We start from the raw sequence: 57,671 nt of genomic DNA on the forward strand, positions 1-57,671 counted from the left end.
AGCAAATATTGGATTTACAATTGAGAACCCCAAAGCAGATGATCCTTCATTATCAGAAGAGGACAAAGCATTATACGAGACATACCGTATTCAAACAGCTACTGCTCTTGTAAATGTGATTGACCGCAATACTGTTGAAGTTGAGAGCGTAGTATTCGTTAACGATGCCGATCCACTTGTAGCAGAGGTTATCACTGAGCAAGAGACAACAGCAAGATCAGTTCCTCTATATACTTACATTGCACCTGAGGAGTCAGTAGGTCCATGGCCTTCAGTATTCTCAATCGAGTGTCAAGACGGAGCAGAGGCAACTGTTAAACAATCAGGAATTGATGAAACAACAGGTAGAGAAATTACTCCTGAGATATCAATTACTCACGCAGGAACAATCCTTGTAACAGCAACATCTCGTGATAAAACAGCTGTCTTAACAGTAACTGCTAAACTCAGAATTAACCAAACAGAACAAGGAGATAAACTTCAATTGTCAACAACTAAAAACGAGTATCTACCTGGCGAAACAGATAAAGTTAAGGCATTGCTTCTTTCTGCTTACAAAGTTTATGACAATGAATACACTTGGACTTCAAGCAATCCTGAGGTTGTAGAGGTAGATGCTGAAGGTAATATCACTGCTAAAGCAGATGGAACTGCAACAATCACAGCAACAATAACTGATGATTTCGGTTATACAGTTACAGCAATGAAAGATATTTCTGTACGTTCTGTCTCAGCAGATGTCAACTTCAACGACCCTCAATGGGATGGATATTATATAATTGACCTTGGCGAGGGTGGTACATACTACATGGATACAGAGGAAGGTTCAGAAGACCTATTCACTATAGTATTAAATACAGAGTTGAGCGGTGAAGGAGTTTACACAGCAGGTACAGACTTCAGAGGAACTATTACGTTCCCATCAAATGATGTATTTACTATCAATGGAGGAACAATTACAATCTCTGGAGATGAGTGGACATTTGATCTACAGGTATCAAGGTCTACTGCATCAGGAAAAGTTGTTGGAACAAAAACATATATATTGCTTGAATGGTAATAAGTATTCATCTTATTTGAAATAAAGAAATTATAACTATGAATAAAATAAATAAATATAGCATACTGCTTATAATGCTTTTTATGACCATAGGAGTATATGCAGATTATGGTCAAGTTCGTACTTTAAAGATATATAATAGTGATGGAACAACTGAAACTTTGTACATATCAAAAATAGATAGTGTCACTTTTAAAAATTCAGATTCAATGCTAGTAGATGTTCCTCTCATCAAATGGGAGTTGCAAAGTGCATTGACTGATTCAAAAAGCAGTGTTGTTGCAACAAGTCCTTTCGGTTATCAGACTTCAAATGCCAATTCAGTTGATGTGTTTGCAGGATATACAACAGTAAGCCGTAGTGACTTCCAATATGGACCAGCGCTATCCAATACATACCAATGGCCTAATGGATATTATGGTTCAGCATGTAGTATGGGACCCACAAGTGCATTGTATAATGCTTATACATACGCTGAGGTATTTGGAGTACCCGAGTACAAAGCAATTGCTCAAATTATTTATGCTCAAACAGCACTACACGCAGTAAACAACGCAGGTTGTGTACCTTACGAAGATGCTCGTAATTTAAAAGTAACACGTCCTCTTAAATATTCTTCTCAAGAGGAGACATACAATTTGATACTTGACGATTTAGATGAGGCAATTAAAACTCTTAAAGAGCGTAAACCAGATAAAGAATCATTGATTGGAGTAGAGGGAGATGCATACGACAAAGGTGATGCTAAATATGCTTTCTCTGAGTATCGTTGGGAAAAATGGGTACAACTTGCAAATACCATTAAATTGCGTATAGCAATGTATTTAGCAAAACCAAATCCAACACTTGCACGACAAGTTGCTTCAGAGGCATTGTTCGATGAGATTGGAGTACTTACTGAGGATTTTGGTCCTGCATACAAAGAGGGTATAACAGTTCACCCATATTATCAGATTTCATCTCAAAAAGGAGGATGGGGCGATAGCCACATGAGTGCTTCTTTTGAGAACATTATGAAACGTACCGGAAATCCATTGATTGCGAAATTCTTTGAAAAAAACTATGGAGCTGTAGCATGTATAGTAACTGGTATAAAAACAAAAGCAGAAGCAGACTACTACGGAATCCGTCAAGGAACAAAAGTAGGAGTCAGAACTACGGGTGCAGGATACTATAACTTCTCAGGAATCTCAGTATCATTCAAATATGAGCGTCAATTATGGGTAACAAAAGAGGAGGTCATCTTCTTGAAAGCAGAGGCTGCTCTACGTTGGGGATTAGGAGGAGATCCTAAAGCATTATACGAAGAGGGAATCCGTTCAGCATTTGCTAAATATGGATATAGTGCAGATGTAGATTCATATCTTGCGCAAACTAAAGTTGTTCAACAAAAGAAAGCAGGAAATTTCTACGATATTCACTATGTTGACATCTTTAATGCAAATAACAATATTGACGGACGTTTAGATATTTGTGTAGCATGGGACGATACAGATTCTAAAGAGACTAAATTAGAGAAAATCATCACACAAAAATGGATGGCAATCTTCCCCAATGGACATGAGGCATGGGTAGATTATCGCCGAACAGGTTATCCTCGCTTGTTCCCATCAGTACAAAAATGGCAAGGAGTTCCAACATTCCCTGTTGAATTGCAACTACGTCGTATTCCACACGATGAGAGTGATGAAAACATCCTTCTATATGACCTTCCAAATATTGAGGCTGCATTGTCAATCTTTGGACAACCAGGTGAGAACTCAGGAGGTCAACGTCTATACTTTGAGGGAGATCCCGCAGAGTATCCATATGAATTTGAAACAGGAGAGGATAATCCAAGACTTGGATGGCCTATACCAAAAAACTTTTAGAATAAAATATAAAATTGTAACTAAAGCAGAGAGGGCAATTGCTCTCTCTGCTTGTATATAGCCATTACTATTTACCAACTCAAAACTTGAATAACCTCCATATAGTCAGGCTCTGAGTTAATATCCTCAACAAGTTGAGTGTAATAGATTTTTTTATCTTTAACAACTACGATAGCACGAGTAAGTAGCCCTGAAAGAATCCCCTTAGAGATTACAACTCCATAGTTATCGCCAAAGTCCCCAGGATAAAAGTCTGATGCAGTAATAACATTCTTAATGCCCTCAGCACCGCAAAAACGCGACAGAGCAAAAGGTAAATCCTTTGAAACACAAACCACCACACAATCCTTCAACTCTGCCGCCATTTTATTGAAACGCCTAACCGATGTAGCACAAACACCGGTATCAATGCTTGGGAAGATATTAAAAACAATACATTTGTCATTAAAATCCGATAAATGTAATCTCTTCATTTCACTTGTTGTAATAGTAAAATCAGGAGCCTTAGCCCCATTTGCAATAAACTTATGTTTTAGTTCTTGCACCTCACCATTCAGATAAATCATAAATCTTTTTTTATTATACATTTCATTATACCAACATATCGCATCCCAATAATGTTTGCTAAAAAGTTTTAAATCCCTATCTTTGCAAAGGATAAACCATTGCGAAAATAGGCTGCACCTCGGCATAACTTAAACAAGTTTAGTTCTGCTCTCGGTTTGCACTATCTTTGCAGAAGAGCAAACAACTAACAACTAAAATATATGGCAAAGCATAACAGTTTGGGAAAACGTGGCGAGGAGTTGGCAAGAGAGTATCTTGCCTCAAAAGGTTATGCAATTTGCGAAGAGAATTGGCACTCCGGAAAATATGAATTAGATATAGTTGCACAAGATGGTATGGAATTGGTAATTGTTGAGGTGAAAACACGCTCAAAAACAGACTATGGAAATCCAGAAGATTTTGTGACACCACAAAAAATAAAACGTACTGTTGATGCTGCCAATCACTATCTTGAACTGCAACCGCATCACCTTGATATTCGCTTTGATATAATCTCGGTAGTGCTTGGAGATGCAGGTAGTGATAACTACGAATTAGAACATATTATTGACGCATTTATGCCCGATCTTCGTACCCGATGAAAAAACATATACACTACACCCAAGCAACCTCAACTAATACCCTTATGCGAGAAATGTTGCAAGAGAATCCCAACTTGCCCGCTTTTTTTGTGGTAAGTGCAGGTTTTCAAACATCTGGGCGAGGACAACGTCAAAATGTATGGGAGTCGGAACAAGACAAAAACCTTCTCTTTTCACTACTTATAAGACCTCAAACAATACCGGCAACCAAAGCATTTGTAGTGTCGCAAATTGTCTCTGTTGCCATAGCAAACATACTAAGTAAATATGTTAAAAATATTGCCATTAAGTGGCCTAATGACATCTATTGCGGAGATAAAAAAATATGTGGCATTCTGATTGAAAACTCTCTAATGGGAAACAATCTAAATACCTCAATAGTAGGTGTTGGAATAAACATAAATCAAACAGAGTTCTCTCCTTTCTTGCCTAACCCCACATCACTTGCAATATTAACGCAACAAACATATTGCTTGCAAGACATATTAGAGGAGGTAGTGTGTGAGATAGAGCAACAATACCAAAACTTTGTCAGAGAGGGAGTAGAGGAGATAAGTGTATTGTATCATAGTTTGTTATATAGATTAAATTTTCTATCAAAATATAAAATAGACTCCGAAGACAACATTCAAGAGGCAACAATAATAGGAGTTGAACCTAATGGGTGTTTAATGTTAAAACATTGCGATAACCTTATCCGAAGTTATGCTTTTAAAGAAGTTGAATATATAATATAGTTAATAAAACTATGAAAATAGCCAAGCAGATAAAAGCAATTATATTATTACTGTTTGTAGCATTAACATCAGTAGCGCAAGAGCAAGAGGTGGAATTTACAGCAGACCGTCCGGGAGCATCAACAGGAACGGGGGTGGTAGCAAAAAATGTTATACAGTGGGAACAAGGAGTTCAATATGACGGAGATGGAGGTAGCGGACAATTTACCTTCAGTAACACTCTGTTTCGTTACGGATTGTTCAATGGGGTGGAATTGCGATTAGGTGGCGATGCTTTAATATATAAAGATGGCGATAAGTGGCGTCCAGCATTTTCGGGATTGAGCATAGGGACAAAAATTTTATGTTATGAGGGCAAGGGTGGAATACCGGCAATAGCAATACTCGCTGACTTGGCACTCCCTGCAACAGGAAACGAAGGCTTTGTTGTTGAGCGATTGGCACCATCGTTTTACCTGCTATTCGATAATTCTGTAAATGATTGGTTTAGTATAGGGTATAACGTAGGAGCAGAGTGGGATGGAGCAACCGCAACTCCATCGGCATTTGTGGCTTTATGTTTGGGATTCTCAATCAACTCACGTTTGGGATGCTTTGCTGAGAGTTACAATAACTTTGCACGATATGGAAACTTCTATGGTGTAGATTTTGGATTAAACTATATGGTATCTGACAGAGTGCAACTTGATGTTGCAGCAAATATTGACGCCTCTAATCCTCGTGAGTGCTGGGCTGTAAGTTGTGGATTTGCTTGGCAGATAAATAATCCAAAGAGGTAGCAGTCTGCTATTAGTTGTCAGTTGTTGGTAATTGGAGCTTCAAATGCCGAAATCATAGCATCAATCTCTTTTATAATGTTTTTAACGTAGGGACGTTTATTGGTAAGGAAATCAACATCTAAATAACTCTTTGCACGTTTAAGAGCAGAGTATATATCAGTGTTTATATACTTAATAGATTCTCCTTTTTTACTATTTTTTTCGGGTAGCCTTACTATAAAGTTACCATCTTTAATGCTCTGTTTTGCAGATATAAAGTAATAGTTTCCAAGGAATAATCGAGCCTCTGCTATTTTAGGATTTATATTAAAAACCTCTTCCATTACACTAATGGCAGAGTTGATGTCGCCTATATCGTTCATTGCTTTTGCCTTAACAATCATAATGTTACAAACATTCTTAGGTTTGCTCTCAATAATTGCATCAGCAACCTCAATGCACTTTATGTTATTTTTTCTGTTAAAGTAAAAATCTAAAAGGCGGTTATTGATAAAATTCTTTAACCAAGGTTGTTTTTCTTTAATAAGTAAAAGAGTATTTTCATAAATCTCTGTACTGCGAGTTTTAAGAGAAAGAGTTAATGTTCTTGTTAATACAGAGTCTAACGGAATACCTCTGTTCTCTGAAATTGTGATATATGAGATAACTCTATTGTAGTTGTTGCATTTTCCTGCGGCAATAATCGAAGGGGCATATAGCGAGATGTTATCTTTCTCACTATTCAATACAATGTTGTATATCTCCGAAGCCTCTTTCCACTCTTTTTTAAGGAAATGTTCTTCGGCTTTGAGAACTATTTTATTCTCTCCTGATACCAAAGTCCCGAGAGAAGAGATAAATAATAATGTTCCTATAATAATAGATTTAATCATAAATAAAGACTCTAAAATAGGCATCTAAATTAATAAAGAAAATTCTAATAATATCCTTATGTAAAAAATAAATTAGCAAAACGTATGAAAGTTCACACAAAATTTATAATTTTGAACAGATAAATAAAATAACTACTATGGAAGTAAAGTATAAAAGAGTATTGTTAAAACTCAGCGGTGAGTCGTTAATGGGCGAAAAAGGCTATGGAATAGATGAAAATCATCTTGCAGCATACGCAAAACAGATAAAAGAGGTTGCGGATATGGGCATTGAGATTGGAATTGTAATTGGCGGTGGAAACATATTCCGCGGATTGAGCGGAGCATCAAAAGGATTTGACCGAGTTCGTGGCGACCAAATGGGTATGTTGGCAACCGTAATAAATAGTCTTGCACTACAATCGGCATTAGAGACAGCAGGGCAACCCGCAGCGGTATTTACAGCAGTAGGAATGTTCCCAATAGGCGAACCTTACGGAAAGAGCAGAGTAATTGATGCCTTAAAATCAGGTAAGATAGCAATTATGGCAGGAGGAACAGGAAATCCATACTTTACAACCGATACAGCGTCAGCATTGAGAGGAGTGGAGATAGAGGCTGATGTTATGCTAAAAGGAACACGTGTTGATGGAATCTATACAGCCGATCCTGAGAAAGATCCCAATGCAGTAAAATTTGATAGCATCACATACGATGAGATATATAATCGCAATCTCAGAGTAATGGACTTAACAGCAACAACACTATGTAAAGAGAATAAACTACCCATTATAGTATTTGATATGGATACAGCTGGTAACCTTAAAAAAGTACTTTCGGGCGAGAATATAGGAACATTAGTATATCAAGAATAAAAACAGAAAAAAACGAAATATTATGGCAGACTTAAATGTAATATTAGACGCAGCAGGCGAGAAAATGGAGATGAGTATCGCATTTTTAGATGAGGCATTGGCAACAATACGTGCAGGAAAAGCATCGGCACGTTTGTTAGATCCAGTAAGAGTTGACTACTATGGCTCTTCAGTACCCGTTTCGCAAGTAGCAACAATAGTAGTTCCCGATGCAAAAACTATAATGATACAACCATGGGAAAAGAGTATGTTGCGTGAGATTGAGAAAGCAATTCAAAACTCAGCTGTTGGTATCACACCTGAGAATAATGGTGAGCATATCCGCTTGGGAATACCTCCAATCACTGAGGATCGTCGTCGCGATCTTGTAAAACGCTCAAAGGGTGAAGCTGAGAATGCAAAAGTTGCAATACGTAATGCACGCCGTGAGGCAATAGAGGCATTCAAAAAAGCTCAAAAGAATGAGGGAATGCCAGAGGATATGGCAAAAGACGGAGAGGAGAGAGTGCAAAAACTTCACGACAAATATATTAAAAAAGTAGATGACCTATTTGCCGAGAAGGAGAAAGAGATTTTGACTGTATAATCGCAAACAAAAGAGTTGAGAGGCTTAGTAACTAAAAATACAGGAAGTGGTTATTGGGTGAGACTCGATAACGGAAAAACCCTTTTATGTAAAGTAAAAGGGAACTTTCGTTTAAAAGGAATACGCACCACTAATCCCGTAGCGGTTGGCGATTATGTTAAGGTTGAGGAGGTTGGCGGTGGCGTAGCCTATATAAAAGAGATAGAGGAACGTAAAAACTATATAATACGCAAAGCTTCAAATCTCTCAAAAGAGTCGCATATATTGGCGAGCAACTTGTCGCAAACCCTTTTGATAGTAACAATAGTACATCCTCAAACAAATCTTGTCTTTATTGATCGCTTTTTGGCAACAGCCGAGGCTTATAGAGTACCAGCAATACTTGTATTTAACAAGATTGATCTCTACAACGAAGAGGAGCAAGAGCTTTTGGATGCAGTTATAAACCTATATGAAACAATAGGGTATAAATGTCTGAAAGTATCGGCAGCAACAGGTGAGGGAATAGAGTCTTTACAGGGAGAGTTAGAGGGTAAAACTACATTGCTTTCGGGTAATTCTGGAGTAGGAAAATCGAGCATAATAAATGCGATAATACCCAATGCAAATCTTAGAACGGGCAATATCTCTTCATCTCACGGAAAGGGAATGCATACAACAACATTCTCTGAAATGTTCGATTTACCAACCTCAGGAGCAGTTATAGATACTCCAGGAATAAAAGGGTTTGGAACAATCGACTTTAAAGAGACGGAGGTATCGCACTACTTTCCTGAAATTTTTAGAGAGTCAGCCAATTGCCGATTTGGAAACTGTACACATCGCAACGAGCCGGGTTGTGCAGTATTAAAAGCATTGGAGGAGCAGAGAATAAGTCAATCGCGATATGCCTCATATTTGAGTATATTAGAAGATATAACAGACGGTAAATACCGAACAGGGTTATAATCAGTTGTTAGTTGTTAGTTTTTAGTTGTTAGAGAAATCTAAAAATAGCAAGTAGATACTAACTGCAAATATTAATAAAGATGAAACAATATTTAGATCTATTACAAAGAGTTCTTGATGAAGGCGTAGTAAAAAGCGACCGTACAGGAACAGGAACAACATCGGTGTTTGGACATCAGATGCGTTTTAAGATGGAAGATGGTTTTCCTCTATTAACAACAAAGAAACTCCACCTTAAATCAATCATATATGAGTTGCTATGGTTCTTAAAGGGAGATACAAATGCCAAATACCTGCAAGATAACGGAGTTCGTATCTGGAATGAGTGGGCAGATCCGGACGGAAATCTCGGACATATTTATGGCTATCAATGGCGTTCATGGCCCGACTATAAAGGTGGACATATTGACCAAATATCAGAGGTGGTGGAGACAATAAAAAACAATCCCGACTCTCGAAGAATAATAGTGTGTTCATGGAATGTAGCAGATCTGCCAAATATGAACTTACCCCCATGTCACTGCTTCTTCCAATTCTATGTGGCAGATGGTAAATTATCGTTACAACTATATCAACGTAGTGCTGATATATTCTTAGGCGTGCCATTTAATATAGCATCGTATGCACTACTTTTGAAGATGATGGCACAAGTAACAGGATTAAAAGAGGGAGACTTTGTTCATACACTTGGAGATGCTCACATCTATAATAATCATATGGAGCAAGTGCAATTGCAATTGTCTCGAGAGCCAAGAGCTTTGCCTCAAATGAAGATAAATCCCGATGTAAAGAGTATTTTCGATTTTAAATTTGAAGACTTTGAGTTGGTTGATTACGATCCTCACCCACACATAAAAGGAGTAGTGTCAGTATAAGAGATAAAAGTGTATGGCAACAATATCTGTAATAGTAGCAGTAGCGGAGGACGGAGCAATAGGTAAGGATAATGGATTGCTATGTCGCTTACCAAATGACCTGAAATATTTCAAGTCGCTTACGCTTGGGCATACCATAATAATGGGACGCAAAACATTTCTTTCGCTACCCAATGGAGCATTGCCAGGTAGAGACAATGTAGTGCTATCGCGTTCGCAGGTTGAGTATCCCTCAACCAAAACCTATCATAGTGTAGAGGAGGCGATAGAGGCAGTTAAAGAGCAAGAAGAGGTATTCTTTATAGGAGGTGCTCAGGTATATGCTCAAGTATTAAAATATGCCGACAAACTATATATAACTGAGATACACACTACATTTCCTGATGCAGATGCTCATTTCCCCGAGTTGGATAAAACAGAGTGGAAAGAGGTATCCCGACAAGATAACCCTGCTGATGAAAAGCACTGCCACCCATATAGTTTTGTAGTGTACGAGAGAGTGGGGTAGTTATCATCTATCAGCATAATTAGTCCAATTAGACTATAACTAATAATACAAAGAGTTGCACATTTAAAAAAAATGTATTAATTTTGCACCGCAAATTTTTATTAACCATAAACAATTTTTTAAGATGTATTTAACTTCTGAGAAAAAGAGAGAAATCTTTGAGAAATACGGAAAGTCTAATACTGATACTGGCTCACCTGAAGCACAGATAGCATTATTTTCATACCGTATCGCTCATTTGACTGAACACTTAAAGTCAAATCACAAAGATTATAGCACTGAAAGAGCATTGAAAATGTTAGTAGGTAAACGTCGTCGCATGCTTGACTATTTGGTTAAAATTGACATTGAGCGTTACCGTGCTATCATCAAAGAGCTTGGTATCAGAAAGTAATCGAGTTAAAGGCTCAATTACAAAAAGAGAAAAAAGAGGCTGTCGGAAAATATTCGATAGCCTTTTTTTAGTTCTCGGATTGTATATTTAGTATAAATTTGACACTTAAAGTCGCAGAAAAATTGTAACTTTGCACCTAAAATAAAACAAAGTTTTATTCAATTATAGAGGATGCCAGAAAGTAGAGGGGTATTCCAAGAGTAAAAACGACTAAACAAATTCTTATATATGTCGCAACAAATCAGAAACATTGCAATTATTGCCCATGTCGATCACGGAAAAACAACAATCGTGGATAAAATGCTTCTTGCGGGAAAACTCTTTCGTGAGAATCAAACATCTGGCGAGTTAATACTTGATAATAACGACCTTGAGCGAGAGAGGGGAATTACAATCTTATCAAAGAATGTATCAATAACCTACAAAGATTGCAAGATAAATATTATAGACACTCCAGGACACGCCGACTTTGGAGGCGAGGTGGAGCGAGTATTAAACATGGCAGACGGATGTTTGCTACTTGTTGATGCTTTTGAAGGACCAATGCCACAAACTCGTTTTGTGTTGCAAAAAGCAATAGAGATGGGATTAAAGCCCATAGTTGTGGTAAATAAAGTTGATAAACCAAATTGTCGCCCTGATGAGGTGCAGGAGATGGTTTTTGATCTTATGTTCAATTTGAATGCAACAGAAGATCAATTAGACTTCCCGACAATATTCGGTTCTGCTAAACAGAACTGGATGTCGCTTGATTGGCGTAAACCAACTGAAGATATAACCGTTCTTTTGGATACAATAATAGAGACAATACCAGCACCTAAAGTTCTTGAAGGAGAACCTCAGATGTTGATTACATCGTTAGACTTTTCATCGTATGTAGGACGTATTGCGGTAGGTCGTATTCATCGCGGAACTCTTCGTGAAGGTATGGATGTATCGTTGTGTAAAAAAGATGGTAGCGTAGTAAAGCAACGTATAAAAGAGATGCATCTTTTTGAGGGGTTAGGGCGTACAAAAGTAACTGAAGCGTCATCGGGAGATATATGTGCTCTTGTAGGAATTGAAGGTTTTGAGATTGGAGATACAATCTCTGATGTGCAAAATCCAGAGCCACTAAAACGTATAGCCATTGATGAGCCAACAATGTCAATGACCTTTACTAATAACGATTCGCCCTTCTTTGGAAAAGACGGAAAATATGTAACCTCACGTCATATTGCCGACCGCTTAGCAAAAGAACTTGATCGTAACCTTGCATTACGAGTAGAGAAATCGGAGAACTCAGATGTATGGACAGTATTTGGACGTGGAGTATTGCATCTGTCAATATTGATAGAAACAATGCGTCGTGAGGGCTATGAATTGCAAGTAGGACAACCTCAGGTAATTATAAAAGAGATAGATGGAGTAAAAAGTGAGCCTGTTGAACAACTAACCATAAACGTAACCGAAGAGTATTCTAATAGAATAATTGATATGGTAACGCGTCGCAAGGGAGATTTAATGGTTATGGAGAGTCAAGGCGATAGAGTGCATATGGAGTTTGTAATTCCATCACGCGGAATAATAGGTTTGCGTAACAATGTCTTAACAGCATCGGCAGGAGAGGCAATAATGGCACACCGTTTCTTGGAGTATCAGCCATGGAGAGGAGAGATTGATCGCCGTTCAAATGGCTCGTTAATTGCAATGGAGAGTGGAACAGCATACGCCTATGCAATAGATAAATTACAAGACAGAGGTCGTTTCTTTATACATCCTCAGGATGAAGTATATGCAGGACAAGTAGTGGGCGAAAATGCCAAAGAGGGAGATATTGTGGTAAATGTAACAAAATCAAAGAAACTTACCAATATGCGTGCATCAGGAGCAGATGACAAAGCGCGTATTATTCCTCCTGTGATATTCTCGCTTGAAGAGGCATTGGAGTATATCAAAGAGGATGAATACCTTGAAGTAACACCACACCACTTACGTATTCGTAAAATAATATTGGATGAGATAGAGCGTAAGCGTCAAGCAAAACAACAATAAAAGAGTATATTGGACATTAGTTAGAGAGTGTATCGAGAAAATATAATTTCGGTCACTCTCTTTTTTTTGTAAAAGAAATGAGTTTGTAAACCCATTTTTGGCTCTTATTTTACTGTAACACCTTTGTCTATCTTAAATAGTTTATTAAATTTGCACTAATAAAAACTAAAGAACCATTTGTATAGTTGGTATAGTAATAAAGATGTAAGTATAACTACCCCTTTCTGATGAAATTTAAAATCACACTCTTTATACTCTCTGTTTTGTTGTTGGCAACATCGTGCCGACCAACCAAACACGTACCCCAAGGAGAGTATCTGTTGAATAGAGTGAAGATTGAGGTAGATAATAAGGATGTAAAATCATCATCTTTGAAACCATATCTACGCCAACAACCAAATCATAAAACTTTCGGAATAATAGGGTTGCCATTGGCTTTTTACAATATGTCGGGAACAAAAGATAACCGATGGAATCGTTTTATGCGAAAAATAGGAACTCCTCCTGTAATATATGACTCAACTCTAACAGAAAAGAGTAGAGTAGAGATACAAAAGGCAATGAAAAATAAAGGGTATGCCGAAGCCGAAGTAACTGCCGATACTGTAATAAAGAAACGAAAAATAAAGGTAACTTATAACGTAAAGAGCAATACCCCGTACAAATTAAATAGGGTAACATACAATATCCCCGATGACTCAATATCAAAGTATGTAACCCTTAAAGATACAACTCAGTATCTTTTAAAAAAAGGAACACTATTTGACTATTACATATTAGATAGTGAACGTGAGAGAATAGCTAAAGAGTTGAACGATAGAGGATATTATGCCTTTAATAAAGAGTATATAACATATACTGCCGATACAACAGTTGGTGATCACTTGGTAGATTTGGAGGTTAATCTATTGCCGTATCCAATAGCAAAACCCGACGGAACGGGGGTAGTCTTTGTAAAGCATCGCCCCTATACAATACGCGATGTATATTTCTATACCGATTACAACCCTATGAATGTTGATCAGCGATATACGGTCGTTGATACAGCACACTATGAAGGAAACACAATCTACTATGGCAAAGATCACTATCTACGTGAATCGGTATTGGTAAACAACTGCTTTATAAAGAAAGGTGAGAAATATAGTCAGCGAATAGTTGACAACACAATGAGTGCATACGGACGGTTGAGGGCATTCAAATATGTAAACATACAGTTTGCACCCGTAGAGGTTGATGGCAAGATGATGCTTGATTGTTATATACTTCTTACAAAAGGAAAAACACAAACCATATCAACAGAGGTAGAGGGTACGAACTCGGCAGGAAATTTTGGATTTGCACTTGGTTTTACCTATCAACACAGGAATATATTCAAAGGCTCACAGACCTTCTCAACAAAGATACGTGCAGCATACGAGAATATAACAGGCGACTTAGGAGGTTTAATAAGTAACAACTACCTTGAACTTGGAGCCGAGATGGGAATTTCGTTTCCTAAATTTATATTCCCCTTTGCAAAGAATAAGCAACGACAGAAATTGCGTCCCACAACAGAATTGAAGTTAAGTGGCAACTATCAGCGCCGACCAGAGTTTGTGCGTGTTATAGCAGGAGCAGGATGGGGGTATAATTGGTTTAGTAATAGGAATAGATTTCGTCATAAATTTGATTTGGTTGATATAAGTTATATATATCTGCCAAAAGTAACCGAAGAGTTTAAAAATAATATAAATGATTTGTCGGTAGATAATCCGTTGCTCAGATACAGTTATGAGGATCACTTTATAATGCGAATGGCATACTCTGTCTATCTCTCTAACCTAAATCCTGAATCAATAAAACCAACGGGGAATATATACACTTTCCGTATGGTTAACGAGATAGCAGGAAACCTGCTGTACGGAATATCAAGTGCAATATCAAAACCACGTCCCCAGGATGGTTACTCTATATTTGGCATCCGATATGCACAATACTATAAATGTGATATGGACTACACCTATACCTTCCTGTTTAACGAAAAGAACTCGCTGTCGTTACACGTAGGAGCAGGAGTGGCGGTCCCATACGGAAACTCAGAGATACTTCCCTTTGAAAAGAGATACTTCTCAGGCGGAGCAAATAGTGTGAGAGGATGGTCAGTACGAAGTTTAGGACCAGGATCATATCAGAGAAAAGATCCAACCTCAGATTTTATGAATCAGTGCGGAGATGTAAGATTAGACTTCAATATAGAGTATCGAAGCAAACTGATATGGAAGTTAGAGTTAGCTGCATTCATTGATGCAGGAAACATCTGGACAATAAAAGATTATGCCGCCCAACCGGGAGGAGCATTCAAAATAAACAAGTTCTATAAAGAGCTAGCATTGGCATACGGTTTAGGACTTCGTCTCGATTTTGACTTCTTTGTATTACGTCTTGATCTTGGAATGAAAGCATATAACCCAGCAGTAACAGGTAAGAGCAAGTGGGTAATATCATACCAAAACTTCTCTCGCGATGCGGCACTACACTTCGCTGTTGGTTATCCGTTCTAAAAAGCGAGTTTAAGAACTTCTAATAACAACATCATAGAATATCCTGCTTTTAATGAAATATTAAAGTTTTGCAGTATAATTATCTGTAAAACTTAAAGAGTATAACCAATTGTTGTCGGAAACTTATTGTCTTTAACTATGGTTATTGCTAAAAAATGATAAAAAGGTATAACTTTTATTGGTTTTTATTTGCATTAATAATTAAAAGAGGGTAATTTCGCACCTTATTATATGTGAAAGAGAAGAGAGGCAAAAATAAGATAAAGAGACTCTCTTAAAAAAAAGAAAAATTATGGCAAACAAATTACGTAGTGCGCAAAGTACCGAAGGTCGTAGAATGGCAGGAGCAAGAGCATTGTGGAGAGCCAACGGAATGAAAGAGGAGCAGATAGGGAAACCCATTATAGCCGTAGTAAATTCATTCACACAATTTGTACCGGGTCATGTGCATCTTCACGAGATAGGACAAAAAGTTAAAGAAGAGATAGAGAAATTAGGATGCTTCGCAGCCGAGTTCAATACAATAGCCATTGATGATGGAATTGCAATGGGGCATGACGGAATGTTATACTCACTACCATCACGTGACCTAATTGCCGATAGTGTAGAGTATATGGTAAATGCTCACAAAGCCGATGCTATGGTGTGTATAAGTAATTGTGACAAGATAACACCCGGAATGTTGATGGCTGCAATGCGATTAAACATCCCTGCAATATTTGTATCAGGAGGACCTATGGAGGCGGGAAACCTTCGTGGTAGAGCATTAGACCTAATTGATGTTATGATTGAGGGAGCAGACGCAAGTGTAACCGATGAACAGGTAGCAGAGGTAGAACGAGTAGCTTGCCCATCATGTGGATCATGCTCAGGAATGTTTACTGCAAACTCAATGAATAGCCTGAACGAAGCAATAGGAATGGCTTTGCCGGGAAACGGCTCAATAGTGGCAACACACAAAAACAGAGAGAACCTGTTTGTAAAGGCAGCAGCGAAGATTGTTGAAAACTGCAAAAAATATTATGAGGATGGCGATGACTCAGTGCTTCCACGTTCAATAGCAACACGAGCAGCATTCTTAAATGCTATGACACTTGATATTGCAATGGGAGGTTCCACCAACACAGTATTGCACCTATTGGCAATAGCACAAGAGGCGGGAGTTGATTTTACAATGGATGATATAGATGCTCTATCACGTAAAGCACCTGTGTTGTGTAAAGTAGCACCAAGTTCTCACTTCCATATGCAAGACGTAAACCGTGCAGGTGGAATTATCTCAATAATGAGTCTATTGGCAAAAGAGGGATTGGTTGACACCTCAGTAAAACGTGTTGACGGATTAACACTGGGAGAGGCAATAGACAACTATGCTATTGACGGAAAAAACTTTACTGAAGAGGCAGCTAATCTATGGAAGAGTGCACCATGTAATAAGTTTAATCTTAAATTAGGATCGCAATCAAGTCAATATAAAGAACTCGATACCAATCGTGAAACCGGATGTATCAGAGATTTCAGCCATGCTTACGTAAAAGACGGAGGATTGGCAGTGTTGAAAGGAAACATTGCTCAAGACGGATGTATAGTGAAAACAGCAGGAGTAGATGAGAGCATATTCCGTTTTACAGGAACTGTTAAGGTATTTGAGTCGCAAGAGGATGCGTGTGAAGGAATATTAGGAGAAAAAGTACAAGCGGGCGATGTAGTAGTAATCACACACGAAGGACCAAAAGGAGGACCAGGAATGCAAGAGATGCTATATCCCACTTCATATATAAAATCTCGTCACTTAGGAAAAGAGTGCGCCTTAATCACTGACGGACGTTTCTCAGGTGGAACATCGGGATTATCAATAGGACACGTATCACCCGAAGCAGCGTCGGGAGGAAACATCGGACTATTAAAAGATGGCGATATAATAGAGATAAATATCCCGGAACGTACAATAAATGTACGTTTGTCAGATGAAGAACTTGCTCAAAGAAGAGCAGAAGAGATGAAACGAGGCAAAGATGCCTTTACTCCTAAGACTCGTAACAGAGTAATATCTAAGGCGTTAAAGGTGTACGCTTCTATGGTAAGTTCTGCCGATAAAGGAGCATTTCGTATTATAGAATAATTAATTATCTTTGTTGTTTGAAAATAATAACAAATTTTACCATTCAATTATGGCAAAAGAGAAATTGACAGGCTCTGAAATATTGATAAAAAGTCTTCTTGCCGAAGGCGTAGATACAGTGTTTGGATACCCCGGAGGAGCAATAACTCCGGTATTCGATTGTATGTATGATTATCAAGAAGAGTTGAAACATATATTGGTTCGCCACGAACAAGGAGCAACACATGCGGCACAAGGTTATGCACGTGTGTCGGGTAAGACTGGAGTTGTAATAGTAACTTCAGGCCCCGGAGCAACAAATACAATCACAGGAATTGCCGATGCAATGATGGATAGCACACCTATGGTGGTGATAGCAGGACAGATGCCATCATCAATGTTGGGAACAGATGCTTTTCAAGAGACCGACGTTGTGGGTATAACTCTGCCTATCACAAAGTGGAGTTACCAAATACGCCGAGCAGAAGATGTGGCGTGGGCGGTAGCAAGAGCATTCTATATAGCATCAACAGGACGTCCCGGTCCTGTAATGCTAGACTTTGCAAAGAATGCCCAAACCGAAGTGGCTGAATTTGAATACAAAAAGTGCAACTATATACGTAGTTACAACCCCTATCCTAAACTAAATGAGCAATCAATAAAAGAGGCTGCTCGAATGATAAATGAGGCAAAAAAACCTCTTATGTTAGTAGGACAAGGAGTAACATTAGGAGGAGCCGAAAAAGAGGTCCTAGCGTTGATGGAGAAGGCTCAAATACCAGTGGCCACAACTCTTTTAGGATTATCATCAATACCTACCTCTCACCCATTGAATATGGGAATGATAGGAATGCACGGAAACGTAGCGCCTAACGTAATGACAAACGAGTGTGATTTGTTGATAGCAGTAGGAATGCGTTTCGATGACCGGGTAACAGCAGTACTTGACACATATGCACGTCAAGCAAAAAAGATACACTTTGATATAGATCCATCTGAGTTTAATAAAAACGTACCAGTTGATTTGTCAGTTTTAGGAAATTCAAAAGAGTCAATTGCTGCGGTAACAGAGTATGTTGATAAAGCAGAACATACAGAGTGGCTTAAGATGTTTGAGAGACCAAAAGCTGAAGAGCAGACAAAAGTAATAGAGGTTGAGGTATCTCCAAAAGAGGGAGCGTTGAAGATGGGCGAGGTGGTAAACCGAGTGTCAAAATATACCAATAATAGTGCAGTTGTAGTAACAGACGTAGGGCAAAATCAAATGATGGGAGTCCGCTATTCGGGATATTCGCAACCACGCAGTGTAATCACCTCAGGTGGATTAGGAACAATGGGATTTGGATTGCCAGCAGCCGTTGGAGCAAAATTTGGAGCCCCTGAGAGAACAGTCTGTTTATTTGTAGGAGATGGAGGATTACAGATGACCTTGCAAGAGTTGGGGACCATAAAAGCATACGGTGTAAATGTAAAAATAGTATTATTGACCAATACCGTATTAGGAATGGTGCGTCAATGGCAAGAGTTGTTCTTTAACCAAAGATTTTCAGAAACAGACCTGTCAAACCCGGACTTTGTTGCATTAGCAGCGGCATACGGAATAAAAGGACGCCGTATTGAGAAACGCGAGGAGTTAGATGGTGCAATAGAGGAGATGTTGCAACACGATGGTTCTTATCTGCTTGAGGCAGTAGTTGAGAAAGAAGAGATGGTATTCCCAATGACGCCAACAGGAAAGAGTGTAAACTATGTAATGTTAAACCGCGACGAAATATATAAATTGTAATGGAAAAACTATATACAATAACAGCACTCTCTGAGAATGAGGTAGGTCTGTTAAACCAAATATCAATTATCTTTACCCGTCGCAAACTCAACATTGAGTCGTTATCTGTATCGGCATCAGCAATAAGTGGTGTGCATAAATTTGTGATAACCACAAATTGTGATGAAGCGATGGCGATAAAGGTCGTAAATCAGATAGAGAAGAGAATAGATGTAATCCGAGCATTCTATTATGCCGAAGAGGATATAGTATATCAAGAGGTAGCGTTATACAAAGTCTCAACTCCAGAGCTATTAGAAAAGGGAGGATTAGAGAGGTTGGTAAGAAAATACAATGCTCGAATATTGGAGATTCATCCTGTATATACCATAATAGAGAAAACAGGTCATACAGAAGAAACACAAGCTCTATTTCATGACCTTGAACAATACGGAGTATTACAATTTGTAAAATCGGGAAGAGTATCTATTACAAAATCAACCATTGAGCATGTTGATAAATTCTTGGAGTGTCAAGAGTTACGTAGAAAGGAATTAGAGGAGGAGTAGGATGGAGACCAAGCCAAAAGAGTATTCAAAAACCTATAATATTGTAGCATCAGATTGTAATGCACAACGTGAAGTGACATTACCATTCCTTGCTAACAAAATATTGGATGTAGCAACTGAGCATGCCGATATATTAGGGATAGGATACGCTGATATTACCCCTAAGAATCAAGCATGGGTGTTGGCACGATTGGCATTGGAGATGGATAGATATCCAAAACCATACGAAACATTAATCATAGAGACTTGGGTAGAGGATTGCAATAAACACTTTTCGGAGCGTAATTTCTGTATGAAAGATGCCAAAGGTAATATATATGGATATGCTCGCTCGGTGTGGTTTGTAATTGACTTAACAACTCGCAAATCGTTAGATATAAGTTCATTCGCAGGAATGAAAGATATGATGTCAGAGCGAGTTTGTCCTATGACAAAAATAGGAAAGGTAAAACCTATCACTTTTGGAGAAGGATTTATACACCAAGTAAAGACAGGAGATATAGATTACAATCGCCACTTTAATAGCGGAAAGCAGGTTGAGCATATAGTAAACCTTATCCCAATGACCGATTTAGATACAAAGTATATAAATCGTTTTGAGATAAGTTATATGAATGAAGCACACTTCAATCAAGAGTTATCTCTAATGCGAGTAGAGGAGACTCCTGACAACTATGCGGCAGAGATGAAACCCACCGATGGTGGAGCAACAATATGTAGATGTAGAATAATTTTAAAAACGAGATAATAAATTAATTAACTTAATAAACAAAAAAAAATTATGGCAATAATGAATTTTGGCGGAGTTGAAGAGAATGTAGTAACCCGCGAGGAATTTCCATTGGAAAAAGCAAGAGAAGTATTAAAAAACGAGACAATAGCAGTAATCGGATACGGAGTACAAGGTCCAGGACAAAGTCTTAACCTTCGAGATAACGGATTTAACGTAATCGTTGGACAACGTAAAGACTCAAAAACTTGGGATAAAGCAGTTGCTGATGGTTGGGTACCAGGTGAGACACTATTCGATATAAAAGAGGCTTGCGAGCGTGCAACTATTATACAATATCTATTGTCAGATGCAGCACAAATTGAGGTATGGCCAACAGTAAAAGAGGCTCTTACTCCAGGTAAAGCACTTTATTTTTCACACGGATTTGCAATCACATACAAAGAGCGTACAGGAATTGTTCCTCCAGCAGATGTTGACGTAATATTAGTAGCACCTAAAGGTTCAGGAACAAGTTTGCGCCGTATGTTCTTGCAAGGACGCGGATTGAACTCAAGTTTTGCAATCTTCCAAGATGCAACAGGACGTGCAAAGGATCGCGTAATAGCATTAGGAATTGGAGTAGGATCAGGATATTTGTTTGAGACAGACTTCAAGCGTGAGGTATATTCTGACTTAACAGGAGAGCGTGGAACATTGATGGGTGCAATACAAGGAATCTTTGCAGCACAATACGAAGTATTACGTGCAAACGGACACACTCCATCAGAGGCATTCAACGAAACAATTGAGGAGTTAACACAATCACTTATGCCACTTGTAGCAGAAAACGGAATGGATTGGATGTATGCAAACTGTTCAACAACTGCACAACGTGGAGCATTAGACTGGTGGAAAAAATTCCGCGATGCATCAAAACCCGTATTTGAGGAGTTGTATAGCGAGGTAGCAAAAGGAAACGAGGCTCAACGCTCAATCGACACCAATAGTCAACCAGGTTATCGCGATGGACTAAACAAAGAGTTAGAGGAATTGCGCAATAGCGAGATGTGGCAAGCAGGAGTTGTAGTGCGTAAATTACGTCCTGAGAACAACTAAAATTAACATATAAAGCACGACAGAAGGATGACATTATTAATGTTATCCTTCTGTCGTGAAAAAAAAATAGTTGTACCCTACAACATATAACTATAAAAACTTTCTAATCGAAGTGTAAAAAAAGTGAGGAGAAATCTCTCGATTTATCCTCACCAAACCAATTTATAAACTAAACGAAAATATATAACACTATTATGGTTATCAACTCTTTTGGTAGTTACAAAGTTATAACCTAAAAAATAGTAATACAATACTCAAAAAAGAGTATTTTGTATTACTAGTACCAAACTAATAGTAACAAAAATTTGGTATTGGAGATAAATATTTGATAAAGATAAAAAATAATTGAGAATAAATCATTCTCAATACAATATAAGAGTATATTCCCACGTTATAATGTTACATATTGTAACATTTAGTAAAAAACAAATGAAATAAAATATCAAATTATGAGAAAGAAAATATTACTATTGTCGTTGTTGCTCATGTTTTTGTCTCTCCCTGCAATAGCTCAAACAATGTCGGATGAGGAGGTTTTGGAATATGTAAAAAGCGCAACAGAACGAGGAGAGTCTCAAAAGCAGATAGTAGCGGATTTAGCGGCAAAAGGAGTAACGCGAGCACAAGCCGAAAGAATCAAAGCAAAATATGATGAAACATCAATAAATACAAAAAGTGCAGTTGCGAAAAATCGAATGAGAAATAGCGATGAACTCTCTTCTCAAATGTTTGACGGAACTCAGAACAGTTTATTTCAAACAGGGTCAAATATAGAAGAAGAACAACCTGTAAAAGTAGAAGATTTATTTTTTGATACACAATCTATTGTTGGCGAGATATTTGGTCGCAGTATATTTAAAAACAGAAACTTAACATTTGCTCCACGTCAAAACATAGCAACACCTGATAACTACAAGTTAGGTCCTGGAGATGAGGTGATAATTGATATTTGGGGAGCAAGTCAGAATAGTATAAGAGAGAAAATATCCCCTGATGGATATATAGTTATTCAAAATTTAGGATTGGTATATCTTAACGGAAAAACCATAGAGGATGCAACATCGTATCTTAAAGAACAATTTGCTAAGATATATTCGGGAATTTCAGATGATGCCAACTCAAAGATAAGTGTATCGTTAGGACAAATCAGAACAATACAAGTGAATGTAATGGGTGAGGTAGAGACGCCCGGAACATACTCACTATCATCTTTATCTTCTGTATTTCACGCATTATATAGTGCGGGAGGAATAAATCATCGAGGAAGTTTGCGAAACATACAGATAGTACGTAATGGAAAGAAGATTGATTCGGTTGATATATACGAATATATCCTAAAAGGCAATGTAATAGGTGATTTGCGCCTACAAGATGGAGATGCCATAATAGTCCCAACATACGAGAATCTTGTCTCTATTGAAGGAAATGTAAAACGCCCTATGAATTATGAGATGAAGAGTGGCGAAACAGTTGCAGATTTGATTTCGTTCTCAGGCGATTTTATGGGAGATGCATACAAAGACCATATCACTTTAACTCGCAAGAGTAGTAAAGAGTATGAAGTATGTACCATAGATTCTGATGAATATGCAACTTTTGCTTTACAAGATGGAGATAAAGCTGAAGTAGGAGCAATAATTGATCGTTTAAAAAATAAATTGGAGATAAAGGGTGCTGTCTATCGTCCGGGAGTATATCAATATAGCGATAAGATAAAAACAGTAAAACAATTAATTGAAAAGGCAGATGGAATAATGGGAGATGCCTTTTTAGGAAGAGCAGTGATGCATCGTGAACACGAAGATTTAACATTAGAAGTAATACAAGTAGATGTAAAAGGAATATTAAATGGTTCGGTAGCAGATATTCAATTACAAAAAGGCGATGTGTTATACATACCCAGTATTTACGATCTTAAAGATTTAGGATCAATATCAGTATTTGGAGAGGTTGCACGTCCAGGAGAGTTTCCCTTTGCTGAAAATACAACAATAGAAGATATTATAATCCAAGCAGGAGGACTAAAAGAGTCTGCATCAACAGTGCGAGTAGATGTCTCTCGAAGAATAAAAAACAGTAGAGGAACAGAAGCAACAAAAGAGACAGCTGAGATGTTCTCATTTTCACTTAAGGAGGGATTTGTAATAGATGGAACTCCAGGATTTATATTAGAACCATACGACCAAGTATTTGTTAGAAAAAGTCCGGCATATAAAAGACAGATAAATGTGCAAATAAAAGGAGAGGTGTTGTACGAAGGAACATACTCCCTAACTCAACGTAATGAGCGATTAAGTGACCTTGTTAAGAAAGCAGGAGGAGTAATTGATGGAGCATATATTAAAGGAGCAAGATTACTTCGTAGAATAAACGATGATGAGAGAGTAAAGATGCAAAAGACTCTTGATCTCGTATCGCAAAATAGCGATTCTCTTGACGTGAAGAAATTGGAGTTAGGTAATGAATATTATGTAGGAATTGATTTAGAGAAAGCTCTAAATAACCCTGGAAGTAGTATTGATCTAGTATTAAGAGAGGGAGACGTTTTAGTCATACCAGAATTCAATAATACAGTAAGAATAAGTGGAGCAGTGTTATATCCCAATACAGTTGTATTCTCTGATAATAAAAAAGTTTCGCACTATGTTGAACAAGCAGGAGGATATGCTCCTAAGTCTAAAAAGAACAAGGCCTTTGTATTGTATATGAATGGTCAAATAGCAAGAGCAAAGAAGAGTAGTAAAAATGTAATCCAACCGGGATGTGAGGTTATTGTGCCAAACCGAGGAGGAGCAAGGTTTAACATAGCAAACATTATGGCATTTGCAACAAGTGCTGCATCGTTGGCAACAATGGTAGCAACAATTGCCAATATTACAAAGTAGGGTAATTCTTAGCGTAGGGTATTGTGTATTTGTGAAAAATATATTAATTTTGCATCGCTAAAAAATATAATAACCCTTTAAAAATTTAATTCAAATGGCAACAAAAATTAGATTGCAACGTCACGGACGCAAAGACGCTCCTTTTTATCACATTGTAATCGCCGATAGCAGGGCACCACGAGATGGTAAGTTTATTGAAAGGATAGGTTCATATAATCCGAACACTAATCCTGCTACAATAAATTTGAACTTCGACAGGGCTTTATATTGGTTACAAACAGGTGCGCAACCAACAGACACAACTCGTAACATTCTTTCAGCACAAGGAGTGCTTATGAAAAAACACCTTCTTGGTGGTGTTGCTAAGGGTGCGTTCACAGCAGAAGAGGCTGAGAAACGTTTTGAAGCTTGGGTGGCTAACAAACAAAAAGGAGTTGAGACATTCAAAGCACAATTAACAGCTGCAAAAGCAGAGGATGTAAAAAAACGTCTTGAGGCAGAAAAAGCAGTAAATGCTGCTAAAGCAGAAGAGGTATCTAAAAAACGTGCAGAGAAAGCAGCAGAATTAGCTGCAGCAGCAGCTGAGGCAGCAGCCGAGGCTACTGAAGAGGCTCCAGCAACAGAGGAGACTCCAGCAGAATAATAAATATCTCAACGAACAATAAAGCAATCATCTTTGATGGTTGCTTTTTTTTGTTTCTCAACTTTTTGCTTTTAATCGCCATAATAACTCTAATGGACTTAAATACTCTATCCTTCTCTACTATAAAATAAATTGTAATAAAATATGTAGTTTGCTATATAAACTCAAAAAAAAATGGTAACTTCGCAAAAAGAATAAAATTAAACAATATAATATTATGGCTATTTTAAAAGAAGGATTACCTGTTGGTTTAGCATGCGACCATGCAGGATTTGAGGCAAAAGAGGTAATTAAATCTCTATTATCGGAGATGGGAATAGAGTTTAAGGATTTTGGATGCTACTCAACAGAAAGTGTTGATTATCCAGATTTTGCACACCCATTAGCCTCAGCTGTTGAGTCTGGAGAGTGTTATCCTGGTTTTGCAGTATGTGGTAGTGGAAACGGAATTAATATGACGCTAAACAAACACCAAGGTATTCGTTCGGCATTGTGCTGGAGTGAGGAGATAGCATCATTGGCTCGTCAACATAACGATGCAAATGTATGTGTAATGCCTGGAAGATTTATACCTGAGGAGACAGTAAAAGCGATAGCAAAAATATTTTTAGATACAGAGTATGAGGGTGGACGTCACCAACGTCGCATTGATAAGATTCCTTTGTAATATCAATGGTTGTATATGAAAGTATAGAATTGCGTTCAATAGATTCTAAAAAAAACGACTACCATTCGGTAGTCGTTTTCTCTGTATAAAGGAGTCTATTGTTAATCCTTATTATCTAAGTTGTAGTTCCATTGTTTAAGAGCATATCCCCAATGCTTATCAACCAATTTAACAGTTTCAGGTTTGTATTTATAAGCGTTCTTTTTATGACCTTTTTTCTTACCAATGTATGCCTCAATAGCATCCTTAGCATCTTCCCAACCGCCAAGAGAAAGTTTCTCATATATCTCTTTAGTTTTACCAAAAGGATCTGCTTCAAAGTCTTCAAACCTAAGTTCTATAAGGTTTCCTTCGGGGATAAGACCTTTGTCTGCTTCGTAACGATTATACAATCTTGTGTAAGTCTCTAAAATATCTTTATCCAATTCCTCCATTGAGTAATCTTGTAATTTAAGAGGTTGAATAGTCTTGGAGAAGAAGTTACGAGTAGATTCTAAAACAGTGTATGGGTTACGAACCAAATATATGAATTTTGCATTTGGGAACATCTCCAATAAGAATTTAATTCTTCCAGTGTGAGGAGGATTCTTAGAAAGGTATCTTTTGCCCTTAGTATCCCAAACTGAAGTCTTAACCAAACGTTCGTAGCACTCTTTAAAAGATGCTTTCTCCTCATCAGTGATAGTTTCAAATAAAAGATATTTGCTTCTATACTCCTCGGTAGATTGAGGAAAAATCCAAAAGTTATAGAATGAGTATGGCGACATATTTGATAATGCAAACTCCTCTTCTTGAGGTTGGTCTGTACTCAATTCCATATTGTCTGCTTCGCGTTTTGCTGGCATAGCCAATGCCGCCATCTTTTTGAAGAACCATTTTATGGTAAACATCATAAAGGGGAAAACTGTTTGGTAAGTTGTAGTGAAACCAAACTGTTTATCACATGCAAAAACGTTGTGGACAAATGTTGTTCCGCTTCTCCAGTGCCCAATAATAAATAGGGGAGAGTCGTTAAGTTTTGTATTGCCTAATCTCTTTTTATACCTCCTGTTTTCAATAAAGTTTATTGAACTTAATATGCGACAAATAAGTTTAGTGAAACGATATTTAGCCTTGTATTTCTTGTCAACTCTTCTACCTTCGCATACTCCCTTAAAGGTCTTCCACGAAGCACCAACTAAAGTGTTTGCAGGAAGTTTTTGAAAATTAAATCCCATTCTCTTATTTTTCTTAAATTAAAGATTCAACATCAAGTGTAACATTGCCTTCTTTAGCATTGCAAACAATAACATCGTTATCAACCAATCCATTTATAACAATTACTGAGTAGCCTTGTTGTGCAACTTTCTTGGCAATAGCCATAGCGTCTTGTTTATTATCCACATCATTAGCGTTAATGACAATAGGCATAGCACCTATATCAAATAATCTGCGTTCAAGGGTATAAGTGAACTCGTTTAAGCACTCGCTGTTATCAGAGTTAACAACAAAAACTTTACCATCAACACCCGTAAGTTTCTTGCGGTCAGCAACTGAAACAAGAGAGTTTCCTGCTCTCATTGTCACTTTGTCCTCTTCGGTTATCTTAGAAGTAAGGTCTTTTTCGTCAACCTCGCCAATAATCATACCAACAGCCGAAGTGTTGTTTGTAATAGGATCTATGATAATAAATGAACCACAGTTTTTGTTTTTGGTATACGGATCAAAGAATATAGGTTCATTAGTAACAAAAACTGCTTTACCAATTTCATTTAACGATAGAGCATTGCAATCTGATTTCTCCATAGTGTTCACATCAACTTTGTAACGAATTTGGTCAATTCTTACGCGAGTTGTGTGTGTAGTTTGTTTGATGAAGTATTGTTGATCGGGATTCATACCCTTCTCATCCATCCATACCAACATAGCCTCAAAGTTTCGGCTAACAATAGGCTTGTTATTTGTATGAACAATCATCTCTCCACGAGAAATGTCAATCTCATCCTCAAGAGTGATAGTTACTGATTGAGGAGGAAATGCGTAATCAACCTCTCCTTCGTATGTGTGAATACCTTTAACTCTTGAAGTTTTACCCGAAGGAATAGCCATAACCTCATCTCCTTTGCGAACAACGCCTGATGCAACCTTTCCGCAGAAACCTCTAAAGTCGAGGTTAGGACGAAGAACATATTGAACTGGGTATCTGAAATCTTCAAAGTTATTATCGTTTGCAATCTCAACAGTCTCAAGGTAGTCAAGTAGAGGAATACCATCAAACCAAGGAGTATTCTCCGATTTGTTTACAACGTTATCTCCTTTAAGAGCCGATAGTGGGAAACATTTGACATCGGGAATATTCAAAGGAGCAATAAAGTCGGTATAATCTTTAACAATCTTGTCGAATACCTCTTTGCTGTAATCTACAAGGTCCATTTTGTTTACAGCCAATATAACGTGCTTAATACCCAAAAGCGACACTAAATATGAGTGGCGACGAGTTTGAGTAATAACACCGGTACGAGCATCAACCAATATAATTGCAAGGTTAGCAGTAGAACCTCCGGTAATCATATTGCGAGTATATTGCTCGTGTCCCGGAGTGTCTGCAATAATAAATTTACGTTTGTTGGTAGAGAAGTAACGATATGCAACGTCAATGGTAATACCTTGCTCACGTTCTGCCTTTAAACCATCCAACAAAAGTGCGTAGTCAATATTGTTTTCTCCGGCATTACCAACACGCTCACTATCTCTCTCAAGTGCATCTAATTGGTCTTCGTATAGTTTTTTACTATCAAAAAGAAGTTTACCAATAAGAGTTGATTTTCCATCATCAACTGAACCTGCGGTAAGAAGACGTAAAAGGTCTTTCTTTTCGTCTTGATCTAAAAACTCTTTAATATTTAATGTTTGATTCATCTTCTAAAAAAATTAAACAGGTTCTTAAAAATATCCTTCTCTCTTCTTTTGTTCCATACTTGCCTCTTGGTCAAAGTCGATAACGCGAGTAGTACGTTCTGATTTAGTTGTAATCATCATCTCCTCAACTATCTTTTCAATAGTGTCAGCCTCTGATTCAACTGCACCTGTTAATGGATAACAACCCAAAGTGCGGAAGCGAACCATCTTCATTTCTGCCTTTGCTCTCATCTCTTCTGGCATACGATCATCATCAGCCAAAATCAAGTTGCCGTCAACATTAACCACCGGACGCTCTTTTGCGTAATATAGAGGAACAATAGGAATGTTTTCTAATCTAATATATTGCCATATATCCAACTCTGTCCAGTTTGAGAGGGGGAATACCCTGATTGATTCTCCCTTTTGAACTTTAGCGTTGTATATATCCCAAAGTTCAGGACGTTGGTTTTTAGGATCCCATTTGTGGAAACGGTCACGGAACGAGAATATTCTCTCTTTTGCACGAGATTTCTCCTCATCCCTTCTTGCTCCACCAAAAGCAGCATCAAATTTATGTTTGTCAAGAGCCTGTAAAAGAGCCTGAGTTTTCATAACATCGGTGTGAACTTTACTTCCGTGAGTAAAAGGACCGATACCTGCTTCGTAAGCCTCTTTATTATACTCAACAATTAAATTCCAACCAAACTCTTTTGCATATTTATCGCGGAACTCAATCATCTCTTTAAATTTCCATTTAGAGTCGATGTGCATTAAAGGAAATGGAACACGACCGGGTGCAAAGGCTTTCTCTGCAAGGCGAACCATAACAGAAGAGTCTTTACCAATAGAGTATAGCATGACAGGGTTCTCAAACTCTGCGGCAACCTCTCTAATGATATGAATTGCTTCTGCCTCAAGTTCTTTTAAGTGACTTAAATTGTATTCTTTCATACTTAATAATAAATGTTTCAGAAATATTTTGAACCGCAAAGATACAAATAACTCCTCATATATTAAGCACTTTATATATATTTTATATATAAAAGGGGAATTATAGAGATAAAATGATACTCATAAGATGTAAAAATCTTATGTCCTTAATAAAAAATGGCGAAGTGCAGACTAAATGCACTTCGCCATTATGTTATCGTTTCCTCAAATTATTTTCTGCTCTTAACCGCAGCAACAGCAAGAATTACACCAAGGGCAACTCCCAATAGAGCGGCAAAGAGAACTCTCATCTCTTGCGGAAGTAGGAATGTAATTGTGTGTGCTGGATACCAAAAGAGAGGTATTGTCTTTTTAAAAACAAATCCCCATTGGACTTTCCAGTTTAGTTCACTTATGTACTTGCCAAAAGGAATGGGTGTAATAAGAGACTTTAAAGAACCTCCATTATTTAAAATATGAGTATCAGTAATCTTGTGAAAAGTCATAAATACAGGTGCAAAAATAGTATTCATTGCAACCGAAATTGCTAATGCAACCAATACTTTATTCAAGCATAACTCGCCAGCGAGCATCTTAGTGGCATTCTCCATACCAGCCAGCTCCATAAATACAGGTACACCAGTTGAGAATATAGTCATTGCCATGCCAATGCAAACACCTAAAACTCCCCAAATAACCATACGAGGTATAAGACCAAAAGTCTTAGTTATATATTTGCCGTTTGAAATTCTCATACCAATCATCTCTCCCATGGTAGAGAGTATGGCAAACTTCAAGAAGCTCATTATTATTGCGTGTTCCGAGTTGAATGTTTTGTACCATTCATAAACAGTATCACAAACAAAGAAGGGTAAAAACAGGGTAACAACAACAATAATAAATATTAAATCACTCTTTTTCATTGTCAATTATTATAATGTTATTCTCTCTTTGATGATATCTTTAAGTTTTGCTATGCACTCTTCAATAGTAAATTTTGAGGTATCAATCTCTGCAAAAGGATTTTCGGGAGCCTCAAAGGGAGCAGATATGCCTGTAAAATCTTTAATAATACCGGCCCTTGCTTTCTTGTACAGACCTTTTACATCGCGTTGTTCACAAACTTCAAGAGGGGTGCTTATAAACACTTCAAGAAAATCATTCTCGCCAATAATTTCACCAGCCATTTTTCTAACCTCATTTGTTGGGCTTATAAATGATGCTATTGTGATTATACCACTATCTGCAAAAAGTTTAGCAACTTCAGCAATACGGCGAATATTCTCTTTGCGATCCTCCTCAGAGAATCCAAGATTATTGTTGATGCCTGTTCTGATGTTGTCACCATCTAAAAGCCTGCACACATAACCTGCGTTGTGTAACTCTCTCTCAAGTGCTATGGCTAAAGTACTTTTACCTGAACCTGAGAGTCCGGTAAACCAAAGAACAACACCACGTTGTTTAAGAAGTTTTTCTCTATCTTCACGTTGAAGCATTCTGTCGAATATAGGATATATATTTTCAGTTGGCATAGTCAGTATTAATTAAAGTTGTTATTAAGGTAAATTAACGGGAATATTAGTTAAACTTCCCCAATAAATAAGGGGAACAAATATAGTTGTTATTATTAAGCATATAATACTCAAAGGAACACCAATTTTCATAAAGTCCATAAATTTGTATCCACCAATACTTTGAACAATAAGGTTGGTTTGATATCCAATAGGAGTAGAGAAGCTTGCCGATGCTGCCATACAAATGGTTATAAAGAATGGCATTGGGTCTATTCCTAAATTGTTAGCCATAGAGAGTGCTACGGGATATGCCAATGCGGCAGCAGCGTTATTTGTGATAAACTCTGTAATGATTGTTGTTACAAAATATAGAGTGGCAATCATACCAATAGGACCTAAACTACCTGAAATATTTATAAGAGTGCTTGCAATAGAGTCTGCTATACCAGAATTTTGCATAGCAGATGAGATGGCAAATGCCGATGCTATGGCTATCAGAACATCCCAGCTTACAAACTTTGTATATTTTTTTGCAGGGTAGAGTTTAAATAGAGTCATAGCAAAGAGAGCCAACGATGCAAAGAAGAACATATCCAACTTCATACCATTAAGGCGAGGTAGATACTCTCCGCATGTTGCGCCAACAACCATAAGAATCAAGATTATTAGAGCTGCCCATTTTCTGTTCTTCTTCATAGGAGCCTCATAATCACTTACGTCAGACATTAGGTGAAAAACGCTACTCTCTCCCCATGCACCAATAAATGAGTTGTCGGTTAAAAGCAGTAGGTCATCACCCTCCTCAAATTTAACATCTTCAAATCCTGAGGTTATAGTTTTTCCATCTTTTTTAATTGCTATAATAGCAGCGCCATAACGTCTTTGAAAGTTGAACTCTTTTAAAGTTTTTCTCAATCCCGGGAAACGAGGAGCAAGTACAACCTCAACAACTTTTTCCGCTTTTTTTATAAAGTCGGGGTCTGCATCTTTAATAGAGGTTAAGGTGATACCCTCTGTCTTTGTAAGGTTTTCAATATGTATGCTTCTTCCCGAGATCAAAAGAGTATCCCCTTCATTAAGAGTTATCTCTTTCTCTGATATGTCAATAAATTCGTTGTTTCTTTTAATGGCGGCAATATCGTTTTGGGCTAAAAGATTACTATGTCCATTTATTACAGTGCTACCAATGAATGGACTGTTTGTGTTAACGGCGAATTCAAAATAGAACTCTTTTGTCTCATTATCTTTGCTTTTGTTCGATATCTCTTTTTTATTGGGTAGCCATTTTTTAGATGTTGCAAAAATATATAATAAGCCAACGATAAGAGTTATAATTCCTATGTGAGATATCTCAAACATTTTCATTGCATATCCATCTTGATCCATCATACCGGCTACCACAAGGTTGGTTGATGTACCAATTAGAGTACAAGTACCTCCTAATATAGTTGCGTATGATAGGGGGATAAGAAATTTCTTAACAGGCATTTTATAGAACTCTGCCCATTTCTTTACGATAGGAGCAAAAATAACCACAATAGCCGTATTATTTAGCAGTGATGATAGAACAGCAACAATAGGCAACATTCTAACTTGTGTAGAAAAAACAGAACTCTTCTTTTGAGGAAGGATAAGTTTTATTAAGTAATCCAATGCCCCTGAACGTCTAACACCTTCGCTGACTAAGAATAGTATTGCAACGGTAATCATACCTTTGTTGCTGAATCCTTGAATCATCTCTTTGGGAGAGATAATACCAGAAGTCATAAATATAATAGCAACTAATAGAAGTGTAAGCCCTGGCCTCATTCTGTCTGTTGCTAATACTCCAAGCATTACAACAATAACACACAATACAAATATCGCTTCAAAACTCATAATCAAGAATCTTATTTTTTAATAATAAACCAAGGGTTTAACAGATTTTCTTTGTTGTATTTCAAAGGTGTAGATTCATCAGTAAGTGTACAACAAAGTCCCATTGAACGAGCAATAGCATCGCCGGCGGCAGTATCCCATTCCATCGTGGGAGCAAAGCGAGGATAAACATCGGCACTACCTTCGCATACAAGACAAATTTTAATAGAACTACCCACCGATACCATCTCCAAGTTAGGGTATTGCTCCTTTTTTTTGTTAATAAACTCTTCAGTCTCAGGAGATAGGTGAGAGCGAGATGCAACTACTCTAAACTCTCTCTCTTGCGAGTAGCAAGGCATTGGCATACTTGCTTTGATTAGCGGACCAATACCTTTATAGTTTTCAATGGTAAAATCTTCAATTTTGAAAGCTCCTTCTCCCTTTGCACCAAAATATAGAGTCTTTTTAACGGGAATATAGATAACTCCTAAAATAGGAGTGCCGTTTTTTACTAAAGCAATATTTACGGTAAACTCTCCGTTGCGTTTAATAAACTCTTTAGTACCATCAAGAGGGTCAACAATCCAAAGCGAGTCCCACTCTTTCCTTTCGTTATAGGGGTTGTTCTTAATCTCTTCGCTAAGAATTGGCAGACATGATGAGTTTAACTCTTTGCAGATAACCTCATTCGACATTTTGTCTGCAATAGTCAAAGGTGAGTTGTCTGCTTTAATCTCAATATTGAAATCAGAGTTCTCATCGTTATATATTTTTAGAATCTCTTCTCCAGCCAATAGGGCTGCTTTTACAGCCAAATCCAAATAAATTTTCATCGTTAAATAATTATAATTATAGGGTGCAAGCCAAAAACAAACATACTCCCCATAAAATGCAAAAATATAAAAAATATGCAAAAAAAGAAGATAAAATCCTCAAAAAACAATATTTGTGATAGCATATTGTAAAAATAAGATATATTTGTAGTTCAGTATAAATAGAGAAAGATGATAGACCTGAATAGATATACTCTAAAAAATGGATTGCGTATAGTTCATCACTACGATTCTGATACTAAGATAGTAGTGGTAAATATGCTATATAAGGTAGGTGCAAAAAATGACACTCATGGTAAAACCGGATATGCACATCTTCTTGAACATCTTATGTTTGAGGGAACAACTAAGGTCCCTAATTTTGATGAAGTGTTACAAAAGGTAGGGGGCGAGAATAACGCTTACACCACTCAGGATATAACAAATTACTACGAGATATTGCCATATCAAAATGCAGAGACTGCATTTTGGTTAGAGAGTGACAGAATGGTTAATCTTTGTTTAACAGAAGAGAATTTATCTGTGCAACGCCACGTGGTTGCTGAGGAGTTTAAACAGAGAGTCTTAAATCGCGATTATGCCGATGCTTCTGCAATATATCGTAAGGTGGCATATAAAAAACATCCATACAGAATAATCACAATAGGAGAGAAGTTGTCGCATATATACGATGCTAAATTGAGTGATGTAAAAGATTATTATCAAAGATATTATGCACCCAATAATGCAATACTATCGGTTGTTGGTAATATAACATTCTCAGAGTGTATAAGGTTGGCAGAGAAGTGGTTTGGAAATATTGAATCACAACCGCTTGACGCAATACCATTGCCACAAGAGCCTTCTCAACGAAAGGCACGAATAAAGAGAGTCTATCGCAATGTCCCCTCATCGAACATATATAAGGTTTATCACATGGTATCTCGCCAGCATAAAGATTATCCCTGTTTCGATTTAATATCAGATATTCTATCTACCGGTAAATCATCGCGATTAAACCATGAGCTGGTACAAAACAAAAAGATATTCTCTATGGTAGATGCTGCCATAACTGGCAATGTGGAGCCCGGATTGTTGGTTGTTGTGGGGCGTCTTGCACCCGGGATAAATATTGAGGAGGCTGATAAGGTACTGTCCGCTGAGATTGCAAAATTGAGTAGCGAGGAGGTAACAAAACGTGAACTTGAGAAAGTTGTAAATAAATTTGAATCAAACTTCCTCTTTGAGAACATAGGAGCATGTGAGTTGGCGGCAAACATTGCCTATTACGAAATGTTAGATAGTGACATAAATGAAGAGGTGGATAAGTATCGTAAAGTAACACCCCAACAAATTATAGAGGTGGCAAAAAACTATCTAATACCAAGTAATAGCACTACGTTATATTATCAAGCAGAAGAGAAAGTTTAGGATAAGTCCCTAAAAAAATATTATTTAAAAATAGAAACATTTGTTTTAAAAGAAAAATTTAATACATTTGTATATTGTAAACATACCGAGTGAAAAAGAGTTATAATCGGTATAAATAAAATTATTGTGGATGGGGAGTCTTTGGACTCCATAAACTTGTATAACTATGACAGAATTAAATGATTCAGTATTGAAGGAGAATGAAATTGCAGAAGTAGAGAGTGTAAGTGTAGTTGTTTCAGAGCAAGAGGCAATGGTTGCCCAATGCGAAGAGATACAAAAGGAGGAGTTGTCGCTACCCGCCACAAGAATAGAAGTAGTAGAACAGATAGAACGAGCAATAGAACGAGATGTTGCTGAAGTAAAGGGAGAGGTAGAGCAACTAAAACAGCACTATTATAAACTACGTATGCAAGAGTATGAGGTTGCACGTGCAGAGTATGAATCAACCCAAACTGATGAAGAAGAGAAGACTCCATTTATTGTGCCGGCAGATGAGCTTGAAGAGCGTTTGAAGGTAGCAATACAAAATTATAAAGAGAAAAAAGCAAAATATCTTGCAGAGCAGGAGCAACAACGCCAAGCCAATTTAACACAAAAACAAGCGGTGTTGGATGAAATGTCGCAATTAATTGCCGATGCAGACAATGTAAACAAACGTTATTCAGAGTTTCAACAACTACAACAAAAGTTCAAAAGCATTACCGATATTCCCGCAACTGCGGTAACTCAAATTTGGAAAACATACCAACTCTATGTTGAGCAATTTTACGATATGCTGAAAATTAACAAAGAGTTACGCGATTATGATTTCAAAAAGAATCTTGAGCAAAAAACAGCATTGTGCGAGGCTGCCGAGAAATTATCTGAAGAGAAAGATGTAGTAGTTGCATTTAAAGCTCTTCAAAGATTGCATGATGAGTGGCGTGAGATAGGACCAGTAGACAGGGAGTTACGCGAATCAATATGGCAAAGATTCAAAGATGCCTCAACAGATGTGAACAGACGTCACCAGCAACACTTTGAGAATATAAAAGCGAGAGAGAAAGAGGCAGAAGAGGCAAAAACAGCTGTGTGTGAAAAAGCTGAGGCTGTAGATTTTGAAGCGCTTACCTCATTCTCGGCATGGGAAGAGAAGACAAAAGAGATTTTGAATCTGCAAGCAGAATGGAAAACATTAGGATTTGCTTCACACAAAATAAATACACAACTATTTGAGCGTTTCCGCAAAGCATGTGATAACTTTTTTACAAAGAAATCGGAATATTACAAAGAGGTAAAAGATACATTTACTTCAAACTTAGAGGCAAAACAAAGATTGTGTGAAAAAGCCGAAGCCTTAAAAGATAGCGCTGAATGGCAAAAGACAACAGAGAAGATGATTGCCTTACAAAAAGAGTGGAAAAAAATTGGAGCAGTACCACGTAAATACTCTGACTCTATATGGAAACGTTTTGTGTCGGCATGCGATTACTTCTTTGCACAAAAGGCGGAAGCTATGAAACAACAAAACGAAGAGGAGGCAAAGAATCTTGAAGCAAAACGAGCAATATTAGAGAAACTTAAAGCTTTTGACGAGTCATTAGAAACCTCTGTGGCAGAAGCCGAGTTACGTTCAATAATTGTAGAGTGGAATGCAATAGGATTTGTTCCATTCAAAGAAAAAGATAAATTAAACAAAGCCTTTAAATCAGAACTTGATAAACAGTTTAATCGTTTAAATATAAAGAACAAGAGTGCAAGATTATCGGCATATGAAACATCAATAAAAGGAGGTAATAGCAATAAACTATATAGTGAGCGAGAAAAGCTACTAAGAACATACGAACGTATAAAAACAGAGAAGCAGACACTTCAAAATAATATCGGATTTTTAAGTATCTCTTCAAAACAAGGGAATGTATTCATAAAAGAGATTGAACGCAAGATTAAGAAACTCGATGAAGATATGGAGTTGATAATTGCAAAGATTGAGTTGATTGACAAAAATATTTAAGGATTTAAGAGATTCAGAAAATGGGAAATAAAGGGAAAGGCAGATTAGTAAAATGGATAATAGTTTTAGGTGACTTTATATGTATAAATTTATCTTTTCTATTAAGTTATCTTATACTGCCTGAAGTAGTTATTAATTCATTTGATTGGAGAATAGGGTGGATGTTACTTAATGTATCGTATATGCTTGTTGTGTATGCGTTTAGCGATGTGTATAACGAGCGTATAACCCATATTGACCTTCTTCTATCAAAAACTCTAAAATCATTAGTAGTATTTGTTCTTATATTTTTATCGCTCTCAATGTTTTTTAATATTGAGGTAGGAACAAAAGTACAACTATTCTATTTTGTGTCGTTTTTCCTATTTTTGAATAGTTGGTGGTTTGCGGCAAATAAAATAATACGATACTATCGTAAACGGGGATATAACTTTAAAAGAATAGTAATAGTAGGAGCAAGGCAAACAGGTCAGATTCTGCATAAGGAGTTGCAATCTAATGCAGGATACGGATATAAATTTTTGGGATTCTTTGATAGTGTAAAACCTCAGGACGCCAAAATAGAAGCACTATACCGAGGAGATATTTCTGAGGTAGAAAACTTCTGTATCGAAAACAAAGTTGATGAACTCTATTGTGCATTACCAAGTGTTGAAGATGCAGATATAATAAATATGTTGCAGATGTCTGAGCGTAATACTATTCGATTCTTTATTGTACCTGAGGTGCGCCGTTTTATGACACGAACATTAAGTTTTGGAATGATTGGAGCAGTGCCATTATTGTCGGTGCGGGAGGAGCCATTACAACGCTGGTCGGCACGATTTATAAAACGTTCAATGGATATTCTAATATCTGGAATAGTAATACTTTTTTCTCCATTTTGGTATTTGCCTATTGCAATTGCTGTTAAGAAATCATCTCCGGGACCGGTCTTGTTCCGCCAAAAACGAACAGGATATATGGGACGTGATTTTGACTGTCTTAAGTTCCGTACAATGAAGATAAACAAAGATAGCGATACAAAACAAGCTGAGCGAGGAGATAGCAGAATAACCAAAGTGGGAGCATTTTTGCGTAAAACCAGTCTTGATGAGTTTCCTCAATTCTTCAATGTCTTTATGGGTGATATGTCGTTAGTTGGACCACGTCCGCATATGTTAAAGCACACAGAGGATTACTCAAAACTCATTGATAAATATATGGTTCGCCACTTTATAAAACCAGGAATAACAGGATGGGCTCAAGTTAACGGTTATCGTGGCGAAACAAAAACTCTTCAGCAGATGGAGAAACGAGTAGAGTATGACGTATGGTATCTCGAACATTGGAATATATTCCTTGATATAAAGATATTGATACTGACATTCTTTGGTATATTCAAAGGAGACGATAATGCGTTTTAAGTTATCCCTCCCCCTAAAAAAAAGAATATAAGTAAAAGGGAGAGAATCTCTTATAATTGAGATCTCTCCCTTTTGAGTTGCTTTCAACTCTAAGGTTAAGTTATGAACCTATATATGCTGCGTGGAGCAGAGTAGTCTGTTTTTATTCAACCCTCTTCTTCCCTCGTCTCTTTTTATTGGTTGTTTATTACTCCGCCTCCCAATGATTTATATAGGTCAATAAGAGCCAGAAATTGATCTCTTATTGCATTACTATGATTTATTTCGGCATTAAAGTAACTACGTTGAGCATCAAGTACATCAAGATAGTTGATATGTCCGTTAATATGCTGAACTTGAGCCAATTTTACATATTTGTCTGAAGAGTGTTTCAAACTCTCCATTAAGTGGCAATTTTCAACAGCGGCAGTATAAGAGTTTACAGCATCATTAACTTCTCTAAAAGCAAGAATAACTCTTTTCTCATATTCAAAACGTTTAATATCGTATGCCTCTAATGCCGCTTCATATCTTGCTTTCTGCTTTCCCATATTGAATAGAGGAGCAGTTAACTCGCCAATCAAATAGGTAATAGGCGATTTAATGAATTTTTTGAAACCATCATTCTCAAAACCAACATCAAACCCAAAAACAAATTTAGGAAATCTTTCAGCCCATTTATAACCAGCATTAGCCATTGCTGCCTGCAGAGCCTGTTCAGCCTCTCTGATATCAGGACGACGTTTAATTAACTCCGAAGGAATACCAATTTGCAGAGCAATATCAGGCATAATGATAGAGTGAATATTAGACCTCTTTATGTCAGTTGGCATTGAGCCACATAAAAAAGATATTTCATTCTCTTTCTCTTTAATCTTTTTATAAAGGTTAGGAATCATTGCCGCAGTTTTAGCATACTCAACCTGAGCCTGTTGATATGGAATTTCTGAAGTCAACCCGCCTTTAAATCTTATTTTTGCTTGTTCAACGTTCTCCTCTCTTGTGTCAAGAGTATTTTGAACAATTAAAAGTTCCCTGTCCAGTCCAACCAACTCAAAGTAAGATGAAGCAACTTCGGCAATTAAGCAAACCTGCAAAGCCTGTTTTGCCTCAATAGTTTTCAGGTAATTTGCTTTTGCTTCTTTATTGCTCCATCTCAATCTGCCAAACAAATCAATCTCCCATGAAAAAGATAGTTTAGCACCAACCTCAATATCTGTATCTTTCCCAGCACCATTATAATTTAATGTTTCGCGGTCGGCGTAAGCATTAACATCAATTGATGGTACTAAATCGGCTCTTTTTACCTTGTGTAGTCGTTCAAACTCTCTAATCCTTGCTTCGGCAACAAGAATATCTTTATTGTACACCAATGTTTTATTAATTAAGTCAATAAGAAGAGAATCTTTTATAATCTCTTTCCACGAAATATCAGCAATAGATGTTGAATCTTGAGGTAAATCTTTTACAATCTGTTCAGGCAATTCAATTTGAGGCTCTTTACAATGTTTTGAAACACCGCAACCAATAAGAGTAAAAGCACAAACAATAGTTATAATTATCTTCTGCATTGTCTAAATTTTTTATTTTTCAAATAATCTTTTACCTTATATATCCAAACAAAGAAGAATGGAACTAAAACAATACCAATAGACATTGCTATTATCATACCAAAGAATACCCCAACACCAATACTTTGTCTGCTTGCTGAGCCTGGACCAGTAGCAAGGACAAGAGGAATCATCCCTAAAACAAATGTAAGAGAGGTCATGATAATTGGCTTAAATCTCTTGACTGAGGCGTTAATAGCGGCATCTACAATGCCAATGCCTTTATCAACCTGTTCTTTTGCAAATTCTACTATTAGTATAGCATTTTTAGCCGCTAAACCAATCAGCATAACCAAACCAATCTGGAAATATATATTATTTTCCAATCCAAAAATAGCAATGCCAAAGAATGCTCCAACACAAGCAATAGGAAGAGATAGAAGTACAGCAATCGGAACAGTCCAACTTTCATAAAGAGCTGCCAAGAACAAAAATACAAAGAGTAGGGCTAATAATAATACATAACCGGTTTGTCCGCTCTGTTCCTTCTCCTGATATGAAAGACCGCTCCATTCAATACCAATATTTTTATTAACCTTATCTCTGACAATCTTTTCTAAACTCGCCATTGCTTGTCCCGAACTATAACCCGGTGCTGCCTCACCGGTAATTGATGCGGCATAGTACATATTAAATCTTTTAATAGTACCGTGTCCTGTAGTATAAGAAGATGAGCCTAACGATGTAACAGGAATCATCTCTCCACCATTGCCTCTAACAAAGTATAGGTTCATGTTGCTTTGATTTGCTCTAAAAGGCGCATCAGCCTGAAGGTAAACTCTGTAAACCCTATTAAATAGATTAAAGTCGTTTACATACACCGAGCCGGTGAAAGCTTTCACTGTTGTAAAAATATCGGCAACTGATACTCCCATAAGTTTAGCCATATCCCTATCAACATCAATATATAGTTGAGGAATTTCATTTTGAATAGAAGAACTTACTCTTGAAAGTTCTTTTTGCTTAGATGCATAGAAAAGAATTGTATCAGTCGCACTCTTTAACTCATCGTAAGTTGTATTTCCTTTTGCTTCAATAATCATCTCAAATCCACCAGAAGAGCCAATACCAGGAATAGCAGGAGGAGAACTTATTAGAACAATGGCTTCGGGATATTTATTTAGGTGATTTCTGACACTATCCATAAAAACAGATAAGTTCTTGTTCTCTCTCTCCCCCCATTGTTTCATTACCACAGTCAGTTGGCTTCTCGATTGGTTAGTCCCATGTCTTGGGCTTGAACCAGTAACATTCATAACGTGGAGAACATCAGGCAAAGAATTTAAATATTCAATAGCTCTGTCGGTAACAACTCTTGTTCGCTCAAGCGAAGCACCTTCTGGCAGCTCAAGTTCAACGGTAAAATAACCTTGATCCTCTTGAGGAATGAAACTTTGAGGAACAAACATCATCATAATTATTATAATTACAATGGAGATACCAAAGAATATAAAAACTCTTTTAGAATTATTTAGCCATTTGTTTATAATATTCTTATACCAACGATTACCACTATCCAGGGCATTATTAATAGCCCTGAAAACTTTGTTCTTTTTTTGCGGATTATCAATATCCTCCTTTTTTAGAACCATTGCACACATAGCGGGGCTTAAGGTAAGGGCAACAATTGTTGATATAATAACCGAAACGGCAATGGTAATAGTAAATTGTCTATATAGAATACCTGATATACCGGGTAAAAAACTAACAGGAATAAATACGGCACATAAAACCAAAGAGGTTGCTATTAAAGCCCCACCTAAATTTTTCATAGCCTTTTTTGTTGCTTCGTATGGCGAAAGATTCTCCTCCCTAATATGTCTATCAACATTCTCAACAACAACAATAGCATCATCAACAACAATACCGATAGACAAAACAAGTCCAAGCAAAGTTAATGTGTTAAGAGTAAAATCAAATATGAGCATAACTCCAAAAGTTCCTATTAAAGAGATTGGAACAGCAACAGCAGGAATTAATGTAGAGCGCCAATTTTGAAGAGATAAGAATACAACCAAAATCACTAACAGAAGAGCTTCAAATAGAGTTTTATAAACCTCTCTGATTGATTGGCTGATGTACTCAGTCATATCAAAAGGAATGTCATAAGTAATACCTTCGGGGAAACTTTTGCTTATCTCCTCCATCTTCTCTTTTACTCTTTTTGATACCTCCATAGCATTCATACCAGGTAGCATCTTTATCTCCAATACAGCAGCATTCTCTCCGTTGATACCGCTTTCGGTGTTATACGATTGAGCCTCCAAATCAATTTTGGCAACATCTCTCAATCTCAATATTGAGCCATCTTTATTTGTTTTTATAACAATGTTCTCAAATTCGTTTACTGTTGATAAGCGACCTTGTGCAACAATAGGAATTGTAATATCATTACCTACTATGGGTTGTTGTCCTAACACTCCGGCGGCAGACTCTCTGTTCTGTTCTTTAATAGCCTTTTGAATATCTTGAACCGTTAAGCCAAGTGCTGCCAAATTTGCTGGTCTCACCTTTATTTGCATAGCGTAGTATCTGCTACCAATATTTGAAACCTGACCTACACCATTAACACGTCTTAGTTGGTCTAAAACATTTAATGTGGCATAATTGCTCAAATATATCTCATCAAAATTTGGATTGGTTGATTTTAGAGTTATGGTCATCAACTTGCTCGAAGCCTGTTTTTCAATAGAAATACCATTTTGAATAACCTCAAGAGGTAATCTGGCTTCAGCTCCTTTAACTCTATTTTGTACCTCAACAGCCGCTAAGTCGGCATTGCTGTCAATATTAAAAGTAAGAGTAGCAGAGAAAGTACCGGTATTTGTACTTTGCGACTCCATATATATCATGCCGGGAGTACCATTTAAGGTTTGCTCAATAGGGGTAGCAACGGCTTGGGATACAGTTTCGGCACTTGCTCCGGGATATGATGCCGACACCTTAACAACAGGAGGAACAATTTGAGGATATTGGTCAACAGGAAGCATCCATAAGCCAATAACACCAATTATCAAAATCAGAATTGATATGACCATCGAAAAAATCGGACGGTCAATAAAAAAATCACTTTTCATTGTTGTCCGATTTAATCAAATTAACACGCATTCCGTGACTTAGTTTATGATACCCCTCAACAATAATCATCTCATTGCCGCCCAATCCTCTACTTACAACAACTCTGTTTTTTACTTCTGGTCCTAACTCAATAAAGCGTTTTTCCACAATAGAGTCTTTTCTTGCAACAAAAACGTAAGCAGCACCCTTTTCAATAATTAAAGCCTTTGTTGGAACAACCACAGCATTTTCATGTACGTCCATAAGAAGTTTGACCTTTGTTAACTGACCGGGCAAAAGTATATGGTCTGGATTAGGCATTTGTGCTCTTACTGAAAAAGTACCGGTGTTGGGGTCAACTTGAGGATCTGCAAAATCAACAAGACCATGTATTGGATACTCTGTATCATCGGCTAAGGTAATAGTAATATATGGATTCCAGTTTCGTTCTTCAATAGTTTTACCGAGATTAACATTTCGTTCCTTGCTTTTTAAGTAATCCAATCCGGTCATACTGAAATTTACTTCAACAGTATCACTGTTAACCATTGTAGCAAGTAGTGATTTTCCGCCTGGCCCCACTAATGTGCCAATATCAGCAGAGCTTTCGCTAATGTATCCCGAAATTGGAGAACGAACTTCAGTGTAACTTAACGCAATCTCTGCTTGAGTCAAGTCTGCTTTACTCATAATAACTTCAGCCTTTGCCGCCTCATATGCGGCAATAGCATTATCTAAATCCAACTGACTGGCAGCATTTTGCTCATAAAGAGGCTTAATACGTTTATAATCCTGCTCTGCTTTTAGTTCAAGTGCTTGGTTTTTGTTTAGTTGGGCTTTAGCCTTTTCAACTTTAGCACTATATACTTGTGGGTCAATAGCAAAAAGAATATCATTCTTCTTAACATAACCACCCTCTTCAAAAAACATCTTTTCTAAATAACCCTCAACCCTTGCTCTAATCTCTACATGTTGTTTAGCCTTAATTTTACCGGCATATTCAACGTAAATCTCAACATTTTCCTTGCTTACAGGTTCCGCTAAAACAGTGGGATATTGAGGAGGTAATGGCTTGGGCCAATATATCCAAACAAAAACTCCTATAAGAATTATAAGAATACCAATAAGAATATAAATATATTTACGAGGTGTATTTTTTAGTTTATAAAATATATCTTTAAAAAATTTCAAGCATTTTGAAATCTTACCGGTAGGAATATCTATTTGCATATTAAATCTATTAATTATATGGAAACTATTTTATACTAAGCAAAAGTATAATTTATAGAGCAAATTCTTTTTATGGCAAATGTTAATTTTAACAAAAAACCTATCTGATAACTAAAATTTAATATTGTATATAAAAAAAATCGCCCAAATACTTTTAAGTATAGACGATTATTTTTTATAAAAAAAGAATATTTACCACTTGTTAAACAAACTTGCAAAATTCATTAAATGAGTACCCTCTAAGTAACTCTTCTACTGTTAAACGTTTCTTTCCCGGAAGTTGAAGAGATGAAATTCTTAATGCACCATCACCGCAATATACCTCAATGAAATGTTTGCCATCTGTTTTGATGGTACCGGCATCTCCGCAACCGGTAGTAATATCAACACTGAAAATCTTAACAGCCAAAGGCTCTTCTCCATTGCCCAAATCCAACGCACCCCAAGCGGTAGGATAGGGCGAAAGTCCTCTAACTTTATTGCGAATCTTTTCAGCACTCTCGCTCCAATCAATTTTACAATCGTTCTTGAAAATCTTAGGAGCAGCCTTCAGCTCAATATCCATAGGTTGCTCTTTTGTAGTAATGTTACCCTCTGCAATAGCATCAACGGTTTTACAAACCATATCAGCCCCAACATACATAAGGTTGTCGTGTAGAGTTCCTGCGCAATCGTCATCACCAATAGCAACACTCTCTTGCATAATAATATTGCCAGTATCAATCTCATGAGTTAGAAAGAAAGTTGTAACACCACTCTCTTTATCTCCATTCATAATAGCCCAGTTAATAGGAGCAGCACCTCTATATTGAGGAAGTAATGATGCGTGTAGATTAAAAGTACCCATAGGTGGCATATTCCAAACGCTCTCGGGTAACATTCTGAAAGCAACTACAATTTGCAAATCGGCATTAAGGGATGCAAGTTCTGCAAGGAACCCTTCATCTTTAAGCCTTTCGGGTTGCATAATGTAAAGACCTTTACTCAAGGCATACTCTTTAACGGCAGAGTATTTAATCTTTTGTCCTCTTCCGGCAGGTTTGTCAGGCATAGTAACAACACCCACAACATTATAACCACCCTCAACAAGTTTTTTCAGACTCTCCACAGCAAAATCGGGAGTGCCCATATAAACAATTCTTATATCTTTACTATTCATTGTCTTAAACTAAAATCCTTTTTTAATAAAATAATCTTTAATCCTCCGAGTAGTGAACAAGCACCCTTCGGTATGAGTTGAATATCTTTGATTTAGAAACAAATCCAATATACTTGCCATTCTCTACAACAGGTAGGTTCCATGCATTGGTCTCGTCAAAAATTCGCATCACTTGTTCCATTGGCAGGCCAAGTTCAATTTTGGCAGGGGGCGTAACCATAAATTTGCTAACATGGAAACGTTTATACAACTCGGGACGGAACATAATATTTCTAATATCATCCAATACCACCATACCCAAGAAGTTGTTCTCTTTATCAATAACAGGGAATATATTTCTATTTGATTTTGATATAATTTGTACCATCTCACCCAAATCCATTTCGGGCCTAACGGTGAGTAGATCAGTCTCAATAACGCTATTCATTTTAAGTAGAGTAAGCACCGCTTTATCTTTGTGATGAGTAATAAGTTCGCCACGTTTAGCAAGACGGTGAGTATATATACTGTGGCTGCTGAAAATCCTAACCGTTCCGTACGAAGATAGCGATGCAATCATCAATGGAAGAAAAAGGTCATATCCACCCGTCAATTCAGCAGTTAAGAAGAGAGCCATTAGTGGGGCGTGCATAACACCGGCCATAACAGCAGTCATACCCATCAAAGCAAAGTTCTTTTGCGAAAGAGGGTCGGGCATCTCAATAAAGTGGTTAAATATGAATGCAAAAATGAAACCGCACATACAACCCACATACAAACTTGGGGCAAAGGTTCCACCCACACCCCCTGCTCCGTTAGTAGCGGCCGTAGCAAACGATTTAAACATTATGATAAGAGCAATCATAAGGGTTAAAATCCAGAAACTATCTCTACCCTCATAAAAGATACTCTCCTCAGTAATAGCCTGAGCATTACCGCTTATAATCTGTTCAATGGAGTCATAACCCTCACCATAAAGAGGTGGTAAGAAAAATATGGCAGTACTCAAAATTATGGAACCAACAGCAAACTTAAGCCAAGGCTTACTATTGAGTTTTCCAAACATCTTCTCCATAACCAAGATTGTGCGAGTAAAATATAGCGAAATAAAACCGCAGAATATACCCAGCATTAATACAATCGGAAATCTTTGAGCCTTCCATATCTCGGTATGGTCAAACCTAAACTCAGGCATAGGACCATCAAAAATATATATAACAGTAGCGGCGGTAGCAGCCGAAATCATAAGAGGCATAACCGATGCCGTAGTAAGCTCAAACATCAACACCTCAATGGTGAAAAGAAGTCCTGCAATAGGAGCCTTAAATATGGCGGCAATACCAGCAGCTGCACCGCAACAAACAAGTAACATAAGTTGTCGAGCATCAAGGCGGAACATCCTGCCGATATTAGAACCAATTGCAGCACCAGTATAAACCATAGGAGCCTCGGCTCCTACTGAGCCACCAAAGCCAATTGTAATAGAACTTGCAATGAGCGAACTATAAGTGTTATGTGGTTTTAATCTGCTTTTGCGTTGAGCAATAGCATGAAGCACACGGGTAACACCATGGCTGATATTATCCTTAACAATATACTTGACAAACATCCACGATAACAGAATACCTATCGAGGGGTAAACCAAAAACAGGTAGTTGGCTCCATCAATAGAGAAGTGCTCGGTAAGAGCATCTTGTATAAAATGGATAATATATTTCAATAACATAGCAGCACCTGCTGCCCCAATACCAATAACGAGGCTTAAAATGAGAATCAAATTCTTTTCGGTAATATGCTTCTCTCTCCAGATGGCAAGTTTTAAAGTAAAGTTCTCTAATTTGCTAATCATAAAAATTACATTCCGCGACCAGTAAAAACAATTTTTACTGTATAAAATAAAATCTTAATATCAATCAAAAGAGACATATTCTCCAAATAGATAATGTCAAATTTCAATCGATTAATCATCTCGTCAATATTACGGGCGTACCCATAATTAACCATACCCCACGATGTGATACCGGGCCTAACTCTGTGTAACAGGCTGTAATATGGAGCACGTTCAATAATCTTGTCAACAAAATATTTTCTTTCGGGGCGAGGACCAACCAACGACATATCCCCTTTAATTACATTCCAAAACTGAGGAAGTTCGTCAATGCGGTATTTCCTTAACCAGTGACCAAACTTTGTAATCCTCTTGTCATCGGGGCTCGAAAGCATAGGAGTCTCCTTTTCGGCATTCTCTATCATTGAACGGAATTTATACATAGTAAACTCTTTGCGTTTAAAGCCTACGCGCTTTTGTTTGTAGATTATATCACCCTTTGATGAAAGTTTTACCCTTATTGCAACGTATAACATAAGAGGAGAAAGAATGATAAGAGCAATAGAAGAGAGAATAATATCACAAAAACGTTTAATATTCTCTTCGGCATCCGACAAAGATAGAACACTCACATCAACAAATGGTGCACCATAAATATCAGACAATCTAATCCTTGAAGTAAGAATCTCATACTCCCTTGCCTCTAACATAATAGGTAAATCATATTTGTATAGCGAGTTTATAATGTTAAAGGTTTTTGCTCTGTCGTTATGTTCAGGAGCAACAATGAGTTTTTTGATATTATTTTTGGTTATAACTTCATCCAGATCATCAAAGTTATACGATGGAAGGTTTGTTGTAGCGTTCTCTTCTTCGGGTAGTTTAACATATCCCACAATGTCGTAACCAACCGAGTATCTTAAATTTTTAATTGATTCAACGAGTTTTACGGCACTACTACTACAACCGATAACAAGAGTATTAAAACCTATTGCACCACTATGAACACGTTTTGCAGTAACCGAAGTTATATAACATCTGCCACAATATACCCAAGTAAAGCCAATAATAAACAGAGTAAGAACAAGAATGTAGTTGTACTCGGTATAAATATATTTGTTCATCAATGAGAAGAATAGTATTGACAATACCCATATAGTAATAGATATAAAGGTAGTAAAAAACTCTCCTGCTCTCGATTTAAAAACAACTCTGTTGTAGTACCCCGAAAGATAGAATATTAACATCATACCCAAAGGATAAACAATCTGTGCAGTAATAGTTCGAGGGGTGGATATAAAGTTCAGGAACGAACCATACATCGCTTCAAGAGGCAAAATATTGTAACGATATATATTAAACGTAAACCACGTTGCCAAAGCAGCAAAGCAGTCCCACAAAATATAACGTCTCTTTAACCTTTTGTTAATCATTCTCTAATAATCTTAATAACGCCACCATCATCAACCTTTATAACACTCGATGCCGAAGGTTGGCTAATATCCTCGCGTCTAAAATCAACAACGTAATCAACACTGTCAATAATATAGTCTGTAATCTCTTTGAAATTTTTTGGAGCAACCTCGCCGCTAATGTTAGCCGAAGTAGATACAATGGCTTTTCTAAACTTATAGCAAAGTTTTTTTGAGAACTCTTCTGCAGTAACCCTAATGCCTACACTGCCATCTTCTGATAGTAACAGAGGAGATAAATTTCTTCCACGAGGATAAACAATAGTCAAAGGTTTATTAGCAACCTCCACTAAATCTTTAGTAATTTCAGGAGCAGCATCAGTGTAAAAATCAATCTTGACACTATTGTCCACCAATACAATCAATGCTTTGCTATCGGCTCTGCGTTTAATCTCAAAAACCTTTTTTACGGCTTCATCGTTGGTGGCATCGCAACCAATACCCCAAATAGTATCGGTAGGGTAGAGGATAATACCCCCTTTTGATAATACCTCACAAGCCTTTTTTATCTCATCATCAATCAAAGCCATACTACATCATTATAATATATAGCAAAGATATATTTAAAAAAGCAGTTAAACAAATAAATTGGCTATGAGTTATTATATAGCAGTTGATAGTTATAATACCATTTAGATTTTAATGGCATTTTAGACTTTAAAATAAAAAAAATGAAAATTAAGTGAACTTTTTTGCAATATAAAATGTTATTATAGTAAACAAAGACAAAACTATGAAAACCAAACTACCTGTGTTGCAATTTGCTGAAGATGCACTAATGCCGGTAATTAGTGCAAAGACAATAAGTTATCATTACGGAAAGCACACAAAAGCCTATTTTGATAACCTGAATAAACTAATTGAAAACTCCCCTTTTGTTGGAAAAGAGCTGGAAGAGATTATCATTAATAGCAAGGGAGCAATCTTTAACAATGCGGCACAGGCGTGGAATCATATCTTCTATTTTGAACAATTTGCCGGAGAGCGAAACGTTAAACTTGGAGGAACAATAAGAACGGCCATAGAACGAGATTTTGGAAGCGAGATAGGATTTAAGGAACGATTTGTTATGGAGGGGATAAACACATTCGGGTCTGGATGGGTGTGGTTATCATGCGATGTAGAGGGAAATTTAGAGATTGACAAGTGTCATAATGCCGACAACCCTATTTTATTACGTCGCATACCTCTATTGTGTTTTGATGTATGGGAACACGCCTACTATCTCGACTACCAAAATCAACGAGCCGAACATCTTTCGGCACTATGGAGCATATTAAATTGGAATGTGATAGAAAAAAGATACAAGAATCGAACTTTATTTAGAGATAATTGTTTATAATAATGTAAAACGAAAAACAAACTACACTTTCAAAAAAATTACGCGTGAGCGTAAATGCACTTAATAAGCATAATGTGATGAATTTTTAATGTTTTTAAAGGGCCATATCGCGTGAGCGACCGCCCTTTTTTTTATGCGATAAAGAGCGGAGTTCTATGCCTAAACAATAATTGTTGATAATTATTGCTATTATTCTCTCTCAGTTTAAATCTAAATTAATATCTTTGCTCTTTATATGCAACCCATAAATTTAAATAATCTAAACGATAGTCAACGCAGTGCAGTAGAGTATTGCGATGGAGTTTCGCTTGTCATTGCAGGAGCAGGGTCAGGAAAAACACGTGTGCTTACACATAAGATTGCATATCTTTTGAGTATGGGATACTCGCCATACTCAATACTAGCACTAACCTTTACCAACAAAGCAGCGGCAGAGATGAAGACACGTATTGCAACAATGGTGGGTAGAGATATAGCATCGCGTATATGGGCAGGAACATTTCACTCAATATTTTTACGAATTTTACGTCCGTACGCCAATAGATTAGGATTTCCAGCAGATTTTACTATTTACGACAGTTCCGACTCTCGCAGTCTTATAACTACAATCATCAAGGATATGAAACTCGATGATAAAGTTTATAAACCACGTAGTATAGCATCAATCATATCGCGAGCAAAGAATGCGCTAATAACACCCTCAGCATACGCAACAAATAGAGAAATAGTAGAGGATGATTATAGAGCAAAGCGTCCTGCAACAAAAGATATATATCGAGCATATTTTGAACGATGTCACCGAGCAGGAGCAATGGATTTTGATGATATACTCCTCTATACAAACATACTCTTCCGTGATAATCCCGATGTGGTTGAGCATTACGGAAACGTGTTCCGATATGTGTTGGTAGATGAGTACCAAGATGTAAACTTTGCACAACACCTGATTGTAAAACAGATAGTAAAGCATTGTAAAAGATTGTGTGTGGTGGGCGATGATGCACAAAGCATATACTCTTTCCGCGGAGCAAACATAAGCAACATACTCAATTTGCAACACGAATATGGTAATTGCCGAATATTCAAACTTGAGCAGAACTATCGTTCAACACAAATGATAGTAAATGCAGCAAACAGCCTGATAGCAAAGAATAAGGGGCAAATACCAAAGCACCTATTCTCTGAAAACGATAGAGGAGAGAAGGTAAAACTTGTAAGATCATACTCTGATTACGAGGAGGCATATATGGTGGCAGGCTCAATAAGCGAGGTACATTTGCGATATGGCGACACCTACAATACCTTTGCCATACTCTATCGCACCAATGCTCAATCGCGAGCATTTGAGGAGGCACTGCGTAAACGCAATATACCATATCGGATATACGGTGGAATATCGTTTTATCAACGAAAGGAGATAAAAGACGTAATAGCATATATACGTCTGGTACTCAATCCAAGTGATGAAGAGGCGTTGAGGCGAATAGTAAACTATCCGGCACGCGGAATAGGAGATACCACCATAAAAAAAATATCAGAGGCAGCAACTACCCACGCACAAACATTGTGGACAATATTAACTGCTCCATTGGAGTGGGGGGTAAAGATAAACTCAGGAACACAAACAAAACTAAAAAACTTTGCAACTCTCATAACAGAATTACAAGAGGAGGTAAAAATAAAGAATGCAGATGAGTTTGTTAGAGATCTAATCAAAAAAACAGGAATCTTTGCCGATGTATATGTTGACAATCTCCCCGAGAATGTAAGTAAACAAGAGAACTTGCAAGAGTTGGTAAATGCAATAATAGATTTCTGTGCCAACCGACAAGAGAGTGGCGAGAGTGCAACAATAAGCGACTTTCTCTCTGAGGTATCACTAGCAACAGACCAAGACAAAGGCGATGAGGGTGAAGCAGAAAAGGTAACCCTTATGACAATACATGCAGCAAAAGGATTGGAGTTTGCAAATATATACATAGTAGGAATGGAAGAAGATCTCTTTCCCTCATCAATGAGCAAAGAATCAGTTAGTGAATTAGAGGAGGAACGCCGTCTCTTTTACGTAGCAATAACCCGAGCAGAGAAACGTTGTACACTGTCGTATGCAACATCGCGTTATCGCAACGGGCAAACTACCGCACCCTTACCAAGTAGGTTTTTGAAAGATTTAGACTATCAATATATAAACGACACAACAGGAGTGTCGCAATTTAGAGAGTCAACCACTACGCAGTTGCAACCACGCATACAAACAAGAGTGGTAGTACACGAGGAGTCAACACAAACCCTGCGTTCAATGCGATCGGCAATCTATACTCCATCGCCCAAAACCGATATGGAGTCAAAGAAGAACGATGCAGAGTTAAGAGTTGGTTCAAGAATCAAGCACGACCGATTTGGAGAGGGCGAAGTTCTCTCAATGTCGGGCGAAGGAGATAATCGCAAAATAGTGGTAGAATTTAAAAATGTAGGAACAAAAACGTTGTTACTAAAATTTGCTCGATACACAATCTTGTAGTAAAAAAAATGTAGGAACGTGACCTATCACGTCCGCAAAAAGATAAAATATGAAAAAAGAAGATATACCCTCACCATCATTTGTCCTCGAGGAGGAAAAATTTCGTAAAAACCTATCACTCATTCGTTCTGTAAAAGAGCGAGCAGGAATAGATATAATAATGGCATTCAAAGCCTTTGCATTGTGGAGAGTCTTTGATGTAGTGCGAGAGTATATACCATATACAACAGCAAGTTCCTTGTCAGAAGCACGATTGGCATACGAAGAGATGCACTCTTATGCACACACTTACGCACCGGTATATCGTGATGATGAATTTCCTCAAATTATGGAGTGTAGCAGTCATATAACATTCAACTCACTCACACAGTACGAACACTTCCGCCCACAGATTGAGGCATCAGAACGCCACATCTCGTGCGGAATACGCATAAATCCCGAGTATTCGCAAGTAGAGACAGACCTCTATAACCCATGTGCGCCGGGCTCACGACTTGGAGTAACGGCAGATAAGTTACAACAACTCCCCGTAGGCATTGAGGGACTGCATTGCCATACCCTATGTGAGTCCGATTCATATATGTTGGCAAACGTATTAGAGAAAATTGAGGAGCGTTTTGGAGTCCTGTTACCACAAATAAAGTGGCTAAATATGGGAGGTGGACACCTAATGACACGAGCAGGGTACGACATAGAACATCTTGTCTCTTTGCTTCGCCGATTTAAAGCAAAATATCCTAACCTGCAAATAATATTAGAGCCGGGTAGTGCCTTTGCATGGCGAGCAGGATATCTAAAATCCACCATACTTGATATTGTGGAAAACAGAGGTATCCGCACCCTAATGCTAAACGTATCGTTTGCGTGTCACATGCCTGATTGCTTGGAGATGCCCTACCGCCCCGAAGTAGAGGGAGCGCACCAACCAAAGAGCGGAGAGGTGGTATATCGGTTAGGAGGAAACTCATGCCTAAGTGGCGACTTTGTAGGCGACTATGCTTTTGACCGAGAGCCACAAATAGGCGATACCATAATTCTTTGCGATATGATGCACTACACTACCGTAAAAACCACAATGTTTAACGGAGTGTCTCACCCTTCAATAGTATGGGAAGCAACTGATGGTACAGTAGCCATTCTTCGTCAATTTGGTTACGAAGATTATAAAAATAGAATGAGTTAATTTATAGTTGTTGGTTAACGAACATACGTTCGTTGAATCTCCTCACGCTCGGCAAAGTTTAAGTAAACTTATTTTACCCTCGCTTACTCGTAGATTTGTTAGTTGTCGGCGAATGATTTTAAAGACTTTAATGACTTAAATGATACAATAAAAACAAAACTTAATAATTTAAATAAATAAATAATTATGAAACACTTAAAATTTTATGCAGGCATTATAACAGTGCTAATGTTGTTGTCGCAGATTACATTTATTTCATGTACTGAAGATTACGGTCCTGATATTGAAAAATTAAAAGAAGATGTATCAGAAATTCAAGAGCAACTAACCAAATTAGAAGAAGCATACTCTTCAGGAAAAATAATAACCAAGGTAGATCCTTTGCAAGGTGCAGAACCTAATAGTTGGCAAATCACCTTCTCAGATAATAGTTCAATAAGTATCTATTCAGGAAAAGATGGGGTAAATGGAGCAGATGGCAAAGACGGAATAACACCCTATTTAAAAGTAAATAACGAAGGATATTGGATTGTCTCATATAATAATGCTCAAACCTTTGATATATTGGCAGATGCCTCAGGAAGTCCAGTATATGCAAAAGGGATAGATGGTATTAATGGAACAGACGGTAAAGATGGAGCAGATGGTCAAGACGGCATTAATGGAACAGACGGTAAAGATGGAGTAGATGGTCAAGATGGCGTTTCAGTAGAAGTGAGAGTAAACCAAGATGGGTATTATGAAATAATCACCTATCTTGAAGATAAGAATAACCCAATAAGTGTGCAGACAACCCCATATAGCAGTAATCCATCAAATCAAATAGCTTCAATAGTAGAGAACAGTTTAACAGGCGAAATAACACTCACAATGGCGAGTGGAAAAGAGTATAAGTTTGGAAGTAAAGTAGTATATCCCACCTCAATAATAGTATTAACCAAAGAGGTGGAGATAGAGACAGAAGGCGCAACAGCCGAAATAGAGTTTCGAGTAAATCCCTCAAATGCGGTAATAACAAAAGCGGATATAGCCATAGATAAAATCTCTCCCAAAGCCTATGCCGAAAGTTATGTAACAGTTTCGGAGAATTATGAGATAGAGGGGTTGAGAGCGTCAGTAAACGGTAAAGGCGAAACCTTGCGAGGGCAATACATCTTAACAATAAAAGATAAAGGAGCTGGAGAGTATAGTGAGAATTGTACATTGGTAATAACTACCAAAGATGCACAAGATAATACAATTCAAATAAGTTCTGATGAGTTTTTAATATACGCTTCATATTTATCAATGCCTCCATTGGTTATCAAAGAGTTTTACACAGCAATGTGTAAACACTCTGAGACTCACAAAAATTATATGTATGACCAATTCTATGAGATTTATAACAACTCTGCGAAAGTTCAATATCTTGACAACTGCATATTAGCAAAAACTGAGGTTCAAGCAAACAGTAAAATTATATACTGGCCTGATAATGATGAGGAAAACAAAGAGGTTGCAGTAAGTTCATACGTTGCTGGTTTCGTTGGTGACGGAACAGGCAAAAAATATCCTTTGGAGCCAGGACAAAGCGTAGTAATTGCTTTCCAAGCACAAAATCATACTATCATGAGTGATAATCCTGATACAGAAGAAGTTGAGGTAAATACAAACACTATCGACCTTAGCAAGGCTGACTATGAGATTGATATCACAGAGTACAGACCAACATATGTTGCTAACCCAGATGTTCCCAACCTAACAATCCTTGCTAAACCCGGAACTCAAACTCTATTGTTTGGTCTTATCCCAGCATTTGGTGCAGGTTTAGTATTAGCACAAGTTGATGATGTTGAGGCATACGTTGCTGACCAAGCTAACTGGAAAACTAAACCAGAAGGAACTGACCAAGAGCCTTACTTAATGATTAAATACAAAGATATCCAAGATGCTATAAATATTGTTTGTGAAACAGAGACTAACCGTCGTGTTGTTCTTCCTGCAACTGTTGATGCTGGTATGCTTTGGACATCTGCAATGTACAACGGAATGGGATTCACTCGTAAAGTTCATAAAGTTATAAATGGTCGTATTATTTATAAAGATACAAACAACTCTTCTGAAGACTTTGAGCCAGAGGCTAAACCTTCACCGGGAATGTAAACAATTCAATGATGCAATAGTAAAGGAGATATGCTTAAGAGGTGTATCTCCTTTTTTACCTCTTTGTTCAAAGAAAAGAGCATTTCTTTTTTTTATCTCTAAAAGCCATAGCTAATAACTTACCACGCAAAACTAACCCCCAAAATAATTGCATTTTATCACAATTTACATTAACTTTGTAGAGTGGAGAATTGTGTTTTTGTAAATCTATACAATTAAGAGGTTTATACCTCTGTTTATCAATTGGGTAGTTAATTAATAATACAATAATTCGCTAATAAACAAGAGAATAAAAAAATATAGTTACTTATGAATTTTAGAGGTTATGCTTATTTAGTTCTTGCGGTAGTGGCAAGTGCTATGTTCAGTTTGTCGGCAGAGGCAAAAGGATTTTACAAGGAGATTAGTAATCCCCGTTTAGTATCAAAAAACACTGAAGAGGCTCGTGCATCGTTCTTGCCTTTTGAGAATGAGGCTCAAGCTGTTAAAGGAAACTATAAAGAGTCGCCCTATTACAAATCTCTTAATGGAACATGGAAATTCTTATACACTGAGAATCCATATAAAATTCCGGCAGACTTTATGTCGCCTGTTTTAGACGATTCAGAGTGGAGCGATATAACTGTTCCGGGAAACTGGGAGCGTCAAGGATTTGGTATTGCAATCTATACCAATACAAGTTGGGAGTTCTGTTCTCGCAACAATCCTCCATATATGGATGGTCCTAAGCCTCCATACGTTCCTGAGACATTCAACCCAACAGGAGTTTATCGCACAACTTTCACTGTGCCAAGCGACTGGGATGGACGTCAAATATTTATCTCGTTTGATGGTGTTAAATCAGCAGCATATCTCTACATAAACGGAGTTGAGGTAGGAATGAGTAAAGATAGTAAACTTCCTGCTCGTTATGATATTACCCGTTTTGTTAAAAAAGATCTCCCCAACCAACTTACACTAAGAGTGTTCCGCTGGAACGACGGATCATATTTGGAGTGTCAAGACTTTTGGCGTATCTCAGGAATTGAGCGAGATGTATATATCTACTCACAACCTAAAACTCGCATTAAAGACTTTACTGTTGTTGCAGAGTTAGACAAAGAGAACTACACCACAGGAGAGTTTGCTTTAAAGGTTGATCTTAAAAACCACACAGGCAAAGAGGAGAACTACAAAGTATCATACCGATTAATGGATGCTGAAGGCATAGAGGTGCTTAGCGGAATGTCTCCCGGTAAAGTTGGAAGAAAAGATAAAGTTGAGTTTGCTGCTGAGATTGCAAATGTTAAACCTTGGACAGCAGAGACTCCTAACCTCTATACTCTTGTTATTAAACTAACATCGGGCGAGAATACCGAGATTATCTCTGAGAAGATAGGTTTCCGCACCGTAGAAATAAAAAACCGTCAACTCCTTGTTAACGGACAACCTATTTTGATTAAGGGTGTAAACATACATGAGCATAACGAGTTTACAGGACACTATGTTGATACTGCTCTTATGATTAAGGACTTTGAGTTGATGAAACGCTATAACGTAAACACAATACGTACATCGCACTATCCTCAAAACGAGTTGTTCTATCGCTTGTGTGATAAATATGGATTCTATGTTATAGGAGAGGCAAACGTTGAGTCTCACGGAATGTTCTATAACCTACGCGACTGTATAGG

General features: G+C 37.4%; 45 protein-coding genes (1 of these 45 running past the window's edge). 29 read left to right on the top strand and 16 right to left on the bottom strand.

All coding sequences use genetic code 11. The features are described 5' to 3' along the window. On the top strand, nucleotides 1-1,060 hold a 1,060-nt coding region (locus IKK64_05045), incomplete at its 5' end, for an Ig-like domain-containing protein (protein ID MBR4119428.1). Between the two features lie 38 nt (nucleotides 1,061-1,098). Then, nucleotides 1,099-2,931 carry a SusD/RagB family nutrient-binding outer membrane lipoprotein gene (locus IKK64_05050; GenBank protein ID MBR4119429.1) on the top strand — a complete coding sequence of 611 codons (1,833 nt, stop codon included), beginning with the start codon at nucleotides 1,099-1,101 and terminating at the stop codon, nucleotides 2,929-2,931. Between the two features lie 71 nt (nucleotides 2,932-3,002). On the opposite strand, the gene tpx is transcribed toward IKK64_05050, so the two are convergent. Continuing rightward, the gene (gene tpx, locus IKK64_05055) at nucleotides 3,003-3,497 is read right to left on the bottom strand and encodes a thiol peroxidase (protein MBR4119430.1); all 495 of its coding nucleotides are present in this window, start codon (nucleotides 3,495-3,497) and stop codon (nucleotides 3,003-3,005) included. A gap of 201 nt (nucleotides 3,498-3,698) precedes the next feature. On the opposite strand from tpx, the gene IKK64_05060 reads away from it, so the two are divergent. Genes IKK64_05060 through IKK64_05070 form a run of 3 tightly spaced genes read left to right on the top strand, consistent with a single transcriptional unit; the run spans nucleotide 3,699 to nucleotide 5,595 of the window. Next, entirely contained in the window at nucleotides 3,699-4,079 is a 381-nt protein-coding gene (locus IKK64_05060) for a YraN family protein (GenBank protein MBR4119431.1), read from the top strand. Continuing rightward, the gene (locus tag IKK64_05065) at nucleotides 4,076-4,816 is read left to right on the top strand and encodes a biotin--[acetyl-CoA-carboxylase] ligase (protein MBR4119432.1); all 741 of its coding nucleotides are present in this window, start codon (nucleotides 4,076-4,078) and stop codon (nucleotides 4,814-4,816) included. Before IKK64_05060 ends, IKK64_05065 begins: the two co-directional genes overlap by 4 nt. 11 nt (nucleotides 4,817-4,827) lie before the next feature. Continuing rightward, nucleotides 4,828-5,595: a transporter gene (locus tag IKK64_05070; GenBank protein ID MBR4119433.1), complete on the top strand. Its 768-nt coding sequence runs from the start codon at nucleotides 4,828-4,830 to the stop codon at nucleotides 5,593-5,595. 17 nt (nucleotides 5,596-5,612) lie between these two features. On the opposite strand, the gene IKK64_05075 is transcribed toward IKK64_05070, so the two are convergent. After that, nucleotides 5,613-6,467: a hypothetical protein gene (locus IKK64_05075; protein MBR4119434.1), complete on the bottom strand. Its 855-nt coding sequence runs from the start codon at nucleotides 6,465-6,467 to the stop codon at nucleotides 5,613-5,615. A gap of 137 nt (nucleotides 6,468-6,604) precedes the next feature. Here IKK64_05075 and IKK64_05080 point away from each other — a divergent pair, with 137 nt between their 5' ends. The 16 genes from IKK64_05080 to rpiB all read left to right on the top strand — a co-directional run bounded on the left by IKK64_05080 (nucleotide 6,605) and on the right by rpiB (nucleotide 25,667). Then, nucleotides 6,605-7,321, top strand: coding sequence for a UMP kinase (locus tag IKK64_05080; GenBank protein MBR4119435.1), 717 nt, complete (start codon nucleotides 6,605-6,607; stop codon nucleotides 7,319-7,321). Nucleotides 7,322-7,343: 22 nt separating this feature from the next. Beyond that, nucleotides 7,344-7,907 carry a ribosome recycling factor gene (gene frr / locus IKK64_05085; protein MBR4119436.1) on the top strand — a complete coding sequence of 188 codons (564 nt, stop codon included), beginning with the start codon at nucleotides 7,344-7,346 and terminating at the stop codon, nucleotides 7,905-7,907. A 15-nt stretch (nucleotides 7,908-7,922) separates the two neighbouring features. Then, a complete protein-coding gene (gene rsgA, locus IKK64_05090) occupies nucleotides 7,923-8,855 on the top strand; it encodes a ribosome small subunit-dependent GTPase A (GenBank protein MBR4119437.1) in 933 nt (310 codons plus the stop codon). An 80-nt stretch (nucleotides 8,856-8,935) separates the two neighbouring features. Beyond that, nucleotides 8,936-9,730: a thymidylate synthase gene (locus IKK64_05095; GenBank protein ID MBR4119438.1), complete on the top strand. Its 795-nt coding sequence runs from the start codon at nucleotides 8,936-8,938 to the stop codon at nucleotides 9,728-9,730. Nucleotides 9,731-9,743: 13 nt separating this feature from the next. Beyond that, complete coding sequence (locus IKK64_05100) at nucleotides 9,744-10,238, top strand: dihydrofolate reductase (GenBank protein MBR4119439.1); 495 nt, start codon at nucleotides 9,744-9,746, stop codon at nucleotides 10,236-10,238. A 124-nt stretch (nucleotides 10,239-10,362) separates the two neighbouring features. After that, nucleotides 10,363-10,632, top strand: coding sequence for a 30S ribosomal protein S15 (rpsO, locus tag IKK64_05105; protein MBR4119440.1), 270 nt, complete (start codon nucleotides 10,363-10,365; stop codon nucleotides 10,630-10,632). Nucleotides 10,633-10,860: 228 nt separating this feature from the next. After that, nucleotides 10,861-12,666, top strand: coding sequence for a translational GTPase TypA (typA, locus tag IKK64_05110; protein MBR4119441.1), 1,806 nt, complete (start codon nucleotides 10,861-10,863; stop codon nucleotides 12,664-12,666). 227 nt (nucleotides 12,667-12,893) lie between these two features. After that, nucleotides 12,894-15,209: a BamA/TamA family outer membrane protein gene (locus IKK64_05115; GenBank protein MBR4119442.1), complete on the top strand. Its 2,316-nt coding sequence runs from the start codon at nucleotides 12,894-12,896 to the stop codon at nucleotides 15,207-15,209. A 292-nt stretch (nucleotides 15,210-15,501) separates the two neighbouring features. Beyond that, nucleotides 15,502-17,331, top strand: a complete 1,830-nt coding sequence (gene ilvD, locus IKK64_05120) for a dihydroxy-acid dehydratase (GenBank protein ID MBR4119443.1) — start codon at nucleotides 15,502-15,504, stop codon at nucleotides 17,329-17,331. 49 nt (nucleotides 17,332-17,380) lie between these two features. Then, nucleotides 17,381-19,096, top strand: coding sequence for a biosynthetic-type acetolactate synthase large subunit (ilvB, locus tag IKK64_05125; protein ID MBR4119444.1), 1,716 nt, complete (start codon nucleotides 17,381-17,383; stop codon nucleotides 19,094-19,096). Further along, the gene (gene ilvN / locus IKK64_05130; protein ID MBR4119445.1) at nucleotides 19,090-19,644 is read left to right on the top strand and encodes an acetolactate synthase small subunit; all 555 of its coding nucleotides are present in this window, start codon (nucleotides 19,090-19,092) and stop codon (nucleotides 19,642-19,644) included. Before ilvB ends, ilvN begins: the two co-directional genes overlap by 7 nt. Before the next feature lies 1 nt (nucleotide 19,645). Next, nucleotides 19,646-20,392, top strand: a complete 747-nt coding sequence (locus IKK64_05135; GenBank protein MBR4119446.1) for an acyl-[acyl-carrier-protein] thioesterase — start codon at nucleotides 19,646-19,648, stop codon at nucleotides 20,390-20,392. Nucleotides 20,393-20,425: 33 nt separating this feature from the next. Further along, nucleotides 20,426-21,472, top strand: a complete 1,047-nt coding sequence (ilvC, locus tag IKK64_05140; GenBank protein MBR4119447.1) for a ketol-acid reductoisomerase — start codon at nucleotides 20,426-20,428, stop codon at nucleotides 21,470-21,472. A 449-nt stretch (nucleotides 21,473-21,921) separates the two neighbouring features. Beyond that, on the top strand, nucleotides 21,922-24,357 hold the full coding sequence (locus IKK64_05145) for an SLBB domain-containing protein (GenBank protein MBR4119448.1): 2,436 nt from the start codon (nucleotides 21,922-21,924) through the stop codon (nucleotides 24,355-24,357). Between the two features lie 94 nt (nucleotides 24,358-24,451). Beyond that, nucleotides 24,452-25,000: a 30S ribosomal protein S16 gene (locus IKK64_05150; GenBank protein MBR4119449.1), complete on the top strand. Its 549-nt coding sequence runs from the start codon at nucleotides 24,452-24,454 to the stop codon at nucleotides 24,998-25,000. Between the two features lie 217 nt (nucleotides 25,001-25,217). Next, nucleotides 25,218-25,667 (top strand): ribose 5-phosphate isomerase B, encoded by a 450-nt coding sequence (rpiB, locus tag IKK64_05155; protein MBR4119450.1) that lies wholly within the window; start codon nucleotides 25,218-25,220, stop codon nucleotides 25,665-25,667. Between the two features lie 101 nt (nucleotides 25,668-25,768). Here rpiB and IKK64_05160 read toward each other — a convergent pair whose 3' ends face one another. The 7 genes from IKK64_05160 to cysQ all read right to left on the bottom strand — a co-directional run bounded on the left by IKK64_05160 (nucleotide 25,769) and on the right by cysQ (nucleotide 33,684). Then, nucleotides 25,769-26,884 (bottom strand): sulfotransferase, encoded by a 1,116-nt coding sequence (locus IKK64_05160; GenBank protein ID MBR4119451.1) that lies wholly within the window; start codon nucleotides 26,882-26,884, stop codon nucleotides 25,769-25,771. A 13-nt stretch (nucleotides 26,885-26,897) separates the two neighbouring features. After that, nucleotides 26,898-28,565, bottom strand: a complete 1,668-nt coding sequence (gene cysN / locus IKK64_05165) for a sulfate adenylyltransferase subunit CysN (GenBank protein MBR4119452.1) — start codon at nucleotides 28,563-28,565, stop codon at nucleotides 26,898-26,900. A gap of 24 nt (nucleotides 28,566-28,589) precedes the next feature. Further along, the gene (gene cysD, locus IKK64_05170) at nucleotides 28,590-29,498 is read right to left on the bottom strand and encodes a sulfate adenylyltransferase subunit CysD (GenBank protein ID MBR4119453.1); all 909 of its coding nucleotides are present in this window, start codon (nucleotides 29,496-29,498) and stop codon (nucleotides 28,590-28,592) included. 209 nt (nucleotides 29,499-29,707) lie between these two features. Next, entirely contained in the window at nucleotides 29,708-30,400 is a 693-nt protein-coding gene (locus IKK64_05175) for a hypothetical protein (protein MBR4119454.1), read from the bottom strand. 9 nt (nucleotides 30,401-30,409) lie between these two features. After that, entirely contained in the window at nucleotides 30,410-31,009 is a 600-nt protein-coding gene (gene cysC / locus IKK64_05180; protein MBR4119455.1) for an adenylyl-sulfate kinase, read from the bottom strand. A 24-nt stretch (nucleotides 31,010-31,033) separates the two neighbouring features. Beyond that, complete coding sequence (locus IKK64_05185; GenBank protein ID MBR4119456.1) at nucleotides 31,034-32,869, bottom strand: anion permease; 1,836 nt, start codon at nucleotides 32,867-32,869, stop codon at nucleotides 31,034-31,036. 11 nt (nucleotides 32,870-32,880) lie between these two features. Next, entirely contained in the window at nucleotides 32,881-33,684 is an 804-nt protein-coding gene (gene cysQ, locus IKK64_05190) for a 3'(2'),5'-bisphosphate nucleotidase CysQ (protein ID MBR4119457.1), read from the bottom strand. Between the two features lie 171 nt (nucleotides 33,685-33,855). Between cysQ and IKK64_05195 the strand changes: the two genes are divergently transcribed. The 3 genes from IKK64_05195 (at nucleotide 33,856) to IKK64_05205 (ending at nucleotide 38,496) form a co-directional block, all read left to right on the top strand. Then, on the top strand, nucleotides 33,856-35,094 hold the full coding sequence (locus tag IKK64_05195; GenBank protein ID MBR4119458.1) for an insulinase family protein: 1,239 nt from the start codon (nucleotides 33,856-33,858) through the stop codon (nucleotides 35,092-35,094). Nucleotides 35,095-35,260: 166 nt separating this feature from the next. Continuing rightward, nucleotides 35,261-37,090: a DUF349 domain-containing protein gene (locus tag IKK64_05200; GenBank protein MBR4119459.1), complete on the top strand. Its 1,830-nt coding sequence runs from the start codon at nucleotides 35,261-35,263 to the stop codon at nucleotides 37,088-37,090. A 20-nt stretch (nucleotides 37,091-37,110) separates the two neighbouring features. Beyond that, entirely contained in the window at nucleotides 37,111-38,496 is a 1,386-nt protein-coding gene (locus tag IKK64_05205) for an undecaprenyl-phosphate glucose phosphotransferase (protein MBR4119460.1), read from the top strand. Between the two features lie 173 nt (nucleotides 38,497-38,669). On the opposite strand, the gene IKK64_05210 is transcribed toward IKK64_05205, so the two are convergent. The 7 genes from IKK64_05210 to IKK64_05240 all read right to left on the bottom strand — a co-directional run bounded on the left by IKK64_05210 (nucleotide 38,670) and on the right by IKK64_05240 (nucleotide 49,334). Beyond that, nucleotides 38,670-40,046 (bottom strand): TolC family protein, encoded by a 1,377-nt coding sequence (locus IKK64_05210; GenBank protein ID MBR4119461.1) that lies wholly within the window; start codon nucleotides 40,044-40,046, stop codon nucleotides 38,670-38,672. Then, on the bottom strand, nucleotides 40,034-43,162 hold the full coding sequence (locus tag IKK64_05215; protein ID MBR4119462.1) for a multidrug efflux RND transporter permease subunit: 3,129 nt from the start codon (nucleotides 43,160-43,162) through the stop codon (nucleotides 40,034-40,036). Before IKK64_05215 ends, IKK64_05210 begins: the two co-directional genes overlap by 13 nt. Continuing rightward, nucleotides 43,152-44,372 carry an efflux RND transporter periplasmic adaptor subunit gene (locus IKK64_05220; GenBank protein ID MBR4119463.1) on the bottom strand — a complete coding sequence of 407 codons (1,221 nt, stop codon included), beginning with the start codon at nucleotides 44,370-44,372 and terminating at the stop codon, nucleotides 43,152-43,154. The genes IKK64_05215 and IKK64_05220 overlap by 11 nt, the downstream gene beginning before the upstream one ends. A gap of 202 nt (nucleotides 44,373-44,574) precedes the next feature. Next, nucleotides 44,575-45,531, bottom strand: coding sequence for a methionyl-tRNA formyltransferase (fmt, locus tag IKK64_05225; protein ID MBR4119464.1), 957 nt, complete (start codon nucleotides 45,529-45,531; stop codon nucleotides 44,575-44,577). 37 nt (nucleotides 45,532-45,568) lie between these two features. Further along, nucleotides 45,569-47,359 (bottom strand): chloride channel protein, encoded by a 1,791-nt coding sequence (locus IKK64_05230; GenBank protein ID MBR4119465.1) that lies wholly within the window; start codon nucleotides 47,357-47,359, stop codon nucleotides 45,569-45,571. Between the two features lie 5 nt (nucleotides 47,360-47,364). Beyond that, on the bottom strand, nucleotides 47,365-48,771 hold the full coding sequence (locus tag IKK64_05235) for a sugar transferase (GenBank protein ID MBR4119466.1): 1,407 nt from the start codon (nucleotides 48,769-48,771) through the stop codon (nucleotides 47,365-47,367). Then, nucleotides 48,768-49,334 (bottom strand): threonylcarbamoyl-AMP synthase, encoded by a 567-nt coding sequence (locus IKK64_05240; protein ID MBR4119467.1) that lies wholly within the window; start codon nucleotides 49,332-49,334, stop codon nucleotides 48,768-48,770. Before IKK64_05240 ends, IKK64_05235 begins: the two co-directional genes overlap by 4 nt. Before the next feature lie 209 nt (nucleotides 49,335-49,543). Between IKK64_05240 and IKK64_05245 the strand changes: the two genes are divergently transcribed. The 5 genes from IKK64_05245 to IKK64_05265 form a co-directional block, all read left to right on the top strand. Continuing rightward, on the top strand, nucleotides 49,544-50,152 hold the full coding sequence (locus tag IKK64_05245) for a superoxide dismutase (protein ID MBR4119468.1): 609 nt from the start codon (nucleotides 49,544-49,546) through the stop codon (nucleotides 50,150-50,152). Between the two features lie 235 nt (nucleotides 50,153-50,387). Continuing rightward, the gene (locus tag IKK64_05250; protein MBR4119469.1) at nucleotides 50,388-52,673 is read left to right on the top strand and encodes a UvrD-helicase domain-containing protein; all 2,286 of its coding nucleotides are present in this window, start codon (nucleotides 50,388-50,390) and stop codon (nucleotides 52,671-52,673) included. Nucleotides 52,674-52,722: 49 nt separating this feature from the next. Further along, on the top strand, nucleotides 52,723-53,856 hold the full coding sequence (gene nspC, locus IKK64_05255; protein MBR4119470.1) for a carboxynorspermidine decarboxylase: 1,134 nt from the start codon (nucleotides 52,723-52,725) through the stop codon (nucleotides 53,854-53,856). Between the two features lie 186 nt (nucleotides 53,857-54,042). Continuing rightward, entirely contained in the window at nucleotides 54,043-55,998 is a 1,956-nt protein-coding gene (locus tag IKK64_05260) for a DUF4876 domain-containing protein (GenBank protein MBR4119471.1), read from the top strand. A 309-nt stretch (nucleotides 55,999-56,307) separates the two neighbouring features. Continuing rightward, nucleotides 56,308-57,671, top strand: partial view of a DUF4981 domain-containing protein gene (locus tag IKK64_05265; GenBank protein ID MBR4119472.1) — the 5' portion only. 1,825 nt of this gene lie beyond the right edge of the window; 1,364 of the gene's 3,189 nt are visible here — the first part of the coding sequence; it begins with the start codon at nucleotides 56,308-56,310; the stop codon falls past the right edge of the window.

This window comes from Bacteroidales bacterium (assembly GCA_017521245.1).
GTDB lineage: Bacteria > Bacteroidota > Bacteroidia > Bacteroidales > G3-4614 > Caccoplasma_A.

What these genes read in the sequence shown, in the direction of transcription:
- IKK64_05050 (MBR4119429.1), top strand. Translation starts at nt 1,099, where the DNA reads ATGAATAAAATAAATAAATATAGCATACTGCTTATAATGCTTTTTATG.
- tpx (MBR4119430.1), bottom strand. Translation starts at nt 3,497, where the DNA reads ATGATTTATCTGAATGGTGAGGTGCAAGAACTAAAACATAAGTTTATT.
- IKK64_05060 (MBR4119431.1), top strand. Translation starts at nt 3,699, where the DNA reads ATGGCAAAGCATAACAGTTTGGGAAAACGTGGCGAGGAGTTGGCAAGA.
- IKK64_05065 (MBR4119432.1), top strand. Translation starts at nt 4,076, where the DNA reads ATGAAAAAACATATACACTACACCCAAGCAACCTCAACTAATACCCTT.
- IKK64_05070 (MBR4119433.1), top strand. Translation starts at nt 4,828, where the DNA reads ATGAAAATAGCCAAGCAGATAAAAGCAATTATATTATTACTGTTTGTA.
- IKK64_05075 (MBR4119434.1), bottom strand. Translation starts at nt 6,467, where the DNA reads ATGATTAAATCTATTATTATAGGAACATTATTATTTATCTCTTCTCTC.
- IKK64_05080 (MBR4119435.1), top strand. Translation starts at nt 6,605, where the DNA reads ATGGAAGTAAAGTATAAAAGAGTATTGTTAAAACTCAGCGGTGAGTCG.
- frr (MBR4119436.1), top strand. Translation starts at nt 7,344, where the DNA reads ATGGCAGACTTAAATGTAATATTAGACGCAGCAGGCGAGAAAATGGAG.
- IKK64_05095 (MBR4119438.1), top strand. Translation starts at nt 8,936, where the DNA reads ATGAAACAATATTTAGATCTATTACAAAGAGTTCTTGATGAAGGCGTA.
- IKK64_05100 (MBR4119439.1), top strand. Translation starts at nt 9,744, where the DNA reads ATGGCAACAATATCTGTAATAGTAGCAGTAGCGGAGGACGGAGCAATA.
- rpsO (MBR4119440.1), top strand. Translation starts at nt 10,363, where the DNA reads ATGTATTTAACTTCTGAGAAAAAGAGAGAAATCTTTGAGAAATACGGA.
- typA (MBR4119441.1), top strand. Translation starts at nt 10,861, where the DNA reads ATGTCGCAACAAATCAGAAACATTGCAATTATTGCCCATGTCGATCAC.
- IKK64_05115 (MBR4119442.1), top strand. Translation starts at nt 12,894, where the DNA reads ATGAAATTTAAAATCACACTCTTTATACTCTCTGTTTTGTTGTTGGCA.
- ilvD (MBR4119443.1), top strand. Translation starts at nt 15,502, where the DNA reads ATGGCAAACAAATTACGTAGTGCGCAAAGTACCGAAGGTCGTAGAATG.
- ilvB (MBR4119444.1), top strand. Translation starts at nt 17,381, where the DNA reads ATGGCAAAAGAGAAATTGACAGGCTCTGAAATATTGATAAAAAGTCTT.
- IKK64_05135 (MBR4119446.1), top strand. Translation starts at nt 19,646, where the DNA reads ATGGAGACCAAGCCAAAAGAGTATTCAAAAACCTATAATATTGTAGCA.
- ilvC (MBR4119447.1), top strand. Translation starts at nt 20,426, where the DNA reads ATGGCAATAATGAATTTTGGCGGAGTTGAAGAGAATGTAGTAACCCGC.
- IKK64_05145 (MBR4119448.1), top strand. Translation starts at nt 21,922, where the DNA reads ATGAGAAAGAAAATATTACTATTGTCGTTGTTGCTCATGTTTTTGTCT.
- IKK64_05150 (MBR4119449.1), top strand. Translation starts at nt 24,452, where the DNA reads ATGGCAACAAAAATTAGATTGCAACGTCACGGACGCAAAGACGCTCCT.
- rpiB (MBR4119450.1), top strand. Translation starts at nt 25,218, where the DNA reads ATGGCTATTTTAAAAGAAGGATTACCTGTTGGTTTAGCATGCGACCAT.
- IKK64_05160 (MBR4119451.1), bottom strand. Translation starts at nt 26,884, where the DNA reads ATGGGATTTAATTTTCAAAAACTTCCTGCAAACACTTTAGTTGGTGCT.
- cysN (MBR4119452.1), bottom strand. Translation starts at nt 28,565, where the DNA reads ATGAATCAAACATTAAATATTAAAGAGTTTTTAGATCAAGACGAAAAG.
- cysD (MBR4119453.1), bottom strand. Translation starts at nt 29,498, where the DNA reads ATGAAAGAATACAATTTAAGTCACTTAAAAGAACTTGAGGCAGAAGCA.
- IKK64_05175 (MBR4119454.1), bottom strand. Translation starts at nt 30,400, where the DNA reads ATGAAAAAGAGTGATTTAATATTTATTATTGTTGTTGTTACCCTGTTT.
- cysC (MBR4119455.1), bottom strand. Translation starts at nt 31,009, where the DNA reads ATGCCAACTGAAAATATATATCCTATATTCGACAGAATGCTTCAACGT.
- IKK64_05185 (MBR4119456.1), bottom strand. Translation starts at nt 32,869, where the DNA reads ATGAGTTTTGAAGCGATATTTGTATTGTGTGTTATTGTTGTAATGCTT.
- cysQ (MBR4119457.1), bottom strand. Translation starts at nt 33,684, where the DNA reads ATGAAAATTTATTTGGATTTGGCTGTAAAAGCAGCCCTATTGGCTGGA.
- IKK64_05195 (MBR4119458.1), top strand. Translation starts at nt 33,856, where the DNA reads ATGATAGACCTGAATAGATATACTCTAAAAAATGGATTGCGTATAGTT.
- IKK64_05200 (MBR4119459.1), top strand. Translation starts at nt 35,261, where the DNA reads ATGACAGAATTAAATGATTCAGTATTGAAGGAGAATGAAATTGCAGAA.
- IKK64_05205 (MBR4119460.1), top strand. Translation starts at nt 37,111, where the DNA reads ATGGGAAATAAAGGGAAAGGCAGATTAGTAAAATGGATAATAGTTTTA.
- IKK64_05210 (MBR4119461.1), bottom strand. Translation starts at nt 40,046, where the DNA reads ATGCAGAAGATAATTATAACTATTGTTTGTGCTTTTACTCTTATTGGT.
- IKK64_05215 (MBR4119462.1), bottom strand. Translation starts at nt 43,162, where the DNA reads ATGAAAAGTGATTTTTTTATTGACCGTCCGATTTTTTCGATGGTCATA.
- IKK64_05220 (MBR4119463.1), bottom strand. Translation starts at nt 44,372, where the DNA reads ATGCAAATAGATATTCCTACCGGTAAGATTTCAAAATGCTTGAAATTT.
- fmt (MBR4119464.1), bottom strand. Translation starts at nt 45,531, where the DNA reads ATGAATAGTAAAGATATAAGAATTGTTTATATGGGCACTCCCGATTTT.
- IKK64_05230 (MBR4119465.1), bottom strand. Translation starts at nt 47,359, where the DNA reads ATGATTAGCAAATTAGAGAACTTTACTTTAAAACTTGCCATCTGGAGA.
- IKK64_05235 (MBR4119466.1), bottom strand. Translation starts at nt 48,771, where the DNA reads ATGATTAACAAAAGGTTAAAGAGACGTTATATTTTGTGGGACTGCTTT.
- IKK64_05245 (MBR4119468.1), top strand. Translation starts at nt 49,544, where the DNA reads ATGAAAACCAAACTACCTGTGTTGCAATTTGCTGAAGATGCACTAATG.
- IKK64_05250 (MBR4119469.1), top strand. Translation starts at nt 50,388, where the DNA reads ATGCAACCCATAAATTTAAATAATCTAAACGATAGTCAACGCAGTGCA.
- nspC (MBR4119470.1), top strand. Translation starts at nt 52,723, where the DNA reads ATGAAAAAAGAAGATATACCCTCACCATCATTTGTCCTCGAGGAGGAA.
- IKK64_05260 (MBR4119471.1), top strand. Translation starts at nt 54,043, where the DNA reads ATGAAACACTTAAAATTTTATGCAGGCATTATAACAGTGCTAATGTTG.